52 protein-coding genes (1 of these 52 running past the window's edge) are annotated in these 55033 nt (G+C 75.2%); 28 read left to right on the forward strand and 24 right to left on the reverse strand.

Translation table 11 applies throughout. From position 1 onward, the window contains the following. Positions 1–120 precede the first annotated feature (120 nt). Positions 121–585 (reverse strand): hypothetical protein, encoded by a 465-nt coding sequence (locus ACIPW5_RS16215; protein ID WP_401245096.1) that lies wholly within the window; start codon positions 583–585, stop codon positions 121–123. A gap of 255 nt (positions 586–840) precedes the next feature. Between ACIPW5_RS16215 and ACIPW5_RS16220 the strand changes: the two genes are divergently transcribed. Further along, positions 841–1848 carry an NUDIX domain-containing protein gene (locus tag ACIPW5_RS16220; RefSeq protein ID WP_401245098.1) on the forward strand — a complete coding sequence of 336 codons (1008 nt, stop codon included), beginning with the start codon at positions 841–843 and terminating at the stop codon, positions 1846–1848. Positions 1849–1918: 70 nt separating this feature from the next. Further along, positions 1919–2425 (forward strand): SRPBCC family protein, encoded by a 507-nt coding sequence (locus tag ACIPW5_RS16225; RefSeq protein ID WP_401245100.1) that lies wholly within the window; start codon positions 1919–1921, stop codon positions 2423–2425. Here the strand turns inward: ACIPW5_RS16225 and ACIPW5_RS16230 are convergent. Genes ACIPW5_RS16230 through ACIPW5_RS16240 form a run of 3 tightly spaced genes read right to left on the reverse strand, consistent with a single transcriptional unit; the run spans position 2414 to position 6935 of the window. Beyond that, complete coding sequence (locus tag ACIPW5_RS16230; RefSeq protein WP_401245101.1) at positions 2414–3385, reverse strand: antibiotic biosynthesis monooxygenase; 972 nt, start codon at positions 3383–3385, stop codon at positions 2414–2416. The two genes, ACIPW5_RS16225 and ACIPW5_RS16230, sit on opposite strands and share 12 nt — an antisense overlap. After that, positions 3382–6111, reverse strand: a complete 2730-nt coding sequence (locus tag ACIPW5_RS16235) for a molybdopterin-dependent oxidoreductase (RefSeq protein WP_401245103.1) — start codon at positions 6109–6111, stop codon at positions 3382–3384. Before ACIPW5_RS16235 ends, ACIPW5_RS16230 begins: the two co-directional genes overlap by 4 nt. Then, complete coding sequence (locus tag ACIPW5_RS16240) at positions 6108–6935, reverse strand: FAD binding domain-containing protein (RefSeq protein ID WP_401245105.1); 828 nt, start codon at positions 6933–6935, stop codon at positions 6108–6110. The genes ACIPW5_RS16235 and ACIPW5_RS16240 overlap by 4 nt, the downstream gene beginning before the upstream one ends. Before the next feature lie 242 nt (positions 6936–7177). Here ACIPW5_RS16240 and ACIPW5_RS16245 point away from each other — a divergent pair, with 242 nt between their 5' ends. The 3 genes from ACIPW5_RS16245 (at position 7178) to ACIPW5_RS16255 (ending at position 9591) form a co-directional block, all read left to right on the forward strand. Continuing rightward, the gene (locus ACIPW5_RS16245; protein ID WP_401245107.1) at positions 7178–7930 is read left to right on the forward strand and encodes an SDR family oxidoreductase; all 753 of its coding nucleotides are present in this window, start codon (positions 7178–7180) and stop codon (positions 7928–7930) included. A 61-nt stretch (positions 7931–7991) separates the two neighbouring features. Further along, the gene (locus tag ACIPW5_RS16250) at positions 7992–8561 is read left to right on the forward strand and encodes a hypothetical protein (RefSeq protein ID WP_401245109.1); all 570 of its coding nucleotides are present in this window, start codon (positions 7992–7994) and stop codon (positions 8559–8561) included. A gap of 172 nt (positions 8562–8733) precedes the next feature. After that, a complete protein-coding gene (locus ACIPW5_RS16255) occupies positions 8734–9591 on the forward strand; it encodes a class I SAM-dependent methyltransferase (protein ID WP_401245359.1) in 858 nt (285 codons plus the stop codon). A 57-nt stretch (positions 9592–9648) separates the two neighbouring features. On the opposite strand, the gene ACIPW5_RS16260 is transcribed toward ACIPW5_RS16255, so the two are convergent. Both ACIPW5_RS16260 and ACIPW5_RS16265 read right to left on the reverse strand, forming a co-directional pair. Beyond that, positions 9649–11157 (reverse strand): DEAD/DEAH box helicase, encoded by a 1509-nt coding sequence (locus ACIPW5_RS16260; protein WP_401245111.1) that lies wholly within the window; start codon positions 11155–11157, stop codon positions 9649–9651. Positions 11158–11308: 151 nt separating this feature from the next. Next, positions 11309–11806, reverse strand: a complete 498-nt coding sequence (locus tag ACIPW5_RS16265) for a MarR family winged helix-turn-helix transcriptional regulator (RefSeq protein ID WP_401245113.1) — start codon at positions 11804–11806, stop codon at positions 11309–11311. Between the two features lie 90 nt (positions 11807–11896). Between ACIPW5_RS16265 and ACIPW5_RS16270 the strand changes: the two genes are divergently transcribed. Together ACIPW5_RS16270 and ACIPW5_RS16275 are read left to right on the forward strand one after the other, a co-directional pair. Beyond that, positions 11897–12337: an HGxxPAAW family protein gene (locus ACIPW5_RS16270; protein ID WP_401245115.1), complete on the forward strand. Its 441-nt coding sequence runs from the start codon at positions 11897–11899 to the stop codon at positions 12335–12337. A 15-nt stretch (positions 12338–12352) separates the two neighbouring features. Then, entirely contained in the window at positions 12353–12556 is a 204-nt protein-coding gene (locus ACIPW5_RS16275) for a cold-shock protein (RefSeq protein ID WP_401245116.1), read from the forward strand. Positions 12557–12622: 66 nt separating this feature from the next. Here ACIPW5_RS16275 and ACIPW5_RS16280 read toward each other — a convergent pair whose 3' ends face one another. The 3 genes from ACIPW5_RS16280 to ACIPW5_RS16290 all read right to left on the reverse strand — a co-directional run bounded on the left by ACIPW5_RS16280 (position 12623) and on the right by ACIPW5_RS16290 (position 14499). Further along, positions 12623–12826, reverse strand: a complete 204-nt coding sequence (locus tag ACIPW5_RS16280; protein ID WP_401245119.1) for a ferredoxin — start codon at positions 12824–12826, stop codon at positions 12623–12625. Between the two features lie 5 nt (positions 12827–12831). Beyond that, on the reverse strand, positions 12832–14019 hold the full coding sequence (locus ACIPW5_RS16285) for a cytochrome P450 (RefSeq protein ID WP_401245121.1): 1188 nt from the start codon (positions 14017–14019) through the stop codon (positions 12832–12834). 135 nt (positions 14020–14154) lie between these two features. Continuing rightward, positions 14155–14499, reverse strand: a complete 345-nt coding sequence (locus ACIPW5_RS16290; protein WP_401245123.1) for a thioredoxin family protein — start codon at positions 14497–14499, stop codon at positions 14155–14157. 106 nt (positions 14500–14605) lie between these two features. On the opposite strand from ACIPW5_RS16290, the gene ACIPW5_RS16295 reads away from it, so the two are divergent. The 4 genes from ACIPW5_RS16295 (at position 14606) to ACIPW5_RS16310 (ending at position 18570) form a co-directional block, all read left to right on the forward strand. After that, a complete protein-coding gene (locus ACIPW5_RS16295; RefSeq protein ID WP_401245125.1) occupies positions 14606–14875 on the forward strand; it encodes a hypothetical protein in 270 nt (89 codons plus the stop codon). Positions 14876–15098: 223 nt separating this feature from the next. Then, positions 15099–15458 (forward strand): YciI family protein, encoded by a 360-nt coding sequence (locus ACIPW5_RS16300; protein ID WP_401245127.1) that lies wholly within the window; start codon positions 15099–15101, stop codon positions 15456–15458. 61 nt (positions 15459–15519) lie between these two features. Then, positions 15520–16758, forward strand: a complete 1239-nt coding sequence (locus ACIPW5_RS16305) for an RNA polymerase sigma factor (protein ID WP_401245129.1) — start codon at positions 15520–15522, stop codon at positions 16756–16758. Positions 16759–16845: 87 nt separating this feature from the next. Beyond that, positions 16846–18570: a serine/threonine-protein kinase gene (locus tag ACIPW5_RS16310; protein ID WP_401245131.1), complete on the forward strand. Its 1725-nt coding sequence runs from the start codon at positions 16846–16848 to the stop codon at positions 18568–18570. A gap of 6 nt (positions 18571–18576) precedes the next feature. Here the strand turns inward: ACIPW5_RS16310 and ACIPW5_RS16315 are convergent, their stop codons facing one another. The 4 genes from ACIPW5_RS16315 to ACIPW5_RS16330 all read right to left on the reverse strand — a co-directional run bounded on the left by ACIPW5_RS16315 (position 18577) and on the right by ACIPW5_RS16330 (position 27141). Beyond that, positions 18577–20049: a condensation domain-containing protein gene (locus tag ACIPW5_RS16315; protein WP_401245133.1), complete on the reverse strand. Its 1473-nt coding sequence runs from the start codon at positions 20047–20049 to the stop codon at positions 18577–18579. Between the two features lie 110 nt (positions 20050–20159). Continuing rightward, positions 20160–21146: an ABC transporter ATP-binding protein gene (locus ACIPW5_RS16320; RefSeq protein ID WP_401245135.1), complete on the reverse strand. Its 987-nt coding sequence runs from the start codon at positions 21144–21146 to the stop codon at positions 20160–20162. Beyond that, positions 21143–23902, reverse strand: coding sequence for a hypothetical protein (locus tag ACIPW5_RS16325; RefSeq protein WP_401245137.1), 2760 nt, complete (start codon positions 23900–23902; stop codon positions 21143–21145). The genes ACIPW5_RS16320 and ACIPW5_RS16325 overlap by 4 nt, the downstream gene beginning before the upstream one ends. Continuing rightward, complete coding sequence (locus ACIPW5_RS16330; RefSeq protein ID WP_401245139.1) at positions 23899–27141, reverse strand: FtsX-like permease family protein; 3243 nt, start codon at positions 27139–27141, stop codon at positions 23899–23901. The genes ACIPW5_RS16325 and ACIPW5_RS16330 overlap by 4 nt, the downstream gene beginning before the upstream one ends. Before the next feature lie 231 nt (positions 27142–27372). On the opposite strand from ACIPW5_RS16330, the gene ACIPW5_RS16335 reads away from it, so the two are divergent. Further along, the gene (locus ACIPW5_RS16335) at positions 27373–28056 is read left to right on the forward strand and encodes an ABC transporter ATP-binding protein (protein WP_401245361.1); all 684 of its coding nucleotides are present in this window, start codon (positions 27373–27375) and stop codon (positions 28054–28056) included. Here ACIPW5_RS16335 and ACIPW5_RS16340 read toward each other — a convergent pair. After that, entirely contained in the window at positions 27950–28462 is a 513-nt protein-coding gene (locus ACIPW5_RS16340; protein WP_401245140.1) for an STAS domain-containing protein, read from the reverse strand. The two genes, ACIPW5_RS16335 and ACIPW5_RS16340, sit on opposite strands and share 107 nt — an antisense overlap. Positions 28463–28479: 17 nt before the next feature. On the opposite strand from ACIPW5_RS16340, the gene ACIPW5_RS16345 reads away from it, so the two are divergent. Further along, the gene (locus ACIPW5_RS16345; protein WP_401245142.1) at positions 28480–29424 is read left to right on the forward strand and encodes a hypothetical protein; all 945 of its coding nucleotides are present in this window, start codon (positions 28480–28482) and stop codon (positions 29422–29424) included. A gap of 66 nt (positions 29425–29490) precedes the next feature. Here the strand turns inward: ACIPW5_RS16345 and ACIPW5_RS16350 are convergent, their stop codons facing one another. The 3 genes from ACIPW5_RS16350 to ACIPW5_RS16360 are packed head-to-tail and all read right to left on the reverse strand — an operon-like array spanning position 29491 to position 32916. Next, positions 29491–30513 (reverse strand): hypothetical protein, encoded by a 1023-nt coding sequence (locus tag ACIPW5_RS16350; protein ID WP_401245144.1) that lies wholly within the window; start codon positions 30511–30513, stop codon positions 29491–29493. Between the two features lie 58 nt (positions 30514–30571). After that, the gene (locus tag ACIPW5_RS16355) at positions 30572–32152 is read right to left on the reverse strand and encodes a hypothetical protein (protein ID WP_401245363.1); all 1581 of its coding nucleotides are present in this window, start codon (positions 32150–32152) and stop codon (positions 30572–30574) included. A gap of 14 nt (positions 32153–32166) precedes the next feature. Next, positions 32167–32916 carry a GntR family transcriptional regulator gene (locus ACIPW5_RS16360; protein ID WP_401245145.1) on the reverse strand — a complete coding sequence of 250 codons (750 nt, stop codon included), beginning with the start codon at positions 32914–32916 and terminating at the stop codon, positions 32167–32169. Between the two features lie 221 nt (positions 32917–33137). Here ACIPW5_RS16360 and ACIPW5_RS16365 point away from each other — a divergent pair, with 221 nt between their 5' ends. The 5 genes from ACIPW5_RS16365 to ACIPW5_RS16385 are packed head-to-tail and all read left to right on the forward strand — an operon-like array spanning position 33138 to position 37897. Further along, a complete protein-coding gene (locus ACIPW5_RS16365) occupies positions 33138–34307 on the forward strand; it encodes an ABC transporter substrate-binding protein (RefSeq protein WP_401245147.1) in 1170 nt (389 codons plus the stop codon). Beyond that, a complete protein-coding gene (locus ACIPW5_RS16370) occupies positions 34307–35209 on the forward strand; it encodes an ABC transporter permease (protein WP_401245149.1) in 903 nt (300 codons plus the stop codon). Before ACIPW5_RS16365 ends, ACIPW5_RS16370 begins: the two co-directional genes overlap by 1 nt. After that, complete coding sequence (locus ACIPW5_RS16375; protein WP_401245151.1) at positions 35197–36096, forward strand: ABC transporter permease; 900 nt, start codon at positions 35197–35199, stop codon at positions 36094–36096. Before ACIPW5_RS16370 ends, ACIPW5_RS16375 begins: the two co-directional genes overlap by 13 nt. Positions 36097–36101: 5 nt before the next feature. Then, entirely contained in the window at positions 36102–37241 is a 1140-nt protein-coding gene (locus ACIPW5_RS16380; protein WP_401245153.1) for an ABC transporter ATP-binding protein, read from the forward strand. Continuing rightward, positions 37238–37897, forward strand: coding sequence for an HAD family hydrolase (locus tag ACIPW5_RS16385; protein WP_401245155.1), 660 nt, complete (start codon positions 37238–37240; stop codon positions 37895–37897). Before ACIPW5_RS16380 ends, ACIPW5_RS16385 begins: the two co-directional genes overlap by 4 nt. Here the strand turns inward: ACIPW5_RS16385 and ACIPW5_RS16390 are convergent. The 4 genes from ACIPW5_RS16390 to ACIPW5_RS16405 form a co-directional block, all read right to left on the reverse strand. Then, positions 37878–38357 (reverse strand): hypothetical protein, encoded by a 480-nt coding sequence (locus tag ACIPW5_RS16390; RefSeq protein WP_401245157.1) that lies wholly within the window; start codon positions 38355–38357, stop codon positions 37878–37880. The genes ACIPW5_RS16385 and ACIPW5_RS16390 overlap by 20 nt on opposite strands. A gap of 121 nt (positions 38358–38478) precedes the next feature. Beyond that, a complete protein-coding gene (locus ACIPW5_RS16395) occupies positions 38479–39216 on the reverse strand; it encodes a hypothetical protein (RefSeq protein ID WP_401245159.1) in 738 nt (245 codons plus the stop codon). A 92-nt stretch (positions 39217–39308) separates the two neighbouring features. After that, positions 39309–40100 carry a RimK family alpha-L-glutamate ligase gene (locus ACIPW5_RS16400; RefSeq protein WP_401245161.1) on the reverse strand — a complete coding sequence of 264 codons (792 nt, stop codon included), beginning with the start codon at positions 40098–40100 and terminating at the stop codon, positions 39309–39311. Further along, on the reverse strand, positions 40097–41008 hold the full coding sequence (locus ACIPW5_RS16405; protein WP_401245163.1) for a RimK family alpha-L-glutamate ligase: 912 nt from the start codon (positions 41006–41008) through the stop codon (positions 40097–40099). The genes ACIPW5_RS16400 and ACIPW5_RS16405 overlap by 4 nt, the downstream gene beginning before the upstream one ends. 229 nt (positions 41009–41237) lie before the next feature. On the opposite strand from ACIPW5_RS16405, the gene ACIPW5_RS16410 reads away from it, so the two are divergent. The 7 genes from ACIPW5_RS16410 to ACIPW5_RS16440 all read left to right on the forward strand — a co-directional run bounded on the left by ACIPW5_RS16410 (position 41238) and on the right by ACIPW5_RS16440 (position 48005). Then, positions 41238–42812 (forward strand): sensor histidine kinase, encoded by a 1575-nt coding sequence (locus ACIPW5_RS16410; protein WP_401245165.1) that lies wholly within the window; start codon positions 41238–41240, stop codon positions 42810–42812. Further along, a complete protein-coding gene (locus ACIPW5_RS16415; protein ID WP_125820074.1) occupies positions 42809–43210 on the forward strand; it encodes a roadblock/LC7 domain-containing protein in 402 nt (133 codons plus the stop codon). The genes ACIPW5_RS16410 and ACIPW5_RS16415 overlap by 4 nt, the downstream gene beginning before the upstream one ends. Further along, the gene (locus ACIPW5_RS16420) at positions 43207–43563 is read left to right on the forward strand and encodes a DUF742 domain-containing protein (RefSeq protein WP_401245167.1); all 357 of its coding nucleotides are present in this window, start codon (positions 43207–43209) and stop codon (positions 43561–43563) included. The genes ACIPW5_RS16415 and ACIPW5_RS16420 overlap by 4 nt, the downstream gene beginning before the upstream one ends. Continuing rightward, positions 43544–44191 (forward strand): GTP-binding protein, encoded by a 648-nt coding sequence (locus ACIPW5_RS16425; protein WP_401245169.1) that lies wholly within the window; start codon positions 43544–43546, stop codon positions 44189–44191. Before ACIPW5_RS16420 ends, ACIPW5_RS16425 begins: the two co-directional genes overlap by 20 nt. Next, positions 44188–45417 (forward strand): cytochrome P450, encoded by a 1230-nt coding sequence (locus tag ACIPW5_RS16430; RefSeq protein ID WP_401245171.1) that lies wholly within the window; start codon positions 44188–44190, stop codon positions 45415–45417. Before ACIPW5_RS16425 ends, ACIPW5_RS16430 begins: the two co-directional genes overlap by 4 nt. Continuing rightward, positions 45414–46652 carry a cytochrome P450 gene (locus tag ACIPW5_RS16435; RefSeq protein WP_401245173.1) on the forward strand — a complete coding sequence of 413 codons (1239 nt, stop codon included), beginning with the start codon at positions 45414–45416 and terminating at the stop codon, positions 46650–46652. The genes ACIPW5_RS16430 and ACIPW5_RS16435 overlap by 4 nt, the downstream gene beginning before the upstream one ends. Before the next feature lie 168 nt (positions 46653–46820). After that, on the forward strand, positions 46821–48005 hold the full coding sequence (locus ACIPW5_RS16440; protein ID WP_401245175.1) for an alpha/beta hydrolase family protein: 1185 nt from the start codon (positions 46821–46823) through the stop codon (positions 48003–48005). Positions 48006–48046: 41 nt separating this feature from the next. Here ACIPW5_RS16440 and ACIPW5_RS16445 read toward each other — a convergent pair whose 3' ends face one another. The 3 genes from ACIPW5_RS16445 to ACIPW5_RS16455 all read right to left on the reverse strand — a co-directional run bounded on the left by ACIPW5_RS16445 (position 48047) and on the right by ACIPW5_RS16455 (position 50441). Then, positions 48047–48778, reverse strand: coding sequence for a zf-HC2 domain-containing protein (locus tag ACIPW5_RS16445; protein WP_401245177.1), 732 nt, complete (start codon positions 48776–48778; stop codon positions 48047–48049). Next, the gene (locus tag ACIPW5_RS16450; protein ID WP_401245179.1) at positions 48775–49377 is read right to left on the reverse strand and encodes a sigma-70 family RNA polymerase sigma factor; all 603 of its coding nucleotides are present in this window, start codon (positions 49375–49377) and stop codon (positions 48775–48777) included. Before ACIPW5_RS16450 ends, ACIPW5_RS16445 begins: the two co-directional genes overlap by 4 nt. Positions 49378–49460: 83 nt before the next feature. After that, positions 49461–50441: a DUF1996 domain-containing protein gene (locus ACIPW5_RS16455; protein WP_401245180.1), complete on the reverse strand. Its 981-nt coding sequence runs from the start codon at positions 50439–50441 to the stop codon at positions 49461–49463. Positions 50442–50824: 383 nt separating this feature from the next. On the opposite strand from ACIPW5_RS16455, the gene ACIPW5_RS16460 reads away from it, so the two are divergent. The 3 genes from ACIPW5_RS16460 to ACIPW5_RS16470 form a co-directional block, all read left to right on the forward strand. Then, complete coding sequence (locus ACIPW5_RS16460) at positions 50825–51559, forward strand: DUF1838 family protein (protein WP_401245182.1); 735 nt, start codon at positions 50825–50827, stop codon at positions 51557–51559. Positions 51560–51958: 399 nt separating this feature from the next. Next, positions 51959–53734, forward strand: a complete 1776-nt coding sequence (locus tag ACIPW5_RS16465) for a S8 family peptidase (protein ID WP_401245364.1) — start codon at positions 51959–51961, stop codon at positions 53732–53734. Positions 53735–53972: 238 nt separating this feature from the next. Next, a protein-coding gene (locus ACIPW5_RS16470) for an AAA family ATPase (RefSeq protein ID WP_401245183.1) crosses the window boundary here: on the forward strand, positions 53973–55033 show its 5' portion. 1696 nt of this gene lie beyond the right edge of the window; only the first 1061 of its 2757 coding nucleotides appear in the window; it begins with the start codon at positions 53973–53975; its stop codon lies off the right edge, out of view.

The following is a 55033-nucleotide window of genomic DNA, read 5'->3' on the forward strand; positions in this document are numbered from 1 at the left end:
GTGTCTGAGTCGGTTTCCGTGTGCGGTGGGCGTGGTTCCCTTCCGTATGCGGGGGCGCTCGGCACCCGGGGGGGGGGGGGGTGGGGGTGGCGGGCGGCCCCCCCCCCCCCCCCCCCCCGGTCAGCGGCACATGGCGACGATGGCCGGGTCCACCACCCCGTGGGCGGCGCGGCACAGTCCGCTCATGTCGTACGAGCGCTGCGGCGCGGGCTGCCGCTGCTTGCGGGGCGTGGCGGGCCCGGCGGGCTTGGCGGCGGGTGCGCGGTGCGCCGGGCGGGCGGGCCGGACGGGGGAGGCCCGGCGGGGCGGGCGGTCGTCGGAGCGGGGCGCGGGCCGCTGCGGGGCGGCGGGCGGCGGCGCCGCGGGGGCGGCCGCCTCCACGGGCGGAGCGGACGTCTCCACCGGATCCGGGACGGGGCCCAGCGGCAGGCCCCCCACGACCGGCGCCGGGGGCGCCCACGCGGTACGGACCGGCGCGGGACCGGGCGTCCGCTCCGGGGCCCGGACGGTCACGCATCCGGTGGCCCCCACCAGCACGGCGAGCAGCAGGGACAGGGACGGCGGCAGGGTCCGGCGCGACGGCATCCGCCCACCCTGCCGCAACCGGGCGCCCGCGGTCGCGCCCGCTCACACGGACGGGTGAGCGTACGTGGTCGGACCGGCCGCTTTCACACCGCAGGTCCGCAGCACGGACCGTAGCAAGATCGACATAACGCGGCAATAAGGAGGTATAGGGGTGGCAAAGGCCATCCGGCGGTGCCGGGGGGAACCGCCGTAACCCGGCGGCCCGGCCCGCTGTTGCACAGGCCGTCTGGGCCACCCACGGTGAACGGAGTACCCATGCCGCAGCTGACCGACGACCCCGGACGTACGGGCACCTGGATGACCCCGGCGGAGTACGGGGCCTCGCGCGCCGCCCTCTGGACCGGAGCCACCGTCCTTGTCACCGACCCCGACGGGCGGGTCCTCGTCCAGAGCGTCGACTACCGTCCCGACCGGCTGCTCCCCGGCGGCGCCGTGGACGCCGGAGAGGCCCCCTCGGCGGCCGCGGCCCGCGAGATGCGCGAGGAGCTCGGCGTCGACGGCCACTACCCGCGCGGACTCGCCGTCGACTGGATCCCCGCCGACGTGCCCGGGATCCCGCCGGAGATGCGCTTCCCCGGCGAGATCCTGCACGTCTACGACGGCGGCACCTGGACCCCCGAGCGCATCCGGTCCGTCCGCCTGCCCGCGCAGGAGATCACCGGCATCGACTTCGCGGAGCCCGCCGACCTGCCCGCCCTGATGGACCCGGGCGACGCCCGCCGCGCCCTGTCCGCCCTCCGCGCCCGGATCAACGGGGGCGGCCCCGCCCTGCTGGAGGACGGCCGCCCCACCACCCCCACCGCCCTGGACCGCCTCGGGGTCCTGCGCAGCCGGCGCACCCCCCAGCACGGCCCCTGGCACCCGGGCCCCGTCCCCGCCCACCTGCCCGTACGCGACCACGCCGGCTGGCTGTTCGCCCCCGACGGCCGGGTGCTGCTGCTCGTCGCCCGCGCCACCGGCACCGCGCACCTGCCCGTCCCGCGGGCGGAGCCCGCCGTGGGGGCGCTGCCGCTCGGCTACCGGTACGCCGACCGGGGCGCCCTGGCCCGTACGGCCGCCCGGCTCACCTCGCTGTCCCCGGCCTCGGACCCGGCGTACGCCCGGCTGCTGGCCACCCCCGAGCAGGTGCGGGAGCTCAGCGACTGGGGCCCGGCCGGGCGGGACGAGCTCGCCGCCGTGCACGCAGCCCGGGCCCAGCTCGGCCTGCCCGCCCCGCTGCGCACCCCGCCCGTGGAACTCCCCGAGCAGGGCCTGCGCTGGTGAGGGCCCCGGCCGGCCGACGCCCGGCCCGCCAATGCCGGGCGCGCGGCGGCCGGTCCCGCAGCATGGGGCCATGACGGACAGCGTGATCGACTACACCGCGTACATCCAGGCCGACCCCGCCCGGGTCTGGCAGGCCCTCACCGACCCGGCGTACACCCGCCGCTACTGGGGCCTGACCTTCGAGACGGACTGGGCGGTGGGCTCGACGATGGACTGGGTCGAGCGCGGGGCCCGCACCAGCGACCCCGAGCAGGTCGTGCTCGACTGCGTCCCGGACCGCCTGCTCTCCTACACCTGGCACACCTTCAGCACCCAGTGGGCGGCCTCCGCCGGGATCACCGAGGAGCTGCGGGCCGAGCTGGCCGCCGAGCCGCGCACGAGGGTGACGTACGAGATCGAGCCGGTGGGGGACACCCTCGCCCGGCTCACGGTCCGCCACGAGGGGTTCGCCCCGGGCGGCACCCTCGTCGGCATGTGCTCCGGAGCCTGGCCGATGCTCGTCTCCAGCATCAAGACCCTCCTGGAGACCGGCGCCCCGCTGCCCGGCCCGGAGCCGGGTCCCGGCTCAGGGCAGTGACCAGAAGCGGGTGGTCACGAGGTAGAACACGACCACCCAGAAGACCATCACCGCCGCGACGGTGCAGAGGCCGATGAGGTTGCTCCGGGCCGGGGGCTCGTTCGCGTTCGGCCGCAGCCACCGCCGCAGCAGCGGGTTCACGTAGTACGGCATCGTGAAGAAGCTCATGATGAAGCTCGACAGCAGGTTGCCCACCAGCAGTCCGAGCCACAGCGGCATCCCCAGCGGGTGCAGGGCGAGCGTCAGCAGCACCACGGTCGGGTACAGGCCCACCCAGACCGCGACGGAGGTCTTGGTCTCCGAGGGCGGCGGCGCCTCCTTGCCGTTCTCGGCGAAGGCGAACCAGCTGCCGAAGGAGTTGTCGATGGTGCGCAGCTTGAACTCGTTGAACTTCCTGCCCTCGGCGAGCACCTCCTGCCGCTTGGCCGAGGTCAGCCAGGCGTCGAGGTGCTCGGCGTTGTCGTAGCGGTACAGGGTGGTCCATTCCTCCTGGAGGCCCTCCACCGGCCGGAACACCTCGCTGCCCCGGTAGCCCTCGAACTTGCTCTCCTCGTGGCTCATGCGGCGCTGCCAGGCGAGGAAGTCGCCGACCTGGTCCGGGTGGACGCGGTGGGTGACCACGACGGTCACCAGAGGGTCGGTCGGCCGCGAGCCGCCGCTGATGACCTGCTGGGTCGCGGGTCCGTCGAAGTACTTCTCACCGACGTCCAGGAGCCGCTGCCGGGTCGCCCCGTTCATCCACGCCTGGAGGTGGGCGATGGAGTCGAACCGGTAGACGACCACCCAGTCGGGCTGGAGCGCCGTCGGCGGGGACACCTCGGCGCCCAGGTGCCCGGGGTAGTCCGCGGCGGCGGTGTTGACCCTGTACTGCCACTTCTCGTACTCCCGCTCCCTGCCGGGCAGCACCTTCCGGCAGATGATCACCGTGGCGGCCGCGTCCGCGTGCCCGCCGGTGCTCATCGTCTCGGCCCCGTCGCCGCCGCCGGACTGCTCTCGCCCAGCCGGCTGTAGATCCGCGCCGGGGTCAGGGGCAGTTCCCGGAAGCGGACCCCGGTGGCGTCGCGCAGCGCGTTCGCCAGGGCCGGGGCCACCGGGTTGATGCAGCACTCCGCCATGCCCTTGGAGTGCATGGCCCCGACCGAGTCCGCCGAGCCCACGAACAGCACCTCGGTGCGCGGTGCGTCGGCGTACGTGGGGATGCGGTAGTTGCGCAGGTTCGGGTTGGCCATGGCGCCGGACGCGTCGACCATGTAGTCCTCGGTCAGCGCGAACCCGATGCCCTGGGTGACGCCGCCGTCGACCTGGCCCCGGACCTGCTCGGGGTTGATCAGCACGCCGGCGTCGGCCGCCTGCACGCTGTAGAGGATCCGGATCTCGCCCGTCACCGGGTGCACGGCGATGCGGAACCCCTGCGTATTGGAGGTGACGCTGCGCGGCGAGCCGTACGCCTTGCGGGCCGCCGTGAACCGGATGCCGCGGGCCCCGGCCAGGGCGACGAGCTCGGCCAGCGGTACCCGGTCGTCGCCGCAGACGACGTGGTCGTCCTCCATCGTGCACATCACCACGTGGACGCCGGTGTGCGCGGCGGCGAACTCCACGATCCGGTCGCGCACCGCGTTGGCCGCCCGCAGCACCGCGTTGCCCGCGACGAACAGCCCGGCACTGGCGAAGGCGCCGGTGTCGAACCCCGTGCGGTCGGTGTCGGACTGCACCAGGCGGATCCGCGAAGGGGTCGTGCCCAGCTGGTTGGCCGCGATCTGGACGTGGGCGGTCGAGGTGCCCTCGCCGAACTCGACCGTCCCGACGGCCAGCTCGTACACCAGGTCGTCGCCGAGGGTGACCCAGGCCTCCGAGACGTGCTCGGTCGGGGGTGCCGTCTCGTGCAGCGAGCTCGCCACCCCCGTCCCGACCAGCCACCCGGGCCCGGGGGCGGGCCGGCCGGCGGTGCGGGCCAGCGCGCCGGCCACCAGGTCGATGCACTTGCCGAGCCCGTCCTCGTTGAACATCACGTCGTCGGGGCCGTCGTGCATCGCGACGAGCGGGTCGCCGGGCCGCACGATGTTGCGGCGGCGCAGCTCCAGCGGATCCATGTGCAGGGCCAGGGCCAGCTCGTCCATCGCCGACTCCACGGCGAAGGCCGGCTGGGTCATCCCGTAGCCGCGCAGCGCCCCGCTGGGGACGGTGTTGGTGTAGACGGAGTAGGCGTCGTACTTCTTGTTGGGGCAGCGGTAGATCATGACGGCGGCGCCGCCCGCGTACAGGGTCTCGCCGCCGTGGTTCCCGTACGCGCCCGTGTTGGACACGTTGCGCACCTGGAACGCGGTGAGCGTACCGTCGGCCTTCGCGCCGAGCCGGACCGTCAGCTTCATCGGGTGGCGCGGCGAGGCGGTGGTGAACTCCTCCTCGCGCGTGAACTCGTAGGCGACGGGCCGCCCGGTGTCGAGCGCGGCCAGCGCCGCCAGGTCCTCCGTGATGACCTCCTGCTTGCCGCCGAACCCGCCGCCGACGCGCTTGCAGAACACGCGCAGCTGGTCGGGGCGGAGCGCGAACAGGTAGGCCAGCTTGACCTTCGCGATCGACGGGGACTGGGAACTGGTGCGGACGACCAGCCGGCCGTCCTCCATCCACGCGATCGAGCCGTGGGTCTCCAGGTGGGCGTGCTGCACCCGCGGGGAGGAGTACGTGCCCTCGTGGACCACGTCGGCCGCCGCGAACCCGGCCTCGACGTCGCCGATGTGCGAGTGGATCTCCAGCAGCAGGTTGTGGACGCTGTCGCGGACGAACGGGTCCTCGGAGCCGTGCAGCCGGGGCGCCCCGTCGGCCATCGCCTCCTCGGGGTCGAACACCGCCGGCAGCACCTCGTACTCCACGGCCACCCTCCGGCAGCCCTCCTCCGCCGCGCCGGGCGTCTCGGCCAGGACCGCCACGACCCGCTGGCCGACGAAGCGGACGGTGTCGTCGAGGACGTACGTGTCGTCCGGATCGACCAGGTGGTCGGTGTGGATCGCGGTGGTGAAGCGCCTGCGGGGCACGTCCTCCCAGGAGTAGACGCGGAGCACGCCGGGGACCGCGAGCGCGGCCCCCTTGTCGACGGAGACGATCCGGGCGTGGGCGTGCGGCGAGTGCAGGACCTTGAGGTGCAGCATGCCCTCCATGCGGGTGTCCATCGTGAACTCGGCGCGCCCCGTCACCACGTCCTCGGCCGCCGGGGCGCCGACGTTCGTCCCGACCGCCCTGCCCGGCGCGGCCGTCTGCACGTGCGCGACGCCCCGCACCGCGTCCTCGATCGCCCGGTAGCCGGTGCACCGGCACAGGTTGCCCTTCAGGGCCCTGGGCAGGTCGGCCTTCTGGGCTTCGGTGAAGGTGGCCGAGGTCATGATCATCCCGGCGGTGCAGAAACCGCACTGGAAGCCCGGGGCGTCGCGGAACCGCCGCTGCACCGGGTGCAGGTCGCCCGGCGCGCCGAGCCCCTCGATCGTGGTCACCGCACGTCCCTCCGCACGGAACGCGGGGGTGATGCAGCTGTGCACGGGAACGCCGTCGAGCCACACCGTGCAGGCGCCGCAGTCGCCGGCGTCGCAGCCCTTCTTGACCCCGAAGTGGCCGAGGGAGCGCAGGAAGGTGCGCAGGCACTGGCCGGGAGCCGGCTCCTCTTCGAAGGTCCTGCCGTTGACGAGGTAGGTCATGCCGGGCCCCCAGCGATGAGTTCGCGCCGGATCTCTTCGGCGAAGTGCCGTGTCAGGTGCCTGCGGTGGTCGGGGGTCCCGTTGGGGTCGGCGAACCAGACGTCGGCGGGGACGGCGTCGACGCTCTGCCGCAGGGTCGGCGCGTCGGGCATGTGGTCGAAGGCGAACCGCAGCGGCCGGGTGGTGCCGGCGGTCACGGTCAGCAGCAGGTTGTCCGTCCCGGGCGTGTGCGTGCCGATCAGGAACACCGTCGAGCGGCCCAGCCGGGTCAGGGAGAAGCGGCGGTGCGCGGCGCGCTTGGCGAGGGCGTGCGCCGGGACGTCGATCCGGCGCAGCAGCTCGCCCGGCGCGAGCACGTTGCGGTGGTCGCCGGTCACGAAGTCGAGGGCGTCGACGGTGCGCACCGACCCGTCGGCGGCCCACAGCTCGTACCGGGCCTCCAGCGCCACCGTGAGGGTGATCATCGGGCCGGCCGGGAGGGACATGCAGATGTTGCCGCCGACGGTGGCGGCGTTCCACACCTTGAACGAGGACAGGAACGCCTCGCAGGCCGCCGGGACCAGTTCCCCCGCGGTCCACTCGGGCGGCGGCCGGAACGCGTACAGGTCGCGGACCGTGCAGGTCGCGCCGATCTCCAGGCCCGCGTCACTCGGGACGAGGGGCTCCCAGTGCAGTGCCGTCAGGTCGATCAGGCGGCGCAGGTGCGGCTGCTCCGCCGAGTAGAGCCAGGTCCCGCCGGCCAGCCAGGCGTCGCCTTCGCGCCAGCTCTCGCCCGGACGTCCGGCGGGGCGGCGGACGACTTCGGTGATGGTGTTGAGGTCCATGCGGGCCGGTCTCCCTCACGACGGAGGTCACGGACGGTCACCGGCGGGGCCGAAGGGCCGCGGCACCGGCGCTCGGGCGCCGTGGCCGGGTTCCCGGACGCGGGCCGGCGGGCGCGGAGATCCTTTTCAGGATAGGGCGGAGGGTGGTGCCCCGCCATGCCGGCCGGTGTCCCGTGATCGGAATTTCTTGATCGCCGGGCCGGTTCGCGTGTACGAACCACCTACCAGGAGGCATGACAGGCATGACACTTGAACACCACCGCGTCGTCATCACCGCCGCGGGGCGCGACTTCGGGCGGACCCTGGCCCTCGGCTTCGCCGCGCGGGGAGCCGAGGTGCACCTCTCCGCCCGTACCGCGGAGGCCGCCGAGCGGGTCCGCCAGGAGATCGTCGCCCGGGGACACGACGCCGCCCGGGTCCACGCCTACGCCTGCGACCTCACGGACCCGGCCTCCGTGCGGGACTTCGCCGCGGCCGTCGCCGCCCGCGCGGACCACGTGGACGTCCTGGTCAACAACGGCTCCCGCTACCAGCACGGGACGGACCTGCTCTCCGCCTCCGACGAGGACGTCGTCGACACCCTCGCCTCCGGGGCCACCGGCACCGTCCTGACCACCAAGGCCTTCCTCCCGCTGCTCCTGAAGTCCGGGAAGCCGGACATCGTGACCATGGTCTCCACCTGCGGCGAGCCCGGGAACCACCGCTCCGACGCGCACGACGCCTTCTACGCGGCCAAGAGCGCCCAGGCCGGGTTCACCGAGAGCCTCTCCCGCCGGCTGCGCGACCGGGGGGTCCGGGTGATCTCCCTCTACCCCCCGGACTTCGTGAACCACGACCCCCTGTCGCCGGCCTGGGAGAACGCCCCGCGCACCGCCCGGGACCCGCTCACCGCCCAGTCCCTGGTGGACTGCGTCTTCTTCGCCGTCGGGCAGCCCCGCGACTGCTTCATCAAGTCCTTCCACTTCGAGCAGGTCGGCACCGACCTGACCCACTGACCCCGCCCCCACCCCCACCCCGCCCCGGACCCGCGCCGGGCGGTCGTGTGGAATGGGTTCCATGGGGAGCCCAGGACACCAGACACGCCGCGCACCGGCGGCCGGCCCGACGACCGCGGCCCGGCCGCCGGAGCAGGCCGTCGCCGCCGACCGCTCGCGGTACGCCCGCCACCTCGACCGGCTCGCCGCCGCCGGGGCGGCCGGCGCGGCGGCCGAGGCCGTGGTGGTGGCCGAGGTGCTCCGCGACCGCGACCCGGTGATGGCGCAGAGCGCGGTGGTGACCCACCTGGACCGCCGCGCGGTGCGGCTGCGGCCCGGGGCCGCCTACCAGGACTGGGCCCGCGCCCTGCGCGGCGCGCTCGTCGGCCACCCGTTCCCGGCCCGGCGGCTCGGCGAGTGGACCCTGCTCAAGGCCGTCGAGGCGGGCGGGGAGTGGTCCCGCACGGAGCTGGCCGCCGCCTCCGACTGGTGCCAGCGCACCGCGGCCCTGTCACCGGCCCCCGACGAGGCCCTCGCCCTGCTGGCCGCCTCCGGCAGGACCCGGCGCGTGCGCAACGACGCCGCCCGGAGACTGGACCGGCGCGCCACCTCCCGAGCCGGGACGATCAAAGGCAACGAGTTCTCGCCATAACCCCGTTCGGGGGTTTAGGGTCTCCATACCCGGCCGGGTGTCAGAGCTGGACCGATGCCGTTCCGCTGGAGGATGACTCTCCGTGTCGCACGTTTCCCAGGCCCCCGTCACCACCCCGGACGCCGGGTCGCCCGAACCGCCCGAACCGCCCGCACCCCGGTCCTTCGGCGAGGTGGAGGGCTGGTTCTCGGCGTATGACCAGGTCCTCTTCGACTGGTTCCTGACCCGCCAGAACGAAGCCGTGCCGAAGGCGGGCGACATCCTGGAGCTCGGCGCCTTCATGGGCAAGAGCGCGATCTTCCTCGCCGGCTACCTCCGCGAGGGCGAGGAGTTCACGGTCTGCGACCTCTTCGACTCGCCGGCCCCCGACGACTCCAACGTCGAGGAGGTACGGGACTCGTACCCCACCCTCACCCGCCGCGGGTTCGAGACGAACTACCTGGCCTTCCACGAGGCGCTGCCGACCGTCATCCAGGCCCCGACCTCCGTCGTGGCCGACCGGGTGCGTCCCGGGAGCTGCCGCTTCGTCCACGTCGACGCCTCCCACCTCCACGAGCACGTCGTGGGCGACATCGCCTCCTCGCGCACCGTCGCCACCGCCGACGCCGTGGTGGTCTTCGACGACTACCGCTCCGCGCACTGTCCCGGCGTCGCCGCCGCCGTCTGGGCCGCCGTGGCCACCGACGGGCTGCACCCGATCGCCGTGTCCGCCTCGAAGCTGTACGCGACCTGGGGCGACCCGGAGCCCTGGCAGACGGCGCTGCGCACCTGGCTGGAGGGCCGCACCGACCTGTGGCACGGCGTGGACGTCATCCACGGGAAGCCGCTGGTGCGCATAGGCGACGAGGGCGTCGCCGCGCCGCCCGCGCCGCAGCTGCTGCACCCGCCGGCCCCCGAGCCGGCCCCGGCCCGGCCCGCACCGAAGCCCGCGCCCCGGCCGGGCGTGCGCTGGCGCAGGCTGGCCAAGGACCTGCTCCCGCCGGTGGTCACCCGGGCCGTCGTGGCCCGGCGGCGGCGCGCCCGGGCCTGACCCGGCCCGCCGCCCGGTGTCCGGCGGGTATCCCGCCGGACGCCCCGGGTACGGGCCTCAGAGGCCCTTGCGGACCCGGGCCGCGCGCCGGGCCTCCGCGGCCTGGCGCGCCTCGGCGGTCTTGCGGGACTCCTTGCCCCGCCCGGCCCGGCCCGGCCGGGTGCCGATGCCCCGGAAGCCGAGCTCCGTGCCGCTCGGACGGCCCTTGGCGTCGGTCGGCAGAGCCCCCGACAGCGGGACCCCGGAGGGCTTCTTCGCGCCGGTGATCCGGCTCAGCGCCGCCTCGCCGGAGCGCACCTGGGTGATGGTGGGCCGGATCCGGGCGTCGGCCATCAGGCGCACCATGTCCCGCCGCTGGTTCGGCGTGACCAGCGTGACCACCTTGCCGGACTCGCCCGCCCGTGCGGTGCGGCCGCCGCGGTGCAGGTAGTCCTTGCTGTCCGCCGGCGGGTCCACGTTGACCACGAGGTCGAGGTCGTCGATGTGGATGCCGCGGGCGGCCACGTTCGTCGCGACCAGGACCGTGACCAGGCCGTCCTTGAACTGGCCGAGGGTCTTGGTGCGCTGCGGCTGGGACTTGCCGCTGTGCAGCCCCTCCGCCCGCACGCCCATGGCCCGCAGGTGCTTCACGAACTGGTCCACGCCGTGCTTGGTGTCCAGGAACATGATCACCCGCCCCTCGCGGGCCGCGATCTCGGTCGCCGCCGACACCTTGTCCGCCGCGTGGATGTGCAGCACGTGGTGGTCCATCGTGCCGACCGAAGCCGACTGCGGGTCCACCGAGTGCGAGACCGGGTCCTTCAGGTACCGGTGCACGAGCTGGTCGACGTTGCGGTCCAGGGTGGCCGAGAACAGCATCCGCTGCCCGTCGTGGTGCACCTGGTCCAGGATCTCGGTGACCTGAGGCATGAAGCCCAGGTCGCACATCTGGTCGGCCTCGTCCAGCACCGTGATCCGCACCCGCTCCAGGTGCACGTCGCGCCGTCCCACCAGGTCGCTCAGGCGGCCGGGGGTGGCGACCACGACCTCCGCGCCGGTGCGCAGCGCACTGGTCTGGCGGCCGATGGAGAGCCCGCCGACGACGGTGGCCATGCGCAGACCCAGGGCCTGCGCGTACGGGGTCAGCGCCTCGGTCACCTGCTGCGCCAGCTCGCGCGTCGGTACGAGGACCAGGGCGAGCGGCCGCTTGGGGTCGGCCTTGCGCCCGGCCGTGCGGGCCAGCAGGGCCAGGCCGAAGGCGAGGGTCTTGCCGGAGCCGGTCCGGCCCCGGCCGAGGATGTCGCGTCCGGCGAGGGAGTTGGGCAGGGTGGCCGCCTGGATCGGGAAGGGCTCGCGCACCTCCTGCTCGGCCAGGGTCCTCACCAGCTCAGCGGGCAGTCCGAGTTCGTCGAACGAGGCCACCGGGGGCAGCGCCGGGGTGCCGGTCCGGGGCATGGCGAACTCGCCCTGGGGGCCGATGGTCCGGGGGGCCTTGCCGGCTCCCTTGGAACCCTTGGCTCCCGGCTTGGAGCCTGCCTTCGCCCCGGCCTTGATGCCGAAACGCCCGTGAGCTGACGGGTTCTTCATGCAGAACCTTCCGTGAGGAGAGGGAGGCGGGCGGGGAACGGCGACGAGCCGGGATCCGTACCCCTTCGGTACGGTCCCCGGCTCGTCGTACGCGTCCGCACCGGGTGCAAGCGCCCCGCGCCTCAAGTTTCCCGGCCATTTTACCAGCCGGTCACCGGCCCGGCCGGGGGTCGAGCTCCCCGGAGCGCACCTGGGCGAGGTGGGCCCGCATTTCGACGGACGCCCGCCCGAACCAGTCGGCGATCACGGCGATCTCGTCGGGGGTGTACTCGGCGAACACCCTGCCGAGCCGGTCGTAGAAGGGCTGGTAGGTGGCGATGACCCGGGCGGCGGCCTCGGGGTCGGCCACCACCCGGACCCGCCGGCGGTCGGCCGGATCGGGCTGGCGGCGGGCGTACCCGGCCTTCTCCAGCCGGTTGAGCACGCCGGTGACGGCACCGGTGGTGAGGTTCACCAGCCCGGCGAGGTCGCCGGCCGAGAGGGGCTTGTCGCAGGCCGCCAGGATGTGCGCGAGGCAGGTCAGGTCGGTGACGTTGATCCCGAGGAGCTGGGCCACCTCCTGCTGGCCGACGAGGCCGAGGGCCACGTACTGGTCCATGCGTGCGATCGCCTCCCCGGCCGTGGCCGCGGGGCGGGGCTTGCCGTGCACCGACACTCTCCTTAGTATCTAAGTTACTTAGCTCGTGAGATAAATGATCCTGCTCCGAGCGTACTGCCGCCTGCCCATCGAGGGGGAATCATGAGCGCCCACGGAGACGTCGACCTCGGCCACACCGTGGCCGGCTGGACCGGAACCACCCTGGCCCTGCTGGGCTGCACCGGAGCGGGCGCCGCCCTGTGCGCCGACTGGACCCCGGGCATCTGGCTGGGCCTCGCCCTGGTCGCGGCGGCGGGGATCGTCACCTGGCTGCTCCACCTCGCCGGCTGGGGCAAGCCCAGCGGTCCCCGCCCCCGCGAGGCCTGGGACTGGCGGGTCCGGGACACCGCCGCCCGGACGGGACACGCCGACTGCCTGGGCTGCCGCGCGAGCGGCCCGCGCCGGGCGGCGGCCGCGGCGGGGGACCGCCGGGCCGTCGGGGCAGGGCCCGACACCCCGGTTGGGCGCGTCCGGCGTGTGGCCCGCGGAACGGATGGGCAGTATCGAGACGGCCGCGAGCGTGCGGCCCGAGCGGAACGTTGAGAAGGATCAGTACCGATGGCAACTGGCACCGTGAAGTGGTTCAACTCGGAGAAGGGCTTCGGCTTCATCCAGCAGGACGACGGCGGCCCCGACGTGTTCGTGCACTTCTCCGCGATCGCGGGGACGGGCTTCAAGTCCCTGGAGGAGAACGCCCGGGTCTCGTACGACGTCACCCAGGGCCCCAAGGGCCCCCAGGCGGAGCACGTGGTCCCCGAGTAGCGCAGACCGCACCGCGGTTCCCGCAGCCGGGAGCCCCCGCCGGTCACCCGGCGGGGGCTCCCGCGCTCAGTCCGCCCGTTCCTCCCGCACGGTGACCGCCGAGACCGGGCAGGCGCGCGCGGCCTCCCGCACCAGCGGGCTCCCGCCGCCGTCCGCGCGGCCCGGGCGCACCCCGCCGAAGCCGTCCTCGTCCTGCTCGAAGACCTGCGGCGCGGTCAGCACGCACTGGCCGGCCCCGATGCAGACGTCCCGGTCCACGGAGATCCGCATCCCGCTCACCACGTCACGGGCAGTTCGAGCATGCCCTGGATGGTGTCCCCGGGCTTGAACGGGATCCGGTCCGGGGCGGCCGCCAGGCGCAGGCCCGGCAACCGCCCGAACAGGGTCCCGAGGGCGATCTCCATCTCGGCGCGCGCCAGGTTCTGGCCCAGGCACTGGTGGATGCCGAACCCGAAGGCCAGGTGGTGGCGGGCCGGCCGGTGCCAGTCCAGCGCGTCGGGGTCGGCGAACACCGCTCCGTCCCGGTTGATCACCGAGGTGGAGAAGACCACCCCGTCGTCCGGCCGGATCGTCACCCCGCCGACCTCGATCTCCCGCGTGGCCACCCGCAGCATCCCGTCCGCGATGGACAGGTACCGCATCAGCTCCTCCACCGCCTCCGGCATCAGAGAGGGGTCGGACCGCAGCTCGGCCAGCTGCTCCGGGTGCCGCAGCAGGGTGAAGGTGCCGAGCGAGATCATGTTCGCCGTGGTCTCGTGCCCCGCGATCAGCAGGATCGCCGCCAGCGACACCAGCTCCTCGACGTCGGTCTCGCCCGCCGCCAGCCGCGTCGAGACCAGCTCGTCCAGCAGCCCGTCACCCGGCTCGGTGCGCTTGCGCCGGATCAGCGCCTCCAGATAGGCGTCCAGCCGCTCCCTGGCCTCCTCCACGTCGGCGGTCGAGGGGCCGCGCAGCAACCGCCGCGACTGCTCCTCGAAGAAGTCGTGGTCCTCGTACGGCACCCCGAGCAGGGCGCAGATCACCATGGACGGCACCGGCAGCGCGAAGTCGCCCACCAGCTCGGCCCCCGGCCCCCGGGCCTCCATCGCGTCGATCAGCCGGTCCACGGTCTCCTGGATCCGGGGGCGCAGCGCGGCCGTCCGCTTGACCGAGAAGCTCGGGATCAGCATCCGCCGCTGCGCGTTGTGCTCGGGGTCGTCCATCCCGAGCAGGGCCGTACGCCGGTTCTGCAGCCCCTTGAAGCGGGCGGTGGGGGCCGGGAAGGCCTCGTTGGTGCGGTCGGTCGACAGCCGCGCGTCGGACAGCAGCGACCGCGCCTCGGCGTGGCCGGTGACCACCCACACCGAGCGGCCGTCGAAGAGGGTGACCCGGGAGATCGGCCGGCCCTCGCGGAGCGGCCGGTACGCGGCCGGCGGGTGGTAGGGGCAGGTTCGGTCCTGGGGGAAGGCAACGGCTTCGGACATGGAAAGCAACACCTCGCAAGCGATGGTTCCGTCTCGCCGGACTCCATTACATGCCTGAGGCACCTATCCCACCTATGCCACTTTCGGCCAGCCTGCCCGAGTTCACCCGCCGGGCCGCGCTGACGTCGAGACGGCCTAGAGGTGGGCGTCCAGGAAGGCGAGCAGCTCCGCCCGCCCCAGCGGGCCCTCGTGGGTCGCCACCGCCTCCCCGGACCGCAGCAGCACCACTGTCGGCGCCCCCGTCACCCCGTAGCGCCGGACCGTTCCGGGACAGCGGGTGATGTCGGCGCGCACTGCGGTGAACCGCGTGCCGTGCTCCGGGTCCCGGGCCAGCTCCGCGACCAGGGACTCCAGCTCCCGGGAGGCCTCGACGGCCTTGGGCCAGGTGCCGGTGAAGAAGGCCAGGACCGGCCCCGGCGCCATCCGGGTGATGAAGTCGAATTCCTGGTCCTCCAGGGGCCGGTGTACCCGACTGGCCATGCGTGGTGCTCCTCGGTTCGCGTACGACGTGGCCGCCAGCCTAGGCGCTGCCGCGCGCGTGCCGGTGCGGGGCCCGTTGTCAGTGGCGGCTGTGAAGCTGGGCGCCATGGACGACAGGATGCCGCGCCGCCGGGTCTACGGCGCCGACCACGAAGACCCCGATCCGGGCCCCCGCCCCGGCCACGCCTACGGCGAGCTCGTGGGCGGCCCCCTCGACGGGCTCCTGCTCGACGTCACCGGCTGGGGCGCCGACCGGCTGGCCGAAGAGGCGCGCCTGCCGACCGAGATAGGCCGCTACGGGGCGGGAGGCCGCGCCCACTACCGCCGGCGGGCCGCCGACCCGGGCCGCTGGGACTGGGCGGGGGACAGCCGGTAGCCCCCGCCCGGGCGAGCCCCCGGACCGCCGACGTGTGACCGGGGGCTCTGCCCCTCACTTCCGCCGGAGGCGCCCGGACGGATGCGGCGGGGAGCCCCCGGTGGCCGGTTCCGCGAAATCTCCGAAGAATTTTTCCGGAGGGCTGTCGATCCGGGCGCCTCCCGTTCGACGCAGAGGTGAGAGGCAGGGGAAAGGCCCCCGCCCTCACGACCGAGGAGTCACCATGCCGCGCTTCCTGACGATGATCCGCATCGACGAGCAGAACCTGACCCCCGACACCCCCTTCCCGGCCGACTTCGAGGCGCGCATGGGCGCCCTCATGGAGGAGATCACCAAGGCCGGGGTGATGCTCGACACCGCCGGCCTGCACCCCACCTCCGAAGGCACCCGCGTCACCTGGTCGGGCGGCAGGACCAGCTTCACCGACGGCCCGTTCACCGAGACCAAGGAGGTCGTCGGCGGATACGCCTTCCTCCAGTGCAAGGACAAGGCCGAGGCCCTGGAGTGGACCAAGCGCTTCCTGGAGACCCACCCGGCGGAATGGACCGTCGGCGCCGAGGTCCGCGAGGTCCAGGAGATGTGACCCGGCCGCGGCCCGCACCGCGGGCCGCGTTTGCCCCGCCCCCCGGCGGCTGCTCTGATGGATGGCCGTGACGGCAGTGAACGCGGCCCGGGCGGTCGAAACGGTGTTCAGGATCGAGTCCCCACGGATCATCGCCGGTGTCACCCGCATCGTGCGGGACGTCGGGATCGCCGAGGAGATCGCCCAGGACGCCCTCGTCGCCGCCCTCGAACAGTGGCCCCGGGACGGCGTCCCCGACCGGCCCGGGGCCTGGCTCATGGCCACCGCCAGGCACCGGGCCGTCGACCTGGTCCGCCGCAAGGAGACCTACGCGCGCAAGCTCGCCGAGGTCGGCCGCACCCTGGAGGACGTACCGCCGCCGCCCGAGCCCGCGGAACCGGACGACATCGACGACGACCTGCTGCGCCTGGTGTTCACCGCCTGCCACCCGGTGCTGGGCACCGACGCCCGCATCGCGCTCACCCTGCGCCTGGTGGCCGGACTCACCACCCAGGAGATCGCCCGCGCCTTCCTCGCCCCCGAACCCACCGTCGCCCAGCGCCTCGTCCGGGCCAAAGGGACCCTCGCCAAGGCCCGGGTGCCCTTCGAGGTCCCCTACGGAGCCGACCGCGAACAACGCCTGGCCTCCGTGCTGGAGGTCATCTACCTCGTCTTCAACGAGGGCTACTCCGCCACCGCCGGAGACGACCTGCTGCGCCCCGCCCTCTGCGAGGACGCCCTGCGCCTGGCCCGCGTCCTGGCCGCGCTGATGCCCGGCGAACCCGAGGTCCACGGACTCGCCGCGCTGCTGGAGTTCCAGGCCTCCCGCACCGCCACCCGCACCGGCCCCGACGGCGAGCCGGTGCTGCTCGCCGACCAGAACCGGTCCCGGTGGAACCGGCTGCTCATCCGCCGCGGAGTGGACTCCCTGCACCGGGCGGGCAGCGGCCCCTACGCCCTCCAGGCCGCCATCGCCGGCTGCCACGCGGCCGCCGTGCGCTACGAGGACACCGACTGGCGGACCATCGCCACCCTCTACGGCCGGCTCGCCGAGCAGCTCCCCTCACCGGTGGTCGAGCTGAACCGGGCCGTAGCCGTCTCCATGTCCGAAGGCCCCGGGGCCGCCCTGCCCCTCGTCGACGCCCTCGCCCGGGAACCCGCCCTGCGCTCCTACCACCTGCTGCCGAGCGTGCGCGGGGACCTGCTGGAGCGCCTCGGCCGCGCCACCGAGGCCCGCGCCGAGTTCGAGAGGGCCGCCGCCCTCACCCGCAACGCCCGCGAACGGGACCTCCTCCTGTCCCGCGCCGCCGCCCTCGGCTAGCGCCACCGGCCCCGACCCATACCCGCTGGTCAAAGATGGGACACTGCAATGCGGTTGACGCAACGTCATGCCGCATAGGGTGGGCCCGTGACGAACGGAACCGACGACATACCCGCCCCGCTCCACCCGCTCGACCCCCGCGAGACCGGCGGCTACCGGATGCTGGCCCGCCTCGGCGAGGGCGGCATGGGCACCGTGTACCTCTCGCGCACCCGGGGAGGGCAGCCCGTGGCGTTCAAGGTGATCCGCCGCGAGTACGGCCAGGACCCCGAATTCAGGCGGCGCTTCGAGCAGGAGGTGCGGGCCGCCCGCCGGGTGCAGGGCTACCACCTGGTGCCGGTCGTCGACCACGACACGACCGGGCCGCTGCCCTGGATCGCCTCGGAGTTCGTCCCCGGGCTGTCGCTCGCCGACGCGCTCACCGCGTACGGACCGCTCCCGCTGCCGGCCGTCTTCCAGCTCGTCGGCTGCGCGGCGCGGGCCCTGGGCTCCATCCACGCGGCGGAGGTCGTCCACCGCGACCTCAAGCCCGCCAACATCCTGCTCGGCCCGGCCGGTCCGTACGTCATCGACTTCGGCATCGCGCGGGCGGCCGACACCACCCAGCTCACGCACAGCGGCGGCGTGGTCGGCACCCCGCAGTACATGTCGCCCGAACAGGCACTGGGCGAGCCCGTCACCGCCGCCGCCGACGTGTTCTCCCTCGGCCTGATCGCGGCGGTCGCGGCGACCGGCCGGCACCCCTACGGCGAGGGCGGCGCGACCGCGCTCGCCGTGCGGATCGCCAACACCGCCCGGACGGCGCCCGATCTGAGCGGCTACCCGGCCCCGCTGCGGACCCTGCTGGAACGGAGCCTCACCGCCGACCCGGCCGGGCGCATCACCACGGACGAACTCGCGGCGCTGAGCGAGCGTGCGGCCGGGCGGCCGCTGCGCGCGTTCGACGGCTGGCTGCCCGCCCCGCTCACGGAGCGGATCGCCCGGCGGGCGGCCGCCGCCGCCCACCCCCCGGAGCCCGCCCCGGCCCCGGCCGCCACGCCGACGCAGCCCGACGCCGGTGCGCACCGCTCCGGGCAGCCCACGGTGACGGCCCCGCCCCGGCCCTCCGCACCGCCCCCCGGCCCGGCCGGCACGCCCTGGCCGACGGCGGCACCCGCTCCCCGGTCCGGCCGGACCGGCCGCCCCGCGCTGCTGGCCGGCGGCGGCGTCCTCACCGTGGCCCTCACCGCGCTCCTGACCTGGGTGGTCGTCAGCCCCGACGGCGACAGCCGCACGGACGGGGGGCGCACCGACGGCGCCCCCGCCACGGTGTCCTCGCCCTTGCCCTCGTCCCCGGCCCCGTCCTCACCCTCGTCCCCGGCCTCCCCCCGGCAGCCCGCGTACACGGTCGTCTTCGAGGACATGCCCTTCACCCTGCGCGCACCGGCCTTCACCACCGGTACGCACGTCGACCTGGACGCGCCGAAGCTGTTCCCCAACGCGAAGATCGGCAAGGTCGCCGACATGGAACTCACCTACCAGAACTGGGGAGACTCGGACCTGCGCTTCCTCACCCCCATGGGCAGGAGCGCCGGCACCACCCCCGAGGCGTGCAAGGCGGGCGTGGACACCGACACCCTGCCGGCGGCGCTGCCCAAGGAGAAACTGGTCCGGGGCGAGACGCTCACCAAGGGCACGGTGCTGTGCACGGTCACCGGCGCGGGCAACCTGGCGATGTTGAAGATCACCGACGTCCTGCCCGCCACCGGAAGCCCGTCCTCGGGCATGCCCGACTACGTCACCACGCTGACCCTCTGGAAGGTCGCACGGTAGACGGGGTCACCGGGCCCCCCTGACGCCCGCCGCCCGCTGCTCGGGCCGGCGGGGCGCCGTCAGGGCCACGGGCCTGCGGAAGCCGCCGGTGCGCACGATGCTCTGCACGGTCAGCCGCAGCGCCTCCTGGAAGTCGCCCATCGTGCGGCGCGCGGCCGGGGTGTCCACGTACAGCGAGTTCATGTGCAGCCCGTCCGTGTCCCGCTGGAACCACGAGCAGGTCCCGTTGGCCCGCGCCGACCACACGTGCGTGGCGGGCCGCCACTCGTCGTGCCGGTCGGCGCCCCGGCAGCGCCGCATGTCGATGTACGAGAAGAAGTTCACCGGGTACGGCCAGGAGCGGCCCGCGAACTCCTCGGGCGCCAGCAGCTGCCAGGCCCGCACGAACGGCACGTCGAGGTGGCGCATCATCTCGCCGAACCCCGCCCGGACCTCGCCCATGACCTGGGCGAAGTCCTTGCCGGGCGAGGCGTCGAACTCGATCGGCAGGGTGTTCACGAACCAGCCCACCGAGTTGTTCCAGTCCTCGCGCCCGCGCTCGCTGACCGGCATGAACCCCCGGTACACCCCGGGTCCGCCCGCCTCGCGCAGACACACGCCCACCGAGCCCAGCAGCCCCATGAAGGGTTTCCCGCCGGCCTGCACGCACACCTTCTCGAAGACCTCCGTCTCGGCGGCGTCCAGCAGCGTGGACGCCTCGTTGACGATCGGGTACATCCGGTCCGGCTCCACGCCCAGGTCCAGCGGGAAGCGGGGGAAGAACTCCCCGCCCCGCTCCGTGAACGACTTCCAGTAGCCGAGGCGCTCGTCGTCCGCCTCGATCGACAGGTAGCGGCGGCGCTGCGCGTCGGCGAAGTCCAGGTAGCTGGGCGCGGGCGGAAGCACGGGCTCCTCCCCGCGCCGCAGCGCCTCATAGCAGGTCAGCACGTCGTGGACGACGACCGGCATCGACATGCCGTCGCAGACGATGTGGTCGAAGGCGAGGTAGACCGTCGCGGAGTCCGGGCGCAGCACCGCGCCCATCGTGAACAGCGGCCACGACAGGGTGTCGATGCTGCGGGTGAACCGCTCCGCGAGGAACTCGCGCTGCCGCTCCACGTCGTCGAACTCGGCGACGTGGCAGGCCTCCAGGGACAGGACCCCCGGCGGGATCGGCTCGCAGGACAGCTCCCCGGCCAGCCGCCGGAACGCACAGCGCAGCACCTCGTGCCGGCGTACGAAGTCCAGCAGGGCCCCGGCCAGGGCCGGTTCGTCGAGGACCCCGTCGATCTCGAAGGTGACGGCCACCCAGGACGCCATGGGGTCGTCGTCCGCGCGGCTCTCCTCGGCGACCGTGAAGTGCTTGTCCTGGTTGAAGGACGCCTTCTTGCCCTCCTCGTCACCCCGGTCCGGTCCCTGTGGCCCGGTGGCGGCCCGCAACCGCCACTCGACCAGGCGCCCCGGCTCCATGTGGTGCATCTGCAGAGGAAACTGCCGCATTACGTCATCCCTTCGCCCCCCGGTTCAGCCCCGAGCCCCTAACGACACCCGGGCCGCGGAAGTGACGCCCGAACCCCCGGCGCCGGTCGGGACGGTGAACGGGGCCGGGGCTAGGGGGTGTCCTGCGCCGCGCCGCCGGCGGGGTCGTCGGCGTCGTCGCGCCGGACCTCGATGCGGTCGGCGGCCAGGTCGACCGCGACACGGTGCTCCATGCCCAGGGCCTCCAGGAACTTGTGCGGCAGCTGCACCCGGCCGGTGCGGTCCAGCATCACGTACTCGCGTTCGCTGACCGACTCGGTGCCGTGCTCGTCGGTCACCGTACGGCGCAGCACCTCGCTGCTGGTGCGGCCGTCGCGGATCGCCACGGTGCGGCGGACCTCGCCCGCCACCATCGGGTCGTGGGTCACGATGACCACGGTGGCGCCCAGCTCCCGGTTCACCGTCCGGAAGGCCTCGAAGACGGCCCCGCCGGTCTCCGAGTCCAGTTCGCCGGTCGGCTCGTCGGCGAGCAGCACCGCCGGGTCGTTGGCCATGGCCACGGCGATGGCCACCCGCTGCTGCTGGCCGCCGGACAGCTCGGCCGGGCGGCGGCCGCCGAGGCCGCCGATCTCCAGGGCCTCCAGCAGTTCCTCGACCCGGGCCGCCCGGCGGGCCCGGGCGCCGCGCCCGCCGCCCTTCAACTGCATCGGCAGCGCTATGTTCTGAGCTGCTGTCAGAAAGGGGAGCAGGTTGCGCGCGGTCTGCTGCCAGACGAACCCCACCGTCTCGCGCCGGTACCGCAGCCGGTCCCGCGCGGACATCTCCAGCAGGTCGTAGCCGCCGACGGTGGCGGTCCCGGCCGTGGGCACGTCCAGCCCCGCGAGGATGTTCAGAAGGGTGGACTTGCCGCTGCCGGAGGCCCCGACCAGTGCCACCAGGTCGCCCTGGGCCACCGTCAGCTCCAGCCCCTGCAGGGCCTGCACCTCGACGCCGTCGCTGGTGAAGATGCGGACCAGGCGGTCGCAGGCGATGGCCGTGCCGGCCGCGTGCCTGCGCGGTGCGGCGGCCGCCAGGGCCTCGCGCCGCAGTTCCTCGTACGTGGGCGCATCGGTGTTCAACGTCGGTCTCCCGCTCTCAACTCGGTGGTGATCTGACGCCGGCCGTTCACCGCCGCCTCCGCGAGCACGGCCGCGGCCACCAGCCCCGCCAGGCCCAGCGCCTGGACGAGCACCGGCCGCAGGCCCAGCCCCAGCCCGGCCGGCACGCTGGCGCCGACCAGCGTCGACAGGTCCACCGACGGGCCCAGCAGGGCGATCGCGGCGACCGCCGTCAGGGCGCCGCCCAGCGGAGCCGCCAGCACCTGCGGCAGCGACTCCGTCAGCACGAGCACCACGCCCTGCCGGGGCCGCAGGCCCATGGTCCGCAGCCGGGCCAGCAGCGCGGCCCGCTCCGGGGCGGCCCGCACCAGGGTCAGCAGCACGGACAGCACCGCGAAGCCGGCCGCCGCGGCCAGGGAGGTCCAGAACAGCCGCCCGGCCGCGTGCTGGAGGGGGTCCCCGGCGAGCTTCGCGGAGACCGCCGCACTGGTGCGCACGAAGGTCCGCTCGGCGACGGAGGCCGGTGCGTGGGCGCGGACCACCTCGCGCAGCCGCTCCTCGTCGACCGCGCCCAGGGCGAACCAGTGGTTCGGCCGCGCCGCTTCGGGCAGCCGCGCGGTGACCGGCCCGGCCGGCATCACCACCACGGCCGCCTCCGAGGCGGGCTCGGCCGGGGTCCCCTCGACCAGGCCGACCGGCCGCGCCCGCAGCTCCACGCCGCCCGCGAAACGGATCCGGAACTCGCCCCCCGCGTCCTTCCCGGTGAGGTTCCTGCTGATCAGGACCGGCAGGGGGGAGGAGGCACCGCCGTCGCCCCCGGCGAGCGCCGCGGGGTCGAAGCGGCCCCGGCCGGCGGCATCGGACAACGCGGCGTAGGCCGCAGGGTCGGCGACCACCGCCCTGACCCGGGTGCCGGTCAGGCCGTCCGCCGTCAGGGAGGCGTCCCGGTTGGTCCACACCCCGAGGGAGCTCCGTACGCCGGGCAGCGCGCCCGCCTCCCGCAGGAACTCAGGGGTCAGCTCGTCCCCGGGCGGGGCCGACACGTGGGCATCGCCCCCGACGTCGCCTCGCGCGGCCTGGAGCCGCGCCCCGTCCACGGAGGCGAGTACGGCCGACCCGAACCCGCCCGTCGTCACCGCCAGCAGCAGGGCGACCAGGGGCAGTACGGAGGGACGCGCGCCCCCCGCGTTCCCCCGGGAGGCGCGGGCCAGCCCGAGGAAGCCCGTCAGACCGCGCCCGCGCCCCGCCGCCCGGGCCGCCAGCCGCGCCAGCGGGGGCTGGACCCGGGCCAGCAGCAGCCCCCCGCACAGGGCGAGCAGCAGCGGGGCGGCGACGAGCAGCGGGTCCAGCCCCGCCCCGGCCGGGGCGACCCCGCGCCGGCGGACCTCGGCCACGGCGGCCGCGGTGGCGCCGAGCACCAGTAGCTCCGCCACCAGCCGCCGCCGGGGCGCGGCCGCCCGCCGGGCCGACAGCAGCACGAAGGCCCGTACGGGGAAGGCCAGCAGGGCCGCGAGCGTGACGGCCCCGGCCGCGAGCAGACCGGGCGCCAGCCGGGGCGTCGGCAGCAGCAGGACCCCGAGGGCCGCGCCGAGCACGGCGGCGGGCAGCACCGTCACCGCCCCCTCGCCCAGCAGCCGCCGCAGGATCCCGGCGCGGGAGCCGCCCCGGGCCAGCAGCAGGGCCAGTTCGGCCTCCCGCCGGTCACCGGTGAGCCCGGCGGCCAGGAAGAACACCACGAGGGCGACGCCCGCCACCCCGGCCGGCCCGATCGCGGCCAGCGGAGCGGCAGCTTGCCTGCGGGCCTCGGCGGCGGCGAACAGCTTCGGCAGCTCCGAGGAGACCAGCAGGTCGGCGTGACGGGTCGCGAGGGGCAGCCCGGCGGCCGTGGGACCGGCCACGTACGAGGCGATCTGTTCGCCGGCCTCCGCCAGCCGGTCGGTGCGCAGGGCGCCGATGTCCACCGGCAGCCGCCAGAAGTCGGTGGCGCGGGTGCCCCAGCCCGCCAGCCGGCCGATCGCCTCGGGGCCGGCCAGGGCGGACGTGTCCCACCAGGACTTCTCCTGCTTCGAGTCCCATTTGAGGCAGGCCTGCAGGAGGCAGGCGGTGCTCGTGTCGCTCCAGTAGTCGTCGGCGGCGTCGGCCGGGGCGAACAGGCCGACGACCTCGACGGCCATCGGCGCGGCGATGGCGGAGGAGCCCTCCAGGACCGCGCCCACCTTGGCGCCGATGCTGTCGGCGGCACCCTTGGCCAGGACGACCTGGACGGTGCCCTCGGCGCCGCCGGACGGCCAGCGCCCCTCGACCAGCCGGGCGTGCGAGGCGACCTGGGGCAGGTGCAGCAGGCCCAGGTTGGGCGCGATGTCCGACGGCCGCACCAGCCCGGGGCCCGTGATCGCGCGCGCGTCCTTCGCGCGCACCCCGTACACGGGGCCGGAGTCCGCCAGGCGGAAGCCGGGTCCGACGGCGTCGCGCAGGGCGGCCAGCGAGGAGTCCAGGAGGGCCGGGAGCTCCCCGGGCTCCCGGCTCTCCCCGGTCCGGGCGGTGGCGACCAGACTGGTCGCGGCCGGGCCCTGATCGGCCAGGTAGGCGTGCAGGGCCCGGTCGGCGCCCCGGTCGAGGGCCCGCGGCAGCGCCGTGGCCAGCAGTACGGTGACGAGGACCAGGACGGCCGACAGCAGCGTGGCTAGTGGAGCGGCGCGCAGCCGGATCCGCACCCAGCCGGCCCCGCCGCCGCCCCGGGGCGCGGTGGTGCGGGGGGCGGTGGTCGGGCCGGTCATATCTCCTCCACGTGGCGCAGACGGGCGGCGGCGCCCCGGGACGTGCGTTCGCCGCGGCCGCCGAGCACCGCCGACAGCAGCGGCAGCGCGGCGATGGCGGCGGCCAGCAGCAGGGTCCACGCGCCGGGCAGGTCCACCAGGACCTCCGGCACCGGGCGCCGGGCGGCCGGGGTGAGCACCATCAGCGGCACCGTCAGGTGGACGATGGCCACGCCCACCGCCAGGCCGACGGTGGTCCCCAGCGCGACCAGGACCAGGCCCTCCGCGGCGGCTGCCCGGGCCAGGCCCCGCCGGGGCGCCCCGAGGGCCAGCAGGACCGCGGACTCCCGGGCCCGCTGGCGGGCCGCCGCCGCCGCGGAGGCGGCGAAGCCGATCGCGGCCAGGACGGCGCTGGACAGGGCGAGGGCGGCCAGCGCGGTGCGGGGGCCGGCGCTCAGCGGGTCGTCGAGCAGTCCCGCGGCCACCTCCTCGCGCAGCAGCAGCCGGTGGGACCCGGCGCCCGCCCGCAGTTCGGCGGCGGCCCGCGCGGGCGCGGGGTCCGTCGCGGAGGCCGCGGGCAGCCACCACTCGTCGGCGGGGGGCAGGGCCCGCCCATCGGTGGCCGCCAGCAGGTGCCCGGCGGTGGCGAGGTCGACGGCCACCGCCCGCTCGCCGGACGCGGGCAGCGCCGCGACGGCGGCGGTGATCCGCACCGGGAGGGTGGCGGAGCCGAGCAGCACGGGGATCCGGTCCCCGACCCGGGCGCCGACGGCGGTCAGGTACGCCCGGGTGGCGATGCCCGGCAGCTCGGCGGCGGCGCGCCCGCCCGGGGTGAGGGTCAGCTCGTAACTCCCCACCGGGGCGCCCGTGTACCGCACCCGCAGCAGCGACCCGTCGGCCGGCAGCAGCCGGGCGGCCGGGGTGTCCGCGATGACCGGGGAGACCAGGTTCCATTCGGGCACGGCCGTCTGGACCGGGGTGGCGGGGCCGCCGGCCGCCGCGGTGACGGAGACCCGGCGCACCGTCAGCTCCGCGTCAAGGCCGGGCTTGTTCCCGGACGGGCCGAACCAGCCGGTGTCGGACCCGTACGCCAGGGAGAGGCCCGCCACGGAGAGGGGTTCGGCGGCCGCTCCGAGCGGGGCGCCGGTCAGCGCCGCGACGTCCACGGAGAGGGTGTGCTCGCCGTTCTCCGGCAGGGTCTCGACCGGGGTCCGGTAGGTCAGCCCGAACCGGTCGCGCAGCAGGACGCCCAGCCGGGCGCCGCCGTTCGCGCCGGAGGACCGCACCGACACGTCGACGTCGATCCGCTGCGGCCGGCCCGGCAGCGCGAGCCCGGAGCCGACGCCGGGGGCGCCGGCGGCGAGCGGGGTGAACAGCTCCGTCATGGGCCGCCCGTCCCGCAGGTCGGCCCGCAGCGGCACCCGCTGCGCGACGGCGGCGGCGTCCAGCGCGAGCAGCTCCCCTTCGGCCCCGCCCGGCAGCCCGTGCACCGAGCGGACCACCGGGACCGCCCGGTCGCCGCCGGGCAGGGCCGCGTACCGTCCGCCGCGGCCGGCCGGGGCGACCTGGCTGCCGGTGACGCGCAGGCCCCCGGCGGTGGCGAACTCGGCCTGGTCGCGCTGCGAGGCGGACCAGGCGGTGTGGTGGCCGAGGGCGAGCACCCCGCTGGCCACCGACAGCACGAGCAGCAGCACCGGGCCGGTGGCCCGCCCCGGGCGCCGGGCGAGCTGCCAGCCCACGAGCGCCGGGCCGAGCCCGCGGCTCCGGGCGGCGATCCGGCCCCCGAGCCGGGCCGCGAACGGCAGCAGCCGCAGCACGAGGAGGGTGCCCGCGCACAGCGCCAGGGTGGGCGCGGCCACGAGCACCGGGTCCACGCCGAGTGCGCCGCCCTGGCCGGTGCCGGCGCCGCTGTAGCGGTCGAGCTGGCGGTAGGCGAGGACGGCCAGCGCCACCACCGCGAGGTCCAGTCCGGAACGCGCCGCCCCCGAGACCACGGCCGCCCGGCGGCCCGCCCGCCGCAGCACGGCCGCCCCGGCCCCGCGCAGCACCGAGGGCAGGGCGGTCAGCAGGACGCACGCGAGCGCGCAGCCGGCCGCGGCCGCCCACGGCAGCCACGCGCCGCCGGTCCCGGCCGGGGCCTCGGCCGACGGCCCGTAACGGCCCGCCAGGCGCAGCAGCGGCGGGGTGAGCAGCGGGGCCAGCACCGCCGAGGGCACCGCCAGCAGCAGCGCCTCGGCCGCCGACAGCGCCCCGAGCCGGCGGCGGGAGGCGCCGCGCGAGGCGAGCAGGAGCCGTTCGGATTCCTGGCGCTCCGTCAGCAGGTGGGAGACCAGCAGCAGGGCGGCGCCGGCCAGGACGGCCGTCTGGAGGGCGCCGACCAGCAGGGTGGAGCGGGCCACGCGCCGGCCCGTCTCCAGTGCCGCGGTGTAGTCCCTGAGCTCGGTGGTGACCGTGAGCCCGGCGGGGCCCTTGGTGTCGTTCTCCGGTGCCAGCGGGCGCAGCCGGTCGAGGTCGGCGGCGCGGGCGGCGCGGAAGTCGGGGGTCAGCAGCGTGGCGCGGCTGTTCTGGACCAGGGCCCCGCCGGTGAAGGCGGAGTCGTGGACGAGCAGCGGCCCGTAGCTGGTGAAGGAGCCGACCTGGACCTCGCGCCCGCCGAGCGGGTCGAGCCGCCAGTACGGCGAGTCCGGCTCGGCCGCCCGGTAGACGCCGGTGACCAGCACGCTCAGCGGAGCCCCGCCGTAGCGGTCGTCCAGCCGCACCTCGGCCGGCAGCGCCTGCGGGCTCAGCCCGAGCCGGTTCAGCGCCGCCTCGGGCGCGGCCACCGGGACCCGCCCGGGGCGCTCCCCGACGGCTTCGGGCCACTGGCCCGCGAGGAGCCGCACGCGGGCGGGGTCCAGGGAGGCGAGCAGGGTGAGGTCCTGTTCCCGGCCGGGGGTGCGGGGGCCCGGCAGCCCGTACGAGCGGCTGCGCGCCAGGTTCTCGACGCCGACGGGCACGCTCCCGAACAGGCCCTCTACGAAGCCGCGTACGGCGGTGTCGTCGCCGGCCCGGGCGGACAGCGCGTGCTCGCCGGACAGGACCACGGCGCTGCTCGCCCGCCCGGCGGGGCCGGTCAGCGCCTGGCGCAGGCCGGCGTCCCCGACGTTCCGGGTGAAGGCCAGCAGGGCGGTCAGCGTGGTCGTGGTGATGAGCGCGGTCAGCAACACGGCCGCGGCGAGCGGCAGTCGCCCGCGCAGCCGGCGCACGACGAAGCCGATCATGTGCCTGTTCCTTCCCCCGAACCGGACCCAAGGCACCGGATAGCGGACGATGCTGTCAGATTCGGTCCATCAGAGGAAGGGACTTGCGTGATTGATGTGACAGATGAGCAAATTCGGACGCGAAGGTAGCGGACGGCACCGGCCGAGGGGGAGCCCACCATGACGCAGCAACCGGACCGACAGCCCGCGGCGGACGGCGGGCCGGCACGGGGCACGGACACCGCCCCGCCCATGATGGCGGTGCGCGACCTGCGCAGGAGCTTCGGCACCGGCGCGAACGCCGTGCACGCCCTGCGCGGGGTCTCGTTCGAGGCGCGGCGCGGCGAACTCACCGCGCTCAAGGGCCGGTCGGGCTCCGGAAAGACCACCCTGCTCAACCTGGTCGGCGGCCTCGACACCCCGAGCGGCGGCACCGTCGAACTCGACGGCACCGACCTGTCCACCCTCGACGAGAACGGCCGGCTCGCACTGCGCCGCGACCGGATCGGCTTCGTGTTCCAGTCGTTCGGGCTGATCCCGGTGCTCACCGCCGCCGAGAACGTCGGCGTGCCGATGCGCATGCGCAAGGTCCCCGCCCGGCAGCGCGAGGAACGCGTCCGCATCCTGCTGGCCCTCGTCGGCCTGGCCGAGCACGCTGAACAGCGCCCGGGGGAGCTCTCCGGCGGTCAGCAGCAGCGCGTCGCCCTGGCCCGCGCGCTCGCGAACGAACCGGCCCTGATCATCGCCGACGAGCCCACCGGCCAGCTGGACTCCGAGACGGGCCGCTCCATCATGCGGCTGCTGCGCGCGGTGGTCCGCAGCGAGGGCGTCACGGCCCTGGTCGCCACCCACGATCCGCAGCTGATGGAACTCGCCGACCGGGTGGTCGAGTTGCGCGACGGCCGGGTCGTCGAGCCGGCCGGGGCGGACCGCTGACCGCGGGCGGCAGCGGGGCCCGGACCCGGGCCCAGAGGCCGAGCAGCAGGCGCACCGACCGCGAGGCGGCGGCCAGCTCCCAGTGGCGGCCGCTCCGGGACCACCGTTCCAGGACGTCGAGCAGGGCCGAGTCACAGAAGTCGACCTCGGCCGCGTCCAGGACGAGGAGGCGGGCGCCGAGGGCGGCGGCCCCGTCGAGGAGGACGTGCAGCGGGGCGCAGCTGTAGTGGTCGAACTCCCCGGCCAGGCTGACGGAGAGGACGCCGTCGCGGACCGTGGAGCGGATGCGGGGGAGCGGCGGGCCGTTCACGCCCCTCCAACGGGACGCGCCGGGGCCGGGAACCGGCGGCCGGGCGCCATTCACCCGCGTGGCCGTGGGGCGCGGGTCCCCCGGGCGGGCGGCCATGACGGAGAGTGGGGCGGGTGGATGCCGATGCGGAACCGGATCTGGACGAGATCGTCGACGCCCTGTACGTGGCCCACCCGGCCGGGTTCACCGCCGCGCGGGACGAGGCCGCCGCGCGGCTGAGGCGGGCCGGGGACCCGGCGGCGGCCAAGCGGATCGCGGGGCTGCGGCGGCCGACGCTCGCGGCCTGGGCGTCGAACGCGCTGGTCCGGGCGAAGCCGGCCGAGGCCGAGCAGTTCCTCCAGCTCGGGCAGACCCTCCGGGCGGCGCACCGCTCCCTGGACGGGGAGCGGCTGCGGGACCTTTCGCACCAGCAGCACGTGGTGATCGGGGCCCTCGCCCGGGAGGCCGCCCGGCTGGCGGAGGAGGCGGGGACCCCGGTCTCGGAGACGGTGGTGCGGGAGCTGGAGCAGATCCTGCACGCGGTCCTCGCCGATCCTGACGCGGCCCGGGACTGGGCCTCGGGCCGGCTGGTACGGGCCCCCGCGCCGGTGTCGGAGTTCCCGCCGGCCGGCCCGGACGCGGCGCTGCCGCCCTCCGGACGCCGGCCCCGGCCGGAATCCGGACCAGAGCCGGAACCGGAATTGGAACCGGAACCAGAACCGGAAGCCGGACCGGTGCAGGGACCGCGCCCGGCCGCGCCCGAGTCCGTCGACCCCGCCCGCGCGGCCCGGCTCGCCGCGGCCCGGGCCGCGGCCGAGGACGCGGCCTGGGCGGTCTCCGCCCGCGAGGAGGAGCTGCGCCTGGCGGAGGAGGCCCGGCAGCACGCCGTGGCCCGCGCGGCCGAAGCCGACGCCGCCGTCGAGCGCCTGCTGGGCGAGGCCGAACGGGCGCGGGGCGAGCGGGACGCGGCGTACGCGGCGGTGTCCGAGGCGGAGGCCCGCCACCGGGAGGCGGACCGGGCAGCCCGCGCGGCCCGCCTCGCGGCAGCGTCCGCCGAGCGCCGCCTGCACCGGCTGTAGGCCCGCCACCCCGGACGGCCGGCCGGGCCGCCCCGGCAACGGTGTCCCGGCCCCGGTGCCCCCGGTCTACGCGACCGGCTGCCCCCCGGGTCCGGGTGGGGCCGGGGCCTGGGCCTGGGACGGGATGCCGGTGCGCGGGGCGGCGCGGCCCGCCACCGGCATCAGCTGGCCGGTCGCCGCGAGGGCGAGGCGGGAGAACAGGGTGCCCGAGAAGCCGAACAGGAGGGCGATGGCGAGGGAGATCGGCCGGGCGGGCGCACCCCAGGAGTTGTCCAGGAACACCTGCCCCAGCAGGTTCAGTTCGGGGTCGGCGAGCATCCGCACCAGCAGCAGTCCGCCCGGCGCGGCCAGCGCACCGCCGACCGGGGCCAGCACCAGGACGCCCCAGGAGGCGGGCCGCTGCGCGCGCATCACGCCGATCAGCGGCGAGAGGAACCCGCCCAGCCCCCCGAGGAGCAGCGACAGGCGGTGGTCGAGCACCAGGCCGATCAGCAGGACCGCGCCGAGGCCGGTCAGGGCCAGCCAGAGGGCGATCCGCTGGAGTTCGTACTCCCGCTCGAACGCCTCGTCCTCCTCCCGGGCCAGCTGCTCGCCGACGGCGATGAGCAGGGTCCGCCCGGCGGCCGGATCGCCGGAGTGCGCGGCGAGTTCCGCCGCGAGGGCGCGGTGCGCGGGGTCGTGGTCCGAGGCGAGCCGCAGCCGCAGCGCCCGGACGCGCACGGCGATCTCCTCCGGGCCCTCCAGGCGCAGCAGCTGGCTCTCGGCCTCGTGCAGCACCCGCCAGGCGGGGGCGAGTTTGGACAGCGGGATGGCGACCACCCAGCGCCGGGGGAGCAGCCGCCAGACCACCTGGCCGTTCCGGTCCAGCCGGTCGAGCCGGTCGGTGACCGCCTGGAGCGCGGCCGACCCCTGGGCCGGACCGGCCGCGCACACGGCGGTCCGGGCGCGGCAGTCGTGGATGCGCGCCTGGAGGTGGCGGTATCGGGGAGCCGCGATCAGGCCGCGGCTGGTGATGTACACCACCACGAGGTAGCAGCCGCAGACCAGCCACAGCGCCCAGCGCCCCTCCCGGACGAGGTACTCCGTCATGCCGTCCCCCTCTCGGCGCCCGGCCGCCCACCACGGCCGCCGGCCCGGGGGCATCTTCCTACGGACGTCCCGGCGCTGTCCGGGTTTCCGGCCCGGCGGGCACGCGGAGTGCGAACAGCTCCCGCACCAGCGCCGCCGGCAGCGAGGGGTGGGCGGCGGCGGCCGAGGCCACGCCGTAAGCGGGGTCCTCCAGCAGGGAGCGCAGGTCGGCGGGTGCCAGCGCCGGATGCGCGGCGGCCCGGACGCGGGCCTTCGGGTCGGCCAGGCAGGCGTGCAACGCGGCGGCCGTGGCCCGGGGATGCACCGCGACGGCCCGCAACACCCGCACCGGCGGCGGGTCGTGCCGTACCAGCTCCTCCAACAGGTCCGGCGGCGCACCGGGATTGGCCGCCACCTGCGCGAGGACCCGTACGCCGTGCCGTGCGGCCATCGCGCGCAGCAGGTCCGGGGCCAGGCCGGGGTGGGCGGCGACGGCGCCCGCGACCTTCTGGTCGGGATCGGCGGCGAGGGCGTCGCGCACCCCCGGCGGCAGGTCCCGCCGCTGGGCCACGAGCATCCGTACGCCCGGGTGCGCGGACCCGGCCAGCTCCTCGACCTCGGCGGCCGTGGCGGAGGCGATCCGGGGCAGGGGTTCGGGGCCGGCCCGCAGCCCGCCGGCCAGCGCGGTGAGCAGGTCCAGCGGCAGCCGCGGGTGCCGGGCCAGGCCGCGCAGCACCTCCGGTTCACCGGTGGTGGCGAGCTCCCGGACCAGCGCCTCCCCGAGGGCGGGGTTGGCGGCCGCGTCCCAGCGGACGCCGGGGACCTCGTCGCGGGCCAGCCGGGCGTAGACCGCGGGCGGCAGGCCGGCGCGGCGGGCCACGGCCGCGCGCAGCAGCGGTGAGGGGTCGTCGGCGAAGCGGGCCGCCGCCTCGGCGGGGGTGGCCGGGTTGTCGAGGGCCGCCCAGCGCGTGTCGTGCACGGTGGACTGGTGGGAGCCGTCACAGGCGGCGCCGGCGGGCAGGTCGCAGTCGGTGCGGGGGCAGTGCGGGTCGTGCCCGAACGGGACCGGCTCGCGGTCGCAGACCTCGCAGGCGGCGGCCGGCGGCAGCCCCTTCCCGGTGAGCAGCGCGGCGAGCAGCTCCGGGGGCGTCGCGGGGTTGGCGGCGGCAGCGCGGCGCACCCCGGCGTGCGGATGCGCGGCGAGCGCCGCCGCGGACTCCGGGTCGGGGGAGCCCCACCCGGCCAGCTCCGTCACCACCCCGAGGTCGGGGTCGGCGGCCAGCAGCGCCGTCACCCCGGGCGGCAGGCCGGGGCAGGCGGCGAGCTCCTCCCGCACCGCGGGGTCCGGATGCCGGGCGAGGAGCCGCGGCCATCCGGGCAGGCCCCGGCCCGCGTCGAGCAGGGCGAGGGCGGCCTTCGGCCCGGCCCCGGGGTCGACGTCGGCGGCGTCCAGCAGGCCCCGGCGGGCCAGCGCGGCGGCCGTGGCCCGGTCGCACCCGGCCAGGGCGAGGACCTGCTCGCGGCTCAGGTCCCCGCGGTCCTCCAGGCCGAGGTACGACAGCGTCTCCCCGCCGCTGCGGACGGCGAAGGCGACGAGCCGGTCCAGCAGGTCGGGCGGCAGCGCCGGGTTGGCGGCCAGGCCCTCCAGGACGGGGTCCACCGGGTGGGCCGCGCTCACCGCTCGCCGCCCGGGTGGCGCTCCAGCGGCGTTGCTACTGCCGAGTTGCTCACACTGAACGTGACGCTCCCGGCCCGGTAGCGGTCGTCGGACCACTCGATCGGGCGCCCGGTACGGGTGGCCGAGACGTGTCGTTGCCGCAGCAGCGGGCTGCCGCGCCGGACCTCCAGCAGCCGGGCGTCCTCGCTGCCCGCCGGAAGGGCGTCGATGAGGTGTTCGCCGTAGTGGGCGGTGATGCCGGAGTCCGCGGCCAGGCTGTCCATCACCGAGCGGCAGTCCTCGGGCAGCGCCTCCACGGCCGCCGCGACCCAGTCGGCGTACGCGGTGCGCTCCACCATCGTGGGCTCCCCGTCCAGCAGCCGCAGCCGCAGCACGGCCAGCACCTGCGTCCCGGGTGCGAGGGCGAGCCGTTCGGCCTCCTCCGCCGTGGCCGGGCGCCGGGTCCGGGACAGGAACCGGCTGCGGGCCTCGTGCCCGACCCCCTCGGCCCACTGCGCGAAGCTGTTCAGCTCGCCGAAGCTGTGCCGGCGCTCGTGGCGCAGAACGATCCTCCGCGCGCCCTGGCTGGAGCCGATCAGCCCTTCGGCGGCCAGGGTGGCCACGGCCTGGCGGACCGTGCCCCGCGAGACGGACCAGCGGGCGGCGAGGTCGCTCTCCGAGGGCAGCCGGGCGCCCACCGGGTGCTCCCCGGACAGGATCGCCGCCCGCAGGGCCTCCGCGATCTCCAGATACCGGACCGTTCCCATGCCGTTCGCCCCCTGATCGCCGTGTGCCCCTGATCGACTCATGATCATCCCAGCAGGGTCTGTCACGACTTCTTCCGGCCATTGTCGTGTCTTCGTCGAGCCGTGCTCCGGGGTCCAGCCGCCGTTCACCGCCCGTACAGGCGACCCGGGCGAACTGGAGCCAACTTGTTCAGACAAGTGATGCCTGGCAAGTGAAACCCCCTTCGTCTCCGGGAGAGACCGTGTTCAGTTCCTCCGCCCGTCGCGGTGCGGCCGCTCTGCTCGGCGCCGCGATCCTCACCACGCTCAGCGCGTGCGGCGCCGCACCCGACCCGTCCGCCGCCGGCGCCGCGGCCGACGGCAAGGCCAAGGCCCAGCCGGGCACCGCCGCCTCGGTCGCCGACCTCGGGGGCATGGAGGCCCTCGTCGCCGCCGCCGAGAAGGAGGGCAAGCTCAACGTCATCGCCCTGCCCCCGGACTGGGCCAACTACGGCGAGATGATCAAGGCCTTCGAGGCCAAGTACCCGAAGGTCAAGATCTCCAGCGAGAACCCGGACGCCTCCAGCTCCGACGAGATCGCCGCCGTCAAGACCCGCAAGGGCCAGGACCGCGCCCCCGACGTCCTCGACCTCGGCATCGCCTTCGCCCGCAGCGGCGCCGCCGAGAACCTCTTCGCCCCCTACAAGGTCACCGCCTGGGACAAGATCCCCGCCTCCCAGAAGGACGCCGACGGCCGCTGGTACAACGACTACGGCGGCTACGTCTCCATCGGCTGCGACGCCGCCCGCGTCCCCGTCTGCCCGCAGACCTTCGCCGACCTGCTCAAGCCCGAGTACAAGGGCAAGGTCGCCCTCAACGGCAACCCCACCAAGTCCGGCTCCGCCTTCGGCGGCGTCTACGCGGCCGCCCTCGCCAACAAGGGCTCCTTCGCCGACATCCAGCCCGGCATCGACTTCTTCGGCCAGCTCCGCAAGAGCGGCAACTTCATCCCCGTCGAGTCCACCCCGGCCACCGTCGAGAAGGGCGAGACGCCCATCTCCATCGACTGGGACTACCTCAACGCCGGCTACGCCGAGCAGTTCAAGGGCAAGGGCGTCGACTGGAAGACCGTCGTCCCCGCCGACGGCGTCTACGCCCAGTACTACTCCCAGGCCATCAACAAGGACGCCCCGCACCCGGCGGCCGCCCGCCTGTGGATGGAGTTCCTCTACAGCACCGAGGGCCAGAACATCTGGCTCAAGGGGCACGCCCGCCCGGTCCTGCTCCCCGGCATGACCCAGGACGGCACCGCCGACAAGGACGCCGTGACCAAGCTCCCCCAGGTCCAGGGCACCCCCTCCTTCCCGGCCTCCGCCGAACTCGACAAGGCCAAGGCCACCCTCGCCGAGAAGTGGGACAAGGCCCTCAGCTGATGTCCACCACCACCCCTCACACCGGGGGAACCGCCGGCGGCACCACCCCCCGCCGCCGGCGGCGCGGCCCGCGCACCTGGCTCGCCGCCCTCCCCCTCCTCGCCTTCACCGGCCTCTGCTTCGGCATCCCCCTCGGCGCCATCGCCTTCGGCGCGGTCACCCGCACCGACCCCGCCACCGGCGCCACCCGGGTCACCGGCGAACACCTCGCGCGCTCCCTCCAGGGCCCCTACCTCGGATCCCTCACCGGCAGCGTCCAGCTCTCCGCCCTCACCGCCCTCCTCGGCGCGGTGCTCGGCGTCCTGGTCGCGCACGCGCTCGCCACCTCCCGCTCCACCGCCCTGCGCTCGGCGGCGCTCACCGCCTCCGGCGTGCTCGCCAACTTCGGCGGGGTCCCGCTCGCCTTCGCCTTCATCGCCACCGCGGGGATCTCCGGGGTCGTCACCCAGCTCGCCGACCTCACCGGCCTCGGCTGGAACCTGTACTCCTTCACCGGCCTGACCGTGGTCTACCTGTACTTCCTCATCCCCCTGATGGTGATCGTGACCGTCCCCGCACTGGACGGACTGCGCCCGCAGTGGCGCGAGGCCGCCCGGAACAACGGGGCGAGCACCTGGCAGTTCTGGCGCCACGTCGGCCTGCCCGTCCTCGCTCCCTCCCTGCTCGGCGGGTTCGTCCTGCTCTTCGGCACCGCCTTCGCCGCCCACGCCACCGCGGCCGCCCTCGTCGGCGGCTCCGTGCCCCTGGTCACGCTCAAGATCGCCGACGCGCTCTCCGGCAACGTGCTCACCGGCCAGGAGAACGTGGCGCTCGCCCTCGGCCTCGACATGATCCTGATCGCCGGCCTGGTCATGGCGGTCTACCTGCCCCTCCAGCGACGGAGCGCCCGATGGCTGCGATGACCGAGACCGCCCCGCAGACGCACGCGGCCCCGGGAGCCGGGGCCCGCCGGCGCCCCCGGCCGCGCGTCTGGCGCGGAGCCGTACTCGCCCTCGCCGGCGCGTACTTCCTGCTCCCGCTCCTCGCCTCCTTCGTCTTCACCGTGCACGTCCCCGGCCAGGGCATCACCTTCGAGGCGTACACCCGGCTGCTCGGCGCCGAGGGCTTCACCGAGAGCCTGCTGCTCTCCCTCTGCCTCGCCGCCGCCACCATCGCCCTGAGCCTGCTCCTCGCCGTGCCCGCGCTGATCGCCGTACGGATCGGCTCGCCGCGGCTGCGGCCCGTCGTGGAGGTGATGTGCACGCTGCCGCTGGTGGTACCCCCCATCGCCCTGGTCACCGGCATCACCACCGTGCTGCGCTGGGGACCCGAGCACCTGTCCCGGACCCCGCTGTACCAGACCTTCATGGCCGTCCAGAACGAGAAGTTCCCCGTCGTCCTGGTCCTCGCCTACACCGTGCTGGCCCTGCCCTTCGTGCACCGCTCCCTCGACGCGGGCCTGCGCGCCGTGGACGTCCCCACCCTGGTCGAGGCCGCCCGCAGCTGCGGCGCGAGCTGGCCCCACGTGGTCCTGCGCGTCCTGCTGCCCAACCTGCGGGCCTCCCTCGCCGGCGCGGCCTTCCTCACCCTCGCGCTGGTCCTCGGCGAGTTCACCATCGCCTCGCTGCTCGGCTTCAGGCCCTTCGCGGTGTGGATCGTCTCCATCTCCGGGGCCCAGGCCCGGATGTCGGTGGCCGTCTCCATCCTCAGCCTCCTCATCACCTGGCTGCTGCTGCTCGCCCTCTCGCGGGCCGGAACCGCCCCGTCCACCGGGGCCTCCGCCCCCGCCACCTCCCGCAAGGAGCCCTGACCCACATGTCCACCACCCTTCCCGCGGCCCGGAAGCCGGACGGAACCCCCGCCGAACCCGCCGGCACCGGATCCGCCTCCGGCGGGGGCGCCCGCGTCGAGTTCCGCGGACTGCGCCGGGCCTTCGGCGCCACCGTCGCCCTCGACGGGCTCGACCTCACCGTCGAACCCGGCGAGCTCCTCGCCCTGCTCGGCCCCTCGGGCTGCGGCAAGACCACCGCCCTGCGGGTGCTCGCCGGCTTCGAACAGCCCGACTCCGGCGAGGTCCTGGTCGACGGAGAGGACATCACCCGGGTCCCGGCCAACCGCCGCGACGCCGGCATGGTCTTCCAGTCGTACAGCCTCTTCCCCAACCTCAACGCCCGCGAGAACGTGGCCTTCGGCCTGCGCGTGCGCGGGGTCCCGGCGGCCCGCCGCCGCGAACGCGCCGCCGAACTCCTCGACCTGGTCGGCCTCCCCGAGCACGGCGACCGCTACCCGCACCAGATGTCCGGCGGACAGCAGCAGCGCGTCGCGCTCGCCCGCGCCCTGGCCCTGCGCCCGCGCGTGCTGCTGCTCGACGAGCCGCTCTCCGCCCTGGACGCCAAGGTGCGGGCCAACCTGCGCGACGAGATCCGCAGGCTCCAGCTCTCCCTCGGCATCACCACCGTCTTCGTCACCCACGACCAGGAGGAGGCCCTGTCCATGGCCGACCGGGTCGCCGTGCTGAACGCCGGGAAGCTGGAGCAGTGCGCCGCCCCCGCCGAGCTGTACGAGCGGCCCGCGACGCCCTTCGTCGCCGAGTTCGTCGGCACGATGAACCGGATCCCCGGCCGGCTCACGGGCAGCGGCACCGGCGCCGGCGGGGCACAGGTCGAGGTCGCCGGGGTCCGGCTGCCCGTCGACGGCCCCGTCCCCGGCACCTCCGAGGTGCGGGTGCTGGTCCGCCCCGAGAACCTCGTCGTCACCGCCGACCCCGAGGGCACGGCCACCGTGGTCTCGGCCTCCTTCTTCGGCGCCGTCACCCGTCTCCACCTCGACCTCGCCGACGGCACCCGGGTCAAGGCCGACCTGCCGTCCCGTCAGGCCGCGGAGCTGGCGCCCGGCGCGCGGGCCGGCGTACGCCCGGCCGAGCGGCCCGTCCTCGTCGAGGCGGTCACCGCATGAGGGCACCGGCAGCCGTCCTCTTCGACATGGACGGCACCCTCGTCGACACCGAGGTGCTGTGGTGGCGGACCACCGAGGAGACCGCCGCCCGGCTCGGCCACCGGCTCGGACCGGCGGACGCCCCGGAGGTCGTCGGCCGCGCCGTCGCGGACACCGCCGCACACCTCGTACGGACCGCCGGGACCGGAGCAGCCGACGCCGTGGCCGCCGAACTCACCGAGGGCTTCTTCCGCCGGGTCGCCGCCGGGGCCCCCGTCCGTCCGGGCGTCGGGCCGCTGCTGGCCGCCCTGGAGGCGGAGGGCGTGCCCTTCGCCCTGGTCAGTGCCTCACCCCGGGTGGTGGTCGACCAGGTCGTGACGGGCGCCCTGGCCGGAGTGCCCTTCGCCTTCACCCTCTCGGCCGACGACACCGACCGGACCAAGCCGCACCCCGACCCCTACCGCGCGGCCGCGGAACGCCTGGGACTGGCGCCGCAGGAGTGCGTGGCGGTGGAGGACTCCCCGGACGGCGCCGCCTCGGCCGAGGCCGCGGGCTGCCCGGTGCTGGTCGTGCCCTCGCTGCTCGGGGTGCCGTCCTCGCCGGCCCGGACCTTCGCGGCCTCCCTGGAGGAGGTCACCCCGGCCCTGCTGGGCGGCCTCACGCGCACAGCGCGATGAGGTCCACGATGCCCTCGGCGTAGGCCGCCGACACCGAACCGGGCCGGCCCGCCCGGCCGCCGCGCAGCAGCGGCAGGCCGGCCCGGACGTGGGCGGCGCACTGGCCGTAGAGCCCCGCCTCGTACGGGGTCCCGTCGTCCTCCGAGTTCAGCAGGGCCAGCAGTGACCACAGCAGGGCCTCGCGGGTCGCCAGCCGGGGCGGGCCGGCCGCCCAGATCGCCATCAGCACCGCGCAGGCCGCCGGGGCCGGGGGCCATAGCCGCGACCGGGCGAAGACGTGCCCCTCCAGCGCGTGGTAGGCCGCCGGATGCCCCTCGGCCGCGTCCCACAGGGTGGCCTCCAGGTGCCCGGCCGAGCGGCCGCAGCCGCAGACGACGGACTCCCAGTCGTACCGCGCGATGGTCTCGAGCACGGCTGCGGGCACCAGCGGACTGGTGCGCGGCGGTTCCTTCCCTCTCATGGGGCCCAAGTATGGGAGCGGGGCGGCGGCCCGGTCGAGTGCCGTCGCCCGTGCGCCCGCACACCCGCTCACATGTCCGGGCAAACCCGGTTGACCTGCCGGAAGGCGCGGCGGACACCCCCTAGGGAGTGTCCGGCAGGTCCCAGGACGTCGTCAGGCCGTCCAGCCACGAGGGCGGCAGTTCGGCGGCGTCCCATTCCCCGCGCAGCGCGGACGGTGCCGCGGCGAGGCGTTCCAGTACGGCGAGGCTGGTGGGGGAGTGCAGCAGGGAGTAGCGGCCGTGGAGGGCGATGGGGCTGCCCGGGCCGTACTGCGCGTACAGCCGGGTCAGGCGGGGGCGGTGGGCGGCGGCGAACTGCGCGAGGCGGCCCGCGTACCCGGCCCGCTGCCGGGGCCCCATCGTCCCGAGGACGGCCGTGAGCACCTGCTCGGAGACCTCCGGGTCGAGGTCGGAGACGGAGCTGAAGGACAGGTAGAGCGGCGTCACGGCCACCTTCGCCCGCTCCACCTCCATCCGGCGGACCGGAGGCCGGTCGCCGGGGGAGTCGTCCGCCGGTCCGGCGCCGACGGCCCGGCCCAGAGCCCGTTCGGCGATCCCGCCGAGCTCGTCGGTGAGGGCACGGGCGCCGTCGAGCCAGCCCGAGGCGTAGAGCTCGCCCTTTCCGGCGGGAGCGGTGCGCGCCGCGTCCTCGGCCTCCTGGTGGGCGGCGGCGAGGACCCCGGCCTCGACGAGCCCGATCAGCTCCTCGGCGGAGCCGGCGGGAACCCCCGCCCGGCCGAGGAGCTGGACGATCGTCGTCCTCGCGTTGTGGAGGCTGGCCGGGTCCAGCCGCTGCGGGTCTTCGTCGGCGGGGTGCATGGAATCCTCGTCGTCATGGGTCGCGCCGATGCGAGTCTACGCACACCACCCCCCGGACCGGCCGTCCTCCACCCGACTCCTCCGGACTCGGCCTAGCGTGCGCGGCGCAGGGCGAGGGCGGCGAGGGCTTCCGGGGCGCCGGCCTGGCCGCGGATGCCGGGGAAGGCGTTGACGTCGACGATGAGCGGTCCGCCGCCGTCCGTGGCGATGACGTCCACGCCGTACACGTCCAGGCCGAAGACGGCGCCCGTCTCCAGGGCCAGTTCGGTCCAGCCGGCGGGCAGCGGTGCGGGCGCGCGGTCCGGCTCCGCTGCACCGGCGGCGAGTTCGGAGCGCCGCAGGTCCGCGAAGACCCGGTCGCCGATCACCCACAGCTTGTGGTCCCAGCCGTCGTTGGGGGCGAACGGCTGCACCACGACCGGCTCCCGTTCCCAGCCCGCGTCGGCCAGCGCCCGCAGCTGCCCGGGGCCGTCGACGCGGGCGACCAGGTCGTGCTTGCGGCTGAGCCGGCTCTTGACCACCACCGGCCATCCGGGCCGCTCCGCCGCGGCCAGCCCGGCGAGGGAGGCGTAGGTGCGGGTGGCGGCGAAGGGCAGCCCGGCCCGCAGCGCCAGCTCGGCCATGCCGGTGCGGTCCTGGCAGCGTTCGGTGGCCGCCGCCGAGTTCACCACGCGCGCCCCGCGCCGTTCCAGCTCCCGGGCCAGGGCCAGGGCCGAGGGGGTCCGCGCCTTCAGCAGGTACACGTCGGCCCGCGCCCCGGCCGTCGCCGCGGCGGGGCCGGCCGCCGGGTCCAGCACCCGGACCTCGTGACCGGGTGCGAGCAGCGCGGTCGTGGCCGCGAGCAGCGGGTGCCCGGCGTCCGGGGTGATCAGGCCGATCCTCACGCGCCGTCCCCCGCCCCGGCCGCGGCCTGTGCGGGCACGGCGACCGGCCGGGCGTACGGGTACCGGTCCGGGAGGGGCGCGGCAGCCGGGCGCACACCACCCGGGCGGGCCAGCTCCAGCACGGCGCGGGCGACCCGCGCGGCCGCGTCCGGGACCTGGCGGAAGCTCGGGAAGTCGTTGACGTCGACCACGACGGGCCCGTCGGGCCCCAGCAGCACGTCGACCCCGTACAGGTCCAGTCCGTACACCTCGCCCACCCGCTCGGCGATCCGCGCGACCTCGGCCGGCAGCCGTACCCGGCGTTCGCGGACGGGGGCGTCCGGGTGCAGGGGGGAGCGGCGCTCGGTGGCGTACAGCTCGCCGCCGACGCAGTACACCTTGAGGTCGGTGCCGGAGTTCGGGACGTAGGGCTGGGCGATGAGCATGCCCTCGCCCGCGAGGGCGGGCAGCAGTGCGGCGAGCCGGTCGGGGGAGGGCACCAGGTGCACGCCCCGCCCGGAGCTGCCGTCGGCGGGCTTGACCACGAGCGGGTACGCGCTCTCCGGTACGCCCGCCAGGAGTTCGGGCCCGGCGACGGCGTAGGTGGGCGGCAGCGGCAGTCCCCGGGCACTGCCGAGGGCGGCGGCCAGCGCCTTGTCCCGTACGCCGCGGATGGACCGGGCGTCGTTGACGGTGGTCGTGCCGGCGGCGGCCGCGGCCTCCAACAGGGTGAGCCCGGGGCCGCCGGACACCGTCTTGAGCACCCAGGCGTCGTGCTCGCCGGCCCGGACCAGTCCGTCCATGCGCAGCAGTGAGCCGCCCGGGCGGACCACGTCCACCTGGTGGCCCCAGGCGGTGAGTTGCCGGACGACCTCGTTCGGCATGCCGTCGTGGCGGTAGTGCTCCTCCACCAGGAAGCAGAGCTTCATGGACCTTCCCCGTATTCGCCGGACGTCCGCCGATTCCGTCCGGCGTGTGGTGACGTCACAGGATGCCATGGCATAGCCCCGAAACCGCTCCAGAAGGAGCCTAAATGGGCACTACTCAACGTAATGTTTATCAGGACCGTTCCTAAACGATCACCAATCCTCTTATAGTTGTGCCCCGTTGCCACAGGAACCTTCTCTTCCATTTACGCCCGGTTTGAGGCCTTGATTGATGACGGCGCCGCCCTCTCCCCTCCGCCCCTCCGCTCTCGCCCTGCTCGTCACCGCAGCGGCCGCGGGTGCTCTGTCCACGGCGGCGGTGGCCGCGGCCCCGACGGCCGTCCAGACCCCCCTCGCGTGGTTCTCCTTCTCCGGCTCGCTGCTGCTCGCCGTGGCCGCGGGCGCCGTCACCTGGTGGGAGCGCACCGCCCGCGAGCTACGCGGCCGGCTCTCCCACCTGACCGGTGAACTCCAGCTCCGTGACGGCTACATCGCCCGGCTGACGGCCGATGGGGCCCGCGACGCCGCGGCCCGCACCGCGGACCACCACCGGCTCACCGGGGACCACATCGCCGAGGTGGAGCACCTGACGACGGCCCACGCCGCCGAACTCCACCACGTCACCACGGCGCACGCCGCCGAACTGGGCCACCTCACCACGGCCCACGCCGCCGAACTGGACCGGCTCACCGCCGCCCAGCAGGCCACCCGCGAGCGCCTCGGCGCAGAGCTGCGCCGCGCCCAGTCGGGCCGGGCCGCCGCCATGGCCGCCGCCGCCAACGCGGCCGGCCGGATGCAGGCCCTCGCCACCGGAATGCTGGCCGACCTGCGGGACATGGAGCACAAGCACGCCGACGAGGAAGTCCTCGGCGACCTGCTCCACCTCGACCACCGCACCGCCCAGGCGGGCCGCCTCGCCGACTCCATCGCCGTCCTCACCGGAGCCCGCTCCGGCCGCCGCTGGGCCAAGCCCATCGTCATGGAGTCCATCCTGCGCGGCGCCATGGGCCGCATCGGCGGCTACCAGCGGGTCCGGCTGCACTCCACCAGCGAGGCCGCCGTCGCCGGGCACGCCGCCGAGGGCGTCATGCACGCCCTGGCCGAACTCCTCGACAACGCCGCGAACTTCTCGCCGCCCACCGCCGAGGTCCACGTCTACGTGGAGGAGGTCCCGGCCGGGGTCGTCATCACCGTCGAGGACAGCGGCCTCGTCATGAGCGAGGTCCAGCTGCGCCGCGCCGAACAGGCCGTCACCGCCGAGTCCCTGGACCTCGCCGGGCTCTCCGGCACCCGCCTCGGCCTCGCCGTCGTCGGCCGCCTCGCCCGCAAGCACGCCCTGACCGTCTCCTTCCGCCCCTCCGCGCGCGGCGGCACCGGCGCGCTGCTGATGATCCCGGAAGACCTGATCAGCCACGCCCCGGCCGAACCCGTGCCCGCCCCGGCCCTCCTGACGGTCCCCGAGCCCGCCCCGGCCCCCGCCGCGAAGGCGGCCGTACCGGCGCCGCGGACCGAGGCCGAGCCCGTCCACGACACCCCCGTAGACTCCCCGGAGTCCGAGACCACCGGCTCGAACCCGGTGCTCGGCGAGAGCGGACTGCCCCAGCGGCGCCGCGGCCGCACCCTGGCCGCCGCCCACCCCGAAGGCGCCGACGCCGCGCGCGCGGCGGCCCGTACCCCGGCCGCCGGCGGCGCCTCCCGGTCCGCCGCCCGCTTCGGCAGCTTCCGCCAAGCCGTACGCGGCAACGCGGCCCCGGCGCCGCAGCAGCCCACGAACCCCCCGCACCCGGAAGGCAACGACACCCCATGACCGGCCCCACCACCGACGAGACGCTCAGCTGGCTCCTGGAAGGACTCCTGGAGCGGACCCCCGGCGCCCGGCACGCCCTCGTGCTCTCCCGCGACGGCCTCAAGCTGTGCCGCACCCCCGAGCTGTCCGTCGACCAGGCCGACCAGCTCGCCGCGATCTCGGCCGGCATCCAGAGCCTGTCCCACGGGGCGTCCATCGAGTTCGGGGACGGCACCGGCGGGGTGCGCTCCGCCATGGCCGAGTTCTACGGCGGGATCCTCTTCATCGTCGAGGCCGGCGAGGGCGCGCACCTCGCCCTCGTCGCCGCCGAGGACGCCGACGCGGGCCTCGTCGGCCACAACATGTCCGAGCTGGTCGAGCAGCTGAGCGAGCATCTGATCGCCAGGCCCCGGGGTTGAGCCGCGTCAGGCCGGGCCGGGACGACTCCCCGGACCGGCTGTACACCCTCACCGGCGGCCGCAGCAGCTCCGGGAGCGACGCCTTCGACCTGGTGACCCTGATCGTCGCCGAGTGCGACCCGGTCCCCGGCATCCAGTCCGAGCACGCGGCGATCCTGCGGATGTGCCGCTACCCGACCGCCGTCGTGGAGGTCGCGGCCGAACTGGGCCTGCCCATATCGATCGTACGGATCCTGCTGGCCGACCTCCTCGCAGCCGGGCGCATCAGCGCCCGGCACCCGCGCGTGACGACGTACCGCCTTCCCGACCCCGACATCCTGGAGCAGGTGCTCGTTGGACTCCGCAACCTCTGACCCGGGCGAGCCCCGGCAGAACCTCAGCAGCACCGCCGACAACGGTCTCAAGATCGTGATCGTGGGCGGCTTCGGCGTCGGCAAGACCACCATGGTCCGCTCGGTCAGCGAGATCCGTCCGCTGAACACCGAGGAAACCATGACCAAGGCGGGCGAGGCCGTCGACGACACCGACGGCATCGGAGCCAAGACCGCCACCACCGTCGCCTTCGACTTCGGCCGGATCACCCTCGACGCCCACAACGTGCTCTACCTGTTCGGCGCCCCCGGCCAGGAGCGGTTCTGGTTCCTGTGGGACCGGCTCTTCTCCGGCACCCTCGGCGCGGTCGTCCTCGTCGACACCCGCCGCCTCGCGGACTCCTGGTACGCCATCGACCGCCTCGAACACCACGGCACGCCCTTCGTCGTCGCCTGCAACGACTTCGGCGGACCCGCCCACACCCCCGAGCAGATCCGCACCGCCCTCGACCTCCCCTCCGAGGTGCCCCTGCTGTTCTGCGACGCCCGCTCCCGCGCCTCCAGCAAGCAGGTCCTCATCTCGCTGGTGCAGCACCTCCAGCACCTCCACCACCACCGGCCCGACCGGCCGGCCGCCGTCCCGCACCCCATCCCGGAGCCCACCCCGTGACCACCCCCGAGCCGCAGCCCGTCTACCTCGGCGGCCCCCGCTTCCAGAGCGACCCCGTCGAGCTGTACCGCGAGATGCGCCGCGACCACGGCCCCGTCGCCCCGGTCGTCCTCGACGGCGACGTACCGGCCTGGCTGGTCCTCGGCTACCGCGAACTGCACCAGGTCACCAGCGACCCCCAGCTCTTCTCCCGCGACTCCGACCTGTGGAACCAGTGGGACCGCATCCCGGCCGACTGGCCGCTGCTCCCGATGATCGGCCGCAAGCAGCCGTCCATCCTCTACACCGTCGGCGAACGCCACCGCCAGCGCGCCGCCGTCATCTCCGACGCGCTGGAATCCGTCGACCCCTTCGAACTCAAGGGCCACGCCGAGCGCTTCGCCGACGAACTCATCGACGGCCTCTGCGCCAGGGGCAGCTGCGACATCGTCGGCGAGTACGCCATGCTCCTGCCCCTGCGCGTCCTCGCCCGCATCTACGGGTTCTCCGACGAGCAGGGCCCCGGCCTCGTCACCGCCATGAACGACATGATCAACGGCCGGGAGGGCGCCCTCGACGGCCAGCGCCACCTCGCCGAGTCCATGTACGCGCTCCTCGCCGCCAAGGCCGCCGAGCCCGGCCCCGACGTCGCCTCCCGGATGCTGGCCAACACCGCCGGGTTCACCGTCGACGAGATCGCCCAGGACCTGATGGTGATGATGGCCGCCGGCCACCAGCCCACCGCCGACTGGATCGGCAACTCGCTGCGCCTGATGCTCACCGACGACCGCTTCGCCGCCTCCCTGGCGGGCGGCCGGCACAGCGTCGGAGAGGCCATGAACGAAGTGCTCTGGGAGGACACCCCGACCCAGAACGTCGCCGGCCGCTGGACCACCCGGGACACCCACCTCGGCGGCCGGCGCATCGGCCGCGGCGACCTGGTCCTGCTGGGCCTGGCCGCCGCCAACGGGGACCCGCACGTACGCACCGACGCGGGCGCCCTCACCGGCGGGAACAACGCCTTCTTCTCCTTCGGCCACGGGGAACACCGCTGCCCCTTCCCGGCCCAGGAGGTCGCCGAGGCCATCGCCCGGACCGGCATCGAGGTCCTCCTCGACCGGCTCCCCGACGTCGACCTCGCCGGCCCGGCCGCCGAACTCACCCGGCGCCCCTCGCCCTGGCTGCGCGGCCTCAGCGCACTCCCCGTGACCTACACCCCGACCCCCGCGCTTGGAGGCACCCCGTGACCTGCCCGATCGACCACACCGGCCCCGCCCCCCTCGCCCTCGACCCCTTCGTCACCGACCTCGACGCCGAGAGCGCCGCCCTGCGCGCCGCCGGCCCGCTGGCCCGTGTCGTCCTCCCCGGCGGCGTCGCCGTGTACGCCGTCACCCACCACGCCGAGGCCCGCAAGCTCCTCACCGACCCCCGCGTCGTCAAGGACATCAACGTGTGGGGCGCCTGGCAGCGCGGCGAGATCCCCCTCGACTGGCCGCTGATAGGCCTCGCCAACCCCGGCCGCTCCATGCTCACCGTCGACGGCGACGAGCACCGCCGGCTGCGCACCCTCGTGGCCCAGGCCCTGACCGCCCGCCGGGTGGAGAAGCTGCGCGCCGGCATCGAAGCCCTCACCACCCGGTCGCTCGACGCGCTGGCCGCCCTCCCGGCCGGGGAGACCGTCGACCTGAAGGCGCACTTCGCCTACCCGCTGCCGATGAACGTCATCAGCGAGCTGATGGGCGTCGACGCCGCCGAGCACCCGCGCCTGAAGGCCCTCTTCGAGAAGTTCTTCTCCACGCAGACCCTCCCCGAGGAGGTCCCGCAGATGATGGCGGACCTCGGCGCGCTCTTCTCCCGGATCGTCGAGTCCAAGCGGGCCACCCCCGGCGACGACCTCACCAGCGCGCTGATCGCCGCCTCCGAGGACGGCGACCACCTCAGCACCGAGGAGATCACCAACACCCTCCAGCTGATGGTCGCGGCCGGGCACGAGACCACGATCAGCCTGATCGTCAACGCCGTCGTCGCCCTGGAGACCCACCCCGAGCAGCGGGCCCTCGTCCTGAAGGGGGAGGTGCCCTGGGAGAACGTCATCGAGGAGACCCTGCGCTGGTCCACCCCCACCTCGCACGTACTGATCCGCTTCGCCACCGAGGACATCGAGGTCGGGGACCGGATCCTCCCGGCGGGCGAGGGGCTGATCGTCTCCTTCGGCGCGCTCGGCCGCGACGAGGCCCAGCACGGCGAGGACGCGGGCCGGTTCGACATCACCCGCACCCCCAACCGGCACATCGCCTTCGGCCACGGCCCCCACGTCTGCCCCGGCGCGGCGCTGTCCCGGCTGGAGGCCCTCGTGGCCCTCCCGGCCCTCTACGCCCGCTTCCCGGAGCTCAGCCTGGCCGTCACCCGCGGGGAACTGCGCAACAAGCCGGTCCTCACCCAGAACGACCTGCACGACCTCCCGGTGCGGCTGCACGCGTAGCGGCCCGTGCGCGAGGGCGGTGCCCGGGGCCGGACGGCTCCCGGGCACCGGCCCCCCGCCGCGGCAACCCGTACGACCTGCGGAGCATCCGACTGCGACCGGGGGGTGACGGTGGATCAGCCTGCGGGGCGACGAGGGGGCGGCCGCGGCACGCCTAGCGTCGGGTCCATGAAGATCAGACGCCGTACCGCGGCCGCCGCGGCCTTAAGCGCCCTCCTGCTCGCCGTCCCGCTGACGGCGGCCTCCACCGCATCCGCCGCCCCCTCCGCCCTTTCCGCGGCCGCCGGGGCCCGCACGGCCGCGGCCCCCGAACTGCCCGCGCCCACAGGACGGTTCGCGGTCGGCCAGGAGGACCTCCACCTGACCGACCGCAGCAGGACCGACCCCTGGGCGCAGAGCGGCCCCCGCGAGCTGATGGTCACCCTGCGCTATCCGGCACAGCGCGGTACCGGCCGCGCCCCCGCGCCCTACCTGAGCACCGAGGAGGCCCGGCTCATCCTCACCGCGAAGGGCCTCGACAAGGTCATCGACCCCGCCGCCTTCGCCGCCACCCGGGCCCACGCCCGCGTCGGCGCCCGGCCCGTCCAGGGCCGCTACCCGCTGATCGTGCTCTCGCCCGGATTCACCGTGCCCCGCGCCACCCTCACCTCCCTCGCCGAGGACCTGGCCTCCCGGGGCTACGTGGTCGCCGCCGTCGACCACGCCTACGAGAGCGATGCCGCCGCCTTCCCCGGCGGCCGCATCCTGACCTGCCTGGCCTGCGGACCGGCCGAGGGCCCGGGCGGCCACCACGCCGTCACCGACGTCCGGGCCAAGGACGTGTCCTTCCTCCTGGACCGGCTCACCGGCCGCCACCCCGCGTGGCGCCACGCCGGGCTGATCGACACCACGCGCATCGCCATGGGCGGCCACTCCATCGGCGGCAGCGCCGCCCTGAAGGCCATGGCCGCCGACCCGCGGATCCGCGCGGGCGCCGACCTGGACGGGGGCCTGCCCGCGCCCTACCCGGCCGCCGGTATCGGGGGCCGCCCCTTCCTGTTGTTCGGCGCGGCCGACAGCGCGCCCGGGAGCTCCTCGAACGGCGACTGGGGCGGGGCGTGGCCGCGCCTCGACGGCTGGAAGCGCTGGATCACCGTCGACGGCACCGACCACTTCGGCCCCACCGACTTCCCCGCCATCCGCGACCAGCTCGGCGTGCCCCACCCGGACGCGCCGCTGTCCGGCGCCCGTGCCGTCGAGCTGACCCGGACCTACGTCGCCGCCTTCTTCGACCGGCACCTGAAGGGGAAGCCCGCACCGGTCCTCGACGGCCCGTCCGCCGGCGCCCCCGAGGTCCGCTTCCACCACCCGTGACGGGACGGTACGGGGACCCGCGCGGGTCCCCGTACCACCCCCTACACCGGCACGGACACGAAGGTCCGGCCCGCCTCGTTCACCACCAGGACCTCCTTGACGTCCGAGGGGTCCACTGCCGCGGAGCCGTCCAGGGCCGCGCCCTTGCCCTCGCCGTGCTCGGCCGTGCCCACCACCCAGCCGCCGGCCGTGGAGCGCGTACCGTCCCGCGAGACCACCACCAGACGGCACCGCTCGCCCGCCGGCACCCCGGTCACCGCCGCGTGCAGCCGCACCCACTTGGCGGCCGGCGTCAGCTGTACGGTCATCCGGGCGCCCGTACCCGCGTCCGTCGCGGAGGCCACCCGGGTCCCCGCCACCGGCGGCGAGGGCAGCGCCGACGCGGTCGGCGACGGCGGCGGGGGCAGCGCCCCGGTGCTCCCGGTGTCCGCGCCCACCCGGGCCCCGGCCCAGAACACGGCCGCCAGCGAGGCCGCCGCCGCCAGGCCGACCACGCCGGTCCGCCACCGTGCGGCCGACGCCCGTTCCCCGCGCACCTGCCGCAGGGTCCGCTGGAGCATCAGGTCCCCGCCCTGCGGGGGCCCGTCGAGGAAGGCCTCCTCGGGCACCTCCCCGAGGGCCCTCTCCATCTCGCGCAACGCGGCCACCTCCTCCCGGCACCGCACGCAGTCGCCGAGGTGTTCCTCGACCCGCCGCACGTCCTCCTCGTCCAGGACGCCGAGCACGTACGGGCCGAGCAGTTCCAGTTCCTCCTCGTGCCGCTGCCGGTTCACGCCACCACCTCCCGCAGTCCGCCGGGCTGCTGGGGCGGCCGGCCGTTTCCTCTCCTTCTGGCGCCGTCACCGGCGCCGTCCCCGAACACCTCGCGCAGGGCCTTCAGCGCGTAGTGCGAGCGCGACTTGACCGTGCCCGCCGGGATGCCGAGCCGGTCCGCGGCCTCGGCCACGCTGTGCTGGCGGTAGTACAACTCCGTCAGCACGTCCCGGTGTTCCGGCGACAGCCGGTCCAGTGCGCCGAGCACCGTCATGGTGTCGACCACCGCGTCCGCGTGGTCCCCCTCGACGGGGGGAGCGGCCGCGGAACCGGAGACCTCCGGCGGCCGTGCGGCCTTGGCGCGGTACCGGTCCGTGATGATGTTGCGGGTCACGGTGAGCAGCCAGCCGCGCACCGAGCCCTTCCCGTTCACCAGGACCTCGGAATGCCGCCAGGCCCGGATCAGGGTCTCCTGGACGACGTCCTCGGCGGCGGCCCGGTCCCCGGTCAGCCGGGTCGCGTAGGCCAGCAGGGCGTTGCCGTGCTCCTCGTACACCGCCCTGATCAGTGCCTCGTCGGTCGAGCCCCGCCGACTGCGGGGCCACAGTGGTCCAGGCATACAGGTTCTCCGTCCGCCTCGTTCTGCGTCGTGCGGTCGGAACACGCCTGCGGGCGCCCACCGGTTCATGTGACCCGCGTCACTCACATCCGGCAGGTGCGGCCCTCGTTGAGGCAGCCGACCAGTTCGCCCATCCGCCCGTCGGTCATCACGTCCACGAACATGGCGTGGTCGGTCTTCGGGCTGTGCCGCTGCTCGGGGAAGGAGTCGAGGGCGATGGGCACCTGCGGCGCCACCGCGTAGGCCAGCGACAGCCGCAGCTCGGGCACGGGGAACGTGCCCGAGGGGCACACTCCGCCGGCGGAGGGGAACACCAGGTGGGAGCGGTGGTCGGCGGCGGCCGTGTCCAGCCCGTTCCAGCAGGAGGGGAAGACGAGCGTACGGGTCACCAGCTCGCCGGCCGGGCAGCGCGGGTAGCCCGTCGTGGACCGGCCGGGGGAGCCCGAACAGCCCCAGCGGGCCCGGACGCCGGCGTCCGTGGCGGCCGTGTACGCGACGGCGTCGCCCGTCATCGCACGCAGGAAGCGGGGCATCGCCACCACCTTGCCGACCGGGCTGCCGCGGAACTCCACCCGCACGGAGGCCTCGCGCAGGATCTCCCCCGTGTTGCCGTGCCCGGCGGCTCCCTCGTGCGCGCGGTCGCCCGGCCGGTCGGTGCGCCGCAGGACCGGCCAGTAGTACGAGGAACGGTCGCCGCCGGTGCAGCTCGTGGCGGCGGCGGCCAGCGAGGCGTCGGTGGACAGGGCGTCCGTGGACAGGTTGCCCACGTACGCGTGGGTGTGGTGGGCGCCCGACGGCAGTCCGGGCGAGACCACGAGGTTGTCCTCGTTCCAGTGGCCCTCCTCGTTGCGCCCGCAGTCCACGGTCACCGTGCCCGTCGAGGCGTCCGGTCCGGCGGGCGGCGGAGCGGGCTCGGGCGCGACGGCGGAGAGGTCCACGCGGTCGCCGACGGCGGAGGCGTGGCGCGGGGCGGCCGCCCGGGAGGCGCCCAGCACGGCGGCGGCCAGCCCGAGGCCCAGCACCAGGCAGACGAGCAGCGCCGGCAGGCGGTTTCCGTTCCCCATGACGGCCACGGTCGCCGCTGCCGCGCCGGGCCGTCAACCGGGCGTCCGCACCAGGGCGCTGCCGCGGGTTCGGAGGTGTGCACCGTTGCCGCCCGGCACCCCGGGCACCGGGTACCGGGCGCCGCCCCGGGCCGCGCCCCCTCGCCCCCGTCCGGGCTCCTTCCGGGCCCGTCGGGCCCCGCTGCCGGGGCCGCGCGGTCCGCGTCCCGGCCTGCGCCCCGGCCCGGTCACGGGGCCGCCCGGCCCGGGCAACGGCCCGTTCCGCCTCCGGGAGGGTCCCTGCCGGGGCCCGCGCCGCCCGGCGTCCGTTCCGGCCCCGCGCAGCGCCAGGTTGGCCCGTCCGGTGCTTGTCCGGCCGGGGCCCCGGCCCCGAGAGTTCTCGTATGACACCGGAAGAGCTCCTGCGCGACTTCGCCCGTACCCGCGCCTCCCTCGACGGCGGGGACACGGTCTTCTGGTGGACCGGCGACATCCACTCCTGGGCCCCCGGCGAGCCCTACCGCCGCCTCTTCGGCTTCGAGGGCCTCAACGCCGCCCGGCTGGAGGCCGACGAGGAGGGCGGCGGCCACCGGATGCTGTCCCGCGAGGCCGCCTTCTACCTCGACCCCGTCACTCGGGAGATCCTGGAGACCTGGCAGGACAAGCCCGTGGTGCACGTCTGGAACGATCCGGCCAACCAGCGGTGGCGGCCCTTCCCCGTCCCGCGCACCGAACTGGGCGACCAGGTCTGCTTCAGCCTGGAAATCCCCCTCGCCTACCCCTCCCCGCTGCCGGTCGCCGACTACCCGCTGAACTCCGCCGACGACACCTACCGGGCCCTGGAGCTCTTCCAGTTCTTCACCTCCGCCGCGGCCCTCGCCGGCGACGCCCCGAGCGTCCCCGCCACCATGTCCTGGACCCGCATGTCCCCCTGGCTGCCCTGGATGGAGCAGGGGCAGCGCCCCGGCGGCCTCGCCTTCCACTGCCGGGGCGTGAAGCTCGCCTCCTACGCCGAGGTGCCCGAGCGCACCCGTGCGTACATCGCCGCGCACCACCCGGAGTTCGCCCGCGCGCCCGAGAAGTGGGCCGAGCCCAACGAGTCCAGCTGGACGTACTTCCGCAGGCTCAACCCGCGCTGACCCCGGGGAGGGAGCCGACCCCCGGTAACCCCCGGGCGGGGGAGGGGCCCCACAGGGTCCGGACAAGGGTTTTCCCCGTATCGGGTTCACTCCCGCGTTGCCTACTGTCTGCCCACCGGCGATCTTCCGCGCCCCGGGCGGCCCCGCACCAACCCCACATGGTGTGAAACGACCGCGGACGCGCTGACCGCCGGGTACGCCGTCGCCCAGCCCCGCCGTTGCGGCCGGGCGACGTGGCGCGGCGGTGCCGGGGCGGGTTCGACCAGCCCGTCCGGGTTCCGCCACCGCCTGTTCCACCTCCCACACTGCACCGACCGGCCGCTCCGGCCTGCCCGGAACCGGCCCGTAAAGGGGAACAACGTGCACGCACCCCGTCGACGGCTCATATCCGTCGTCGCCATGTCCGTCACCCTGCTCGCAGGGTCCGCCACCGCCGCGGTGGCCGTGACGCCCGCGAACGACCCGGCAGCCTCCACCCTCCCCGCCGCGGCGGCCCCCGCCACTCCCGCCGCCGCCCCCGTCGAGAACCTGATCGTCGGCTACAAGTCCTCGGCTTCCGAGGCCAGCTCGAACGACGCGGCCGCGAACGACGCCGCCGCCAAGGGCCAGAAGGCCGGCAAGAAGGCCAAGTTCGACCGCCGCCTCGGTACCGGAGCCGCGCTCGTCAACCTGGGCGGTGCGACCGCCCCGGCCGACGCCGCGAAGGTGATGGACCAGTTCCGTGCCGACCCGGACGTCGCCTACGTCGAGCCGGACTCCCGCGCCTACGCCATGGCCACCCCGGACGACACCGAGTACGCCAAGCAGTGGGACCTCTTCGAGCCCACCGCCGGCATGAACGTGCCCGCCGCCTGGGACAAGACCACCGGCTCCGGCGTCACCGTCGCCGTGATCGACACCGGCTACGTGGCCCACTCCGACGTGGCCCCGAACATCGTCGCCGGCTACGACTTCATCAGCAGCTCCACCGCCGCCCGTGACGGCAACGGCCGCGACAACAACCCGGCGGACCAGGGCGACTGGAGCGCGGCCGGCGAGTGCGGCACCGGCTCGAAGGCCAGCGACTCCTCCTGGCACGGCACGCACGTCGCGGGCACCATCGCCGCCGCGACCAACAACGGCAAGGGCGTCGCGGGCATCGCGTACAACGCCAAGATCCAGCCCGTCCGCGTGCTCGGCAAGTGCGGCGGCGCCACCTCGGACATCGTCGACGCCATCACCTGGGCCTCCGGCGGCACCGTCTCGGGCGTCCCGGCGAACGCCACCCCCGCCAAGGTCATCAACATGAGCCTCGGCGGCTCCGGCGCCTGCACCGCCAGCTACCAGAACGCCATCAACGCGGCCGTCGCCCGCGGCACCACCGTCGTGGTCGCCGCCGGCAACAGCAACGCGGACGCGGCCGGCTTCTCGCCCGCCAGCTGCAACAACGTGATCAACGTGGCCGCCAGCAACCGCACCGGCGACCGCTCCTTCTACTCCAACTACGGCACGATCATCGACGTCGCCGCCCCGGGCGGTGAGACCCGCCGCGCCACCGACACGCCCGGCACCGTCACCACCCCCGAGAACGGCATCCTGTCGACGCTGAACGGCGGCACCACCACCCCCGGCGCCGAGATCTACAAGCCGTACCAGGGCACCAGCATGGCCGCCCCGCACGTCGCGGGCCTCGCCGCCCTCCTCGTCGCGGCCAAGCCCTCGCTGACCCCGGCGCAGATCGAGTCGGCCATCAAGGCCAACGCCCGCCCGCTGGCCGGCACCTGCACCGGCGGCTGCGGCACCGGCCTCGCCGACGCCACCGCGACCGTCAACGCCGTGACCTCGACCCAGCCCACCCCGGCCTTCGAGAACACCGCCGACTTCGCCATCGCCGACAACGCCACGGTGGAGAGCCCGATCACCGTCTCCGGCGTGACCGGCAACGCCCCGTCCGCCCTCAAGGTGGGCGTGAACATCGCGCACACCTACATCGGTGACCTGAAGGTCGACCTGGTCGCCCCCGACGGCACCGTCTACACCCTGCACAACCGGGCCGGCGGCAGCACGGACAACATCAACCAGACCTACACCGTCAACGCCTCCTCCGAGGTCGCGAACGGCACCTGGAAGCTCCGTGTGAACGACAACGCCGGCGGCGACACCGGCAAGATCGACTCCTGGAGCCTCGGCTTCTGATCCCGGTCCCGCACCGGTCCCGGCGGAGCCCCCCAACTCCGTTCTGACGGACCGATGGTACGGACCAACCCAGTGCGCGGGTCTGCCGGTACCTCCCGTACCGGCAGACCCGCCGCGCATTCCTGCCGCCTGACTGAATTCTGCGTCACAATCCGGGTCCGTCGGGGGGCTGACCTCGTATTGTCGCGTCTCACAGGAAGGGCACAGGAGCAGGGGCGCGAAAGGCTGGTGGCTGTGCGTGGCGGCGACGGGGAACGCTGACACCAACGTCGGACACGGTGCACTCATCGAGGCGGTCGACCGGGCGCTGACCACGCACGGCCGCGCCGTCCTCACCGGATGCGCCGGCTCCGGGAAGACCGAGGTGGCCCGGGCCGTCGCGGCCGCCGCCGGCCGGCGGCGCGAGACCGTCCTGCGCCTCGCCCCCGAGGCCGCCGACCGCGAGATACCCGAGGCCGCCGCCGCGGCCCTCCTCGCCTCCGTCCCCCGCACCGCCCTGGACCGCCTCGCCGGACCCCAGCGCACCGCCATCGCCCTGCTCCGCCGCGAGGCCGACGCCCCCCGCGCCGGCCGCGACCACGTCGCCCTGCGCCTGGCCGTCGTCGAAGTGCTCCGCGGCCTCGCAGCCTCCGGCCCCCTCCTGCTCGTCCTCGACAACGCCCAGTGGCTCGACCCCGAGAGCACCGACCTGCTCCGCTTCGTCCTGCGCCTGACCCCGCCGCGGGTCCGGGTCCTCGCCGCCGAGTGCGTCCGGGACGCACCCGTAGCCGAATCCCTCTGCGGCCCCGGCACCCCCGTCGTCCACGTCCCCGCGCTCGGCGCCGACGAGGTCGCCGAACTGCTGCTCCGCCACGGTCTGCCCGCCCGCCTCGCCGGCCGCATCCACCAGGCCAGCGGCGGCAACCCGCGCCTCGCCCTCGCCCTCGGCCACTCCCTCGCCGAAGCCGCCGCCGGACAGGGCGTCGGCGCCCACCACGCGGACACCCTGCCCGTCACCGGCCAGGCCCGCGAGGTCGCCCGCCGGTTCCTCGCCGCCGCCCCCGCCCGGACCCGCCCGACCCTGCTGCTCGCCGCCCTCGCCGCCCGCCCCACCACCGTGCTGCTGCGCCGGGCCGGACGCCGCGACGCCGAGGCGGAACTCGCCCAGGCCGAGCGGGCCGGGCTGGTCACCGTCGCCGAGGACGGCGCCGTCGCCTTCACCGCCGGCGCCCTGCCGGCCGCACTGGCCGCCGACGCCGGCTGGCCCGAGCGGGCCGCCGGGCACGCCGCGCTGGCCGCCGCCGTCGAGGACCCCGTCGA

Origin of the sequence: Streptomyces sp. NPDC090077 (assembly GCF_044747545.1) — a bacterium.
Lineage (GTDB): Bacteria > Actinomycetota > Actinomycetes > Streptomycetales > Streptomycetaceae > Streptomyces.

What these genes read in the sequence shown, in the direction of transcription:
- ACIPW5_RS16375 (WP_401245151.1), top strand. Translation starts at nt 35,197, where the DNA reads ATGGCTGCGATGACCGAGACCGCCCCGCAGACGCACGCGGCCCCGGGA.
- ACIPW5_RS16270 (WP_401245115.1), top strand. Translation starts at nt 11,897, where the DNA reads ATGAGCGCCCACGGAGACGTCGACCTCGGCCACACCGTGGCCGGCTGG.
- ACIPW5_RS16380 (WP_401245153.1), top strand. Translation starts at nt 36,102, where the DNA reads ATGTCCACCACCCTTCCCGCGGCCCGGAAGCCGGACGGAACCCCCGCC.
- ACIPW5_RS16305 (WP_401245129.1), top strand. Translation starts at nt 15,520, where the DNA reads ATGGCCGTGACGGCAGTGAACGCGGCCCGGGCGGTCGAAACGGTGTTC.
- ACIPW5_RS16295 (WP_401245125.1), top strand. Translation starts at nt 14,606, where the DNA reads ATGGACGACAGGATGCCGCGCCGCCGGGTCTACGGCGCCGACCACGAA.
- ACIPW5_RS16410 (WP_401245165.1), top strand. Translation starts at nt 41,238, where the DNA reads ATGACGGCGCCGCCCTCTCCCCTCCGCCCCTCCGCTCTCGCCCTGCTC.
- ACIPW5_RS16440 (WP_401245175.1), top strand. Translation starts at nt 46,821, where the DNA reads ATGAAGATCAGACGCCGTACCGCGGCCGCCGCGGCCTTAAGCGCCCTC.
- ACIPW5_RS16370 (WP_401245149.1), top strand. Translation starts at nt 34,307, where the DNA reads ATGTCCACCACCACCCCTCACACCGGGGGAACCGCCGGCGGCACCACC.
- ACIPW5_RS16390 (WP_401245157.1), bottom strand. Translation starts at nt 38,357, where the DNA reads ATGAGAGGGAAGGAACCGCCGCGCACCAGTCCGCTGGTGCCCGCAGCC.
- ACIPW5_RS16325 (WP_401245137.1), bottom strand. Translation starts at nt 23,902, where the DNA reads ATGACCGGCCCGACCACCGCCCCCCGCACCACCGCGCCCCGGGGCGGC.
- ACIPW5_RS16455 (WP_401245180.1), bottom strand. Translation starts at nt 50,441, where the DNA reads ATGGGGAACGGAAACCGCCTGCCGGCGCTGCTCGTCTGCCTGGTGCTG.
- ACIPW5_RS16385 (WP_401245155.1), top strand. Translation starts at nt 37,238, where the DNA reads ATGAGGGCACCGGCAGCCGTCCTCTTCGACATGGACGGCACCCTCGTC.
- ACIPW5_RS16465 (WP_401245364.1), top strand. Translation starts at nt 51,959, where the DNA reads ATGTCCGTCACCCTGCTCGCAGGGTCCGCCACCGCCGCGGTGGCCGTG.
- ACIPW5_RS16280 (WP_401245119.1), bottom strand. Translation starts at nt 12,826, where the DNA reads ATGCGGATCTCCGTGGACCGGGACGTCTGCATCGGGGCCGGCCAGTGC.
- ACIPW5_RS16230 (WP_401245101.1), bottom strand. Translation starts at nt 3,385, where the DNA reads ATGAGCACCGGCGGGCACGCGGACGCGGCCGCCACGGTGATCATCTGC.
- ACIPW5_RS16245 (WP_401245107.1), top strand. Translation starts at nt 7,178, where the DNA reads ATGACACTTGAACACCACCGCGTCGTCATCACCGCCGCGGGGCGCGAC.
- ACIPW5_RS16225 (WP_401245100.1), top strand. Translation starts at nt 1,919, where the DNA reads ATGACGGACAGCGTGATCGACTACACCGCGTACATCCAGGCCGACCCC.
- ACIPW5_RS16405 (WP_401245163.1), bottom strand. Translation starts at nt 41,008, where the DNA reads ATGAAGCTCTGCTTCCTGGTGGAGGAGCACTACCGCCACGACGGCATG.
- ACIPW5_RS16340 (WP_401245140.1), bottom strand. Translation starts at nt 28,462, where the DNA reads ATGGCCGCCCGCCCGGGGGACCCGCGCCCCACGGCCACGCGGGTGAAT.
- ACIPW5_RS16330 (WP_401245139.1), bottom strand. Translation starts at nt 27,141, where the DNA reads ATGATCGGCTTCGTCGTGCGCCGGCTGCGCGGGCGACTGCCGCTCGCC.
- ACIPW5_RS16215 (WP_401245096.1), bottom strand. Translation starts at nt 585, where the DNA reads ATGCCGTCGCGCCGGACCCTGCCGCCGTCCCTGTCCCTGCTGCTCGCC.
- ACIPW5_RS16260 (WP_401245111.1), bottom strand. Translation starts at nt 11,157, where the DNA reads ATGAAGAACCCGTCAGCTCACGGGCGTTTCGGCATCAAGGCCGGGGCG.
- ACIPW5_RS16275 (WP_401245116.1), top strand. Translation starts at nt 12,353, where the DNA reads ATGGCAACTGGCACCGTGAAGTGGTTCAACTCGGAGAAGGGCTTCGGC.
- ACIPW5_RS16240 (WP_401245105.1), bottom strand. Translation starts at nt 6,935, where the DNA reads ATGGACCTCAACACCATCACCGAAGTCGTCCGCCGCCCCGCCGGACGT.
- ACIPW5_RS16360 (WP_401245145.1), bottom strand. Translation starts at nt 32,916, where the DNA reads ATGGGAACGGTCCGGTATCTGGAGATCGCGGAGGCCCTGCGGGCGGCG.
- ACIPW5_RS16250 (WP_401245109.1), top strand. Translation starts at nt 7,992, where the DNA reads ATGGGGAGCCCAGGACACCAGACACGCCGCGCACCGGCGGCCGGCCCG.
- ACIPW5_RS16285 (WP_401245121.1), bottom strand. Translation starts at nt 14,019, where the DNA reads ATGTCCGAAGCCGTTGCCTTCCCCCAGGACCGAACCTGCCCCTACCAC.
- ACIPW5_RS16415 (WP_125820074.1), top strand. Translation starts at nt 42,809, where the DNA reads ATGACCGGCCCCACCACCGACGAGACGCTCAGCTGGCTCCTGGAAGGA.
- ACIPW5_RS16450 (WP_401245179.1), bottom strand. Translation starts at nt 49,377, where the DNA reads ATGCCTGGACCACTGTGGCCCCGCAGTCGGCGGGGCTCGACCGACGAG.
- ACIPW5_RS16460 (WP_401245182.1), top strand. Translation starts at nt 50,825, where the DNA reads ATGACACCGGAAGAGCTCCTGCGCGACTTCGCCCGTACCCGCGCCTCC.
- ACIPW5_RS16395 (WP_401245159.1), bottom strand. Translation starts at nt 39,216, where the DNA reads ATGCACCCCGCCGACGAAGACCCGCAGCGGCTGGACCCGGCCAGCCTC.
- ACIPW5_RS16300 (WP_401245127.1), top strand. Translation starts at nt 15,099, where the DNA reads ATGCCGCGCTTCCTGACGATGATCCGCATCGACGAGCAGAACCTGACC.
- ACIPW5_RS16220 (WP_401245098.1), top strand. Translation starts at nt 841, where the DNA reads ATGCCGCAGCTGACCGACGACCCCGGACGTACGGGCACCTGGATGACC.
- ACIPW5_RS16350 (WP_401245144.1), bottom strand. Translation starts at nt 30,513, where the DNA reads ATGACGGAGTACCTCGTCCGGGAGGGGCGCTGGGCGCTGTGGCTGGTC.
- ACIPW5_RS16335 (WP_401245361.1), top strand. Translation starts at nt 27,373, where the DNA reads ATGATGGCGGTGCGCGACCTGCGCAGGAGCTTCGGCACCGGCGCGAAC.
- ACIPW5_RS16290 (WP_401245123.1), bottom strand. Translation starts at nt 14,499, where the DNA reads ATGGCCAGTCGGGTACACCGGCCCCTGGAGGACCAGGAATTCGACTTC.
- ACIPW5_RS16315 (WP_401245133.1), bottom strand. Translation starts at nt 20,049, where the DNA reads ATGCGGCAGTTTCCTCTGCAGATGCACCACATGGAGCCGGGGCGCCTG.
- ACIPW5_RS16235 (WP_401245103.1), bottom strand. Translation starts at nt 6,111, where the DNA reads ATGACCTACCTCGTCAACGGCAGGACCTTCGAAGAGGAGCCGGCTCCC.